The organism is Bifidobacterium sp. UTCIF-1 (genome assembly GCF_006408915.1).
In the GTDB taxonomy this organism is placed as follows: domain Bacteria; phylum Actinomycetota; class Actinomycetes; order Actinomycetales; family Bifidobacteriaceae; genus Bifidobacterium; species Bifidobacterium reuteri.
The window spans coordinates 57672-112435 of record NZ_JFAG01000008.1 but is presented as its reverse complement, the minus strand read 5'-3'; the positions used below and the strand labels follow the sequence as shown (position 1 = coordinate 112435).

Annotated in this window: 71 protein-coding genes and 1 tRNA gene (1 of these 72 only partly in view); 57 read left to right on the top strand and 15 right to left on the bottom strand. The window is 62.9% G+C overall.

The window, feature by feature from the left end:
* The 9 genes from BW09_RS04895 to BW09_RS04855 all read right to left on the bottom strand — a co-directional run.
* A protein-coding gene (locus BW09_RS04895) for an Ig-like domain-containing protein (protein WP_140464782.1) crosses the window boundary here: on the bottom strand, positions 1-2231 show its 5' portion. Its footprint begins 1033 nt before the window's first position; only the first 2231 of its 3264 coding nucleotides appear in the window; it begins with the start codon at positions 2229-2231; its stop codon lies beyond the left edge, outside the window.
* 238 nt (positions 2232-2469) lie between these two features.
* Positions 2470-4749: a glycoside hydrolase family 3 N-terminal domain-containing protein gene (locus tag BW09_RS04890; protein ID WP_258184994.1), complete on the bottom strand. Its 2280-nt coding sequence runs from the start codon at positions 4747-4749 to the stop codon at positions 2470-2472.
* Positions 4750-4900: 151 nt separating this feature from the next.
* Positions 4901-6178, bottom strand: a complete 1278-nt coding sequence (locus tag BW09_RS04885; RefSeq protein ID WP_044088789.1) for a glycosyl hydrolase — start codon at positions 6176-6178, stop codon at positions 4901-4903.
* A gap of 17 nt (positions 6179-6195) precedes the next feature.
* Positions 6196-7035 carry a carbohydrate ABC transporter permease gene (locus tag BW09_RS04880; RefSeq protein WP_044088787.1) on the bottom strand — a complete coding sequence of 280 codons (840 nt, stop codon included), beginning with the start codon at positions 7033-7035 and terminating at the stop codon, positions 6196-6198.
* On the bottom strand, positions 7035-8006 hold the full coding sequence (locus tag BW09_RS04875) for a carbohydrate ABC transporter permease (RefSeq protein ID WP_044088786.1): 972 nt from the start codon (positions 8004-8006) through the stop codon (positions 7035-7037). The genes BW09_RS04880 and BW09_RS04875 overlap by 1 nt, the downstream gene beginning before the upstream one ends.
* Entirely contained in the window at positions 8003-9301 is a 1299-nt protein-coding gene (locus BW09_RS04870) for an ABC transporter substrate-binding protein (RefSeq protein WP_044088785.1), read from the bottom strand. Before BW09_RS04870 ends, BW09_RS04875 begins: the two co-directional genes overlap by 4 nt.
* A 386-nt stretch (positions 9302-9687) precedes the next feature.
* Positions 9688-12834: an alpha-mannosidase gene (locus BW09_RS04865; RefSeq protein WP_140462390.1), complete on the bottom strand. Its 3147-nt coding sequence runs from the start codon at positions 12832-12834 to the stop codon at positions 9688-9690.
* A 149-nt stretch (positions 12835-12983) separates the two neighbouring features.
* The gene (locus tag BW09_RS04860) at positions 12984-16106 is read right to left on the bottom strand and encodes an alpha-mannosidase (RefSeq protein WP_140462452.1); all 3123 of its coding nucleotides are present in this window, start codon (positions 16104-16106) and stop codon (positions 12984-12986) included.
* A gap of 378 nt (positions 16107-16484) precedes the next feature.
* Positions 16485-17618 carry a site-specific integrase gene (locus BW09_RS04855; RefSeq protein WP_044090651.1) on the bottom strand — a complete coding sequence of 378 codons (1134 nt, stop codon included), beginning with the start codon at positions 17616-17618 and terminating at the stop codon, positions 16485-16487.
* Positions 17619-17732: 114 nt separating this feature from the next.
* Between BW09_RS04855 and BW09_RS04850 the strand changes: the two genes are divergently transcribed.
* On the top strand, positions 17733-17912 hold the full coding sequence (locus tag BW09_RS04850; RefSeq protein ID WP_044090653.1) for a hypothetical protein: 180 nt from the start codon (positions 17733-17735) through the stop codon (positions 17910-17912).
* Complete coding sequence (locus BW09_RS04845; RefSeq protein ID WP_223847928.1) at positions 17890-18447, top strand: GNAT family N-acetyltransferase; 558 nt, start codon at positions 17890-17892, stop codon at positions 18445-18447. Before BW09_RS04850 ends, BW09_RS04845 begins: the two co-directional genes overlap by 23 nt.
* A gap of 452 nt (positions 18448-18899) precedes the next feature.
* Here the strand turns inward: BW09_RS04845 and BW09_RS04840 are convergent, their stop codons facing one another.
* Complete coding sequence (locus BW09_RS04840; RefSeq protein ID WP_140462391.1) at positions 18900-19271, bottom strand: ImmA/IrrE family metallo-endopeptidase; 372 nt, start codon at positions 19269-19271, stop codon at positions 18900-18902.
* Positions 19268-19642, bottom strand: a complete 375-nt coding sequence (locus BW09_RS04835) for a hypothetical protein (RefSeq protein WP_223847927.1) — start codon at positions 19640-19642, stop codon at positions 19268-19270. The genes BW09_RS04840 and BW09_RS04835 overlap by 4 nt, the downstream gene beginning before the upstream one ends.
* Before the next feature lie 97 nt (positions 19643-19739).
* Between BW09_RS04835 and BW09_RS04830 the strand changes: the two genes are divergently transcribed.
* The 3 genes from BW09_RS04830 (at position 19740) to BW09_RS04820 (ending at position 20951) form a co-directional block, all read left to right on the top strand.
* On the top strand, positions 19740-19955 hold the full coding sequence (locus BW09_RS04830) for a hypothetical protein (RefSeq protein ID WP_140462392.1): 216 nt from the start codon (positions 19740-19742) through the stop codon (positions 19953-19955).
* Between the two features lie 70 nt (positions 19956-20025).
* On the top strand, positions 20026-20307 hold the full coding sequence (locus BW09_RS04825) for a hypothetical protein (RefSeq protein WP_140462393.1): 282 nt from the start codon (positions 20026-20028) through the stop codon (positions 20305-20307).
* Positions 20307-20951, top strand: coding sequence for a hypothetical protein (locus BW09_RS04820; RefSeq protein ID WP_140462394.1), 645 nt, complete (start codon positions 20307-20309; stop codon positions 20949-20951). Before BW09_RS04825 ends, BW09_RS04820 begins: the two co-directional genes overlap by 1 nt.
* A gap of 84 nt (positions 20952-21035) precedes the next feature.
* Here BW09_RS04820 and BW09_RS04815 read toward each other — a convergent pair whose 3' ends face one another.
* A complete protein-coding gene (locus BW09_RS04815) occupies positions 21036-21704 on the bottom strand; it encodes a hypothetical protein (protein ID WP_140462395.1) in 669 nt (222 codons plus the stop codon).
* 3 nt (positions 21705-21707) lie between these two features.
* Here BW09_RS04815 and BW09_RS04810 point away from each other — a divergent pair, with 3 nt between their 5' ends.
* The 23 genes from BW09_RS04810 to BW09_RS10870 all read left to right on the top strand — a co-directional run bounded on the left by BW09_RS04810 (position 21708) and on the right by BW09_RS10870 (position 31898).
* Positions 21708-21998 carry a hypothetical protein gene (locus tag BW09_RS04810; protein WP_044090662.1) on the top strand — a complete coding sequence of 97 codons (291 nt, stop codon included), beginning with the start codon at positions 21708-21710 and terminating at the stop codon, positions 21996-21998.
* A 439-nt stretch (positions 21999-22437) separates the two neighbouring features.
* On the top strand, positions 22438-22650 hold the full coding sequence (locus tag BW09_RS04805; RefSeq protein ID WP_140462396.1) for a hypothetical protein: 213 nt from the start codon (positions 22438-22440) through the stop codon (positions 22648-22650).
* Positions 22647-22805: a hypothetical protein gene (locus tag BW09_RS10880; RefSeq protein WP_156100221.1), complete on the top strand. Its 159-nt coding sequence runs from the start codon at positions 22647-22649 to the stop codon at positions 22803-22805. The genes BW09_RS04805 and BW09_RS10880 overlap by 4 nt, the downstream gene beginning before the upstream one ends.
* A complete protein-coding gene (locus BW09_RS04800; RefSeq protein WP_044090664.1) occupies positions 22805-23791 on the top strand; it encodes a YqaJ viral recombinase family protein in 987 nt (328 codons plus the stop codon). Before BW09_RS10880 ends, BW09_RS04800 begins: the two co-directional genes overlap by 1 nt.
* Positions 23788-24297 carry an NUMOD4 domain-containing protein gene (locus tag BW09_RS04795; protein WP_161788325.1) on the top strand — a complete coding sequence of 170 codons (510 nt, stop codon included), beginning with the start codon at positions 23788-23790 and terminating at the stop codon, positions 24295-24297. The genes BW09_RS04800 and BW09_RS04795 overlap by 4 nt, the downstream gene beginning before the upstream one ends.
* Positions 24297-25352 (top strand): recombinase RecT, encoded by a 1056-nt coding sequence (locus BW09_RS04790; RefSeq protein ID WP_140462397.1) that lies wholly within the window; start codon positions 24297-24299, stop codon positions 25350-25352. The genes BW09_RS04795 and BW09_RS04790 overlap by 1 nt, the downstream gene beginning before the upstream one ends.
* Before the next feature lie 3 nt (positions 25353-25355).
* Positions 25356-25781: a single-stranded DNA-binding protein gene (locus BW09_RS04785; protein ID WP_140462398.1), complete on the top strand. Its 426-nt coding sequence runs from the start codon at positions 25356-25358 to the stop codon at positions 25779-25781.
* A 132-nt stretch (positions 25782-25913) separates the two neighbouring features.
* On the top strand, positions 25914-26426 hold the full coding sequence (locus tag BW09_RS04775) for a hypothetical protein (RefSeq protein WP_140462400.1): 513 nt from the start codon (positions 25914-25916) through the stop codon (positions 26424-26426).
* A gap of 70 nt (positions 26427-26496) precedes the next feature.
* Positions 26497-27519 carry a hypothetical protein gene (locus tag BW09_RS04770; protein WP_140462401.1) on the top strand — a complete coding sequence of 341 codons (1023 nt, stop codon included), beginning with the start codon at positions 26497-26499 and terminating at the stop codon, positions 27517-27519.
* Positions 27516-27653, top strand: coding sequence for a hypothetical protein (locus BW09_RS10875; protein ID WP_181161783.1), 138 nt, complete (start codon positions 27516-27518; stop codon positions 27651-27653). Before BW09_RS04770 ends, BW09_RS10875 begins: the two co-directional genes overlap by 4 nt.
* A complete protein-coding gene (locus BW09_RS11090; RefSeq protein WP_258184993.1) occupies positions 27638-27979 on the top strand; it encodes a hypothetical protein in 342 nt (113 codons plus the stop codon). Before BW09_RS10875 ends, BW09_RS11090 begins: the two co-directional genes overlap by 16 nt.
* The gene (locus BW09_RS04760; protein WP_140462402.1) at positions 27976-28170 is read left to right on the top strand and encodes a hypothetical protein; all 195 of its coding nucleotides are present in this window, start codon (positions 27976-27978) and stop codon (positions 28168-28170) included. Before BW09_RS11090 ends, BW09_RS04760 begins: the two co-directional genes overlap by 4 nt.
* Positions 28167-28493: a hypothetical protein gene (locus BW09_RS04755; RefSeq protein ID WP_140462403.1), complete on the top strand. Its 327-nt coding sequence runs from the start codon at positions 28167-28169 to the stop codon at positions 28491-28493. Before BW09_RS04760 ends, BW09_RS04755 begins: the two co-directional genes overlap by 4 nt.
* On the top strand, positions 28490-28828 hold the full coding sequence (locus BW09_RS04750; protein ID WP_140462404.1) for a hypothetical protein: 339 nt from the start codon (positions 28490-28492) through the stop codon (positions 28826-28828). The genes BW09_RS04755 and BW09_RS04750 overlap by 4 nt, the downstream gene beginning before the upstream one ends.
* Complete coding sequence (locus BW09_RS04745) at positions 28825-29004, top strand: hypothetical protein (RefSeq protein WP_140462405.1); 180 nt, start codon at positions 28825-28827, stop codon at positions 29002-29004. Before BW09_RS04750 ends, BW09_RS04745 begins: the two co-directional genes overlap by 4 nt.
* Complete coding sequence (locus tag BW09_RS04740; protein ID WP_140462406.1) at positions 29001-29261, top strand: hypothetical protein; 261 nt, start codon at positions 29001-29003, stop codon at positions 29259-29261. The genes BW09_RS04745 and BW09_RS04740 overlap by 4 nt, the downstream gene beginning before the upstream one ends.
* Positions 29258-29530 carry a hypothetical protein gene (locus tag BW09_RS04735; RefSeq protein WP_044090549.1) on the top strand — a complete coding sequence of 91 codons (273 nt, stop codon included), beginning with the start codon at positions 29258-29260 and terminating at the stop codon, positions 29528-29530. The genes BW09_RS04740 and BW09_RS04735 overlap by 4 nt, the downstream gene beginning before the upstream one ends.
* On the top strand, positions 29527-29790 hold the full coding sequence (locus tag BW09_RS04730) for a hypothetical protein (protein WP_140464766.1): 264 nt from the start codon (positions 29527-29529) through the stop codon (positions 29788-29790). Before BW09_RS04735 ends, BW09_RS04730 begins: the two co-directional genes overlap by 4 nt.
* Positions 29777-29971: a hypothetical protein gene (locus BW09_RS04725; RefSeq protein WP_044090547.1), complete on the top strand. Its 195-nt coding sequence runs from the start codon at positions 29777-29779 to the stop codon at positions 29969-29971. The genes BW09_RS04730 and BW09_RS04725 overlap by 14 nt, the downstream gene beginning before the upstream one ends.
* Before the next feature lie 193 nt (positions 29972-30164).
* Positions 30165-30956 carry a hypothetical protein gene (locus tag BW09_RS04720; protein ID WP_140462407.1) on the top strand — a complete coding sequence of 264 codons (792 nt, stop codon included), beginning with the start codon at positions 30165-30167 and terminating at the stop codon, positions 30954-30956.
* A 68-nt stretch (positions 30957-31024) separates the two neighbouring features.
* Positions 31025-31336, top strand: a complete 312-nt coding sequence (locus BW09_RS04715; RefSeq protein ID WP_044090545.1) for a type II toxin-antitoxin system RelE/ParE family toxin — start codon at positions 31025-31027, stop codon at positions 31334-31336.
* Positions 31330-31611: an addiction module antidote protein gene (locus BW09_RS04710; RefSeq protein ID WP_044090544.1), complete on the top strand. Its 282-nt coding sequence runs from the start codon at positions 31330-31332 to the stop codon at positions 31609-31611. Before BW09_RS04715 ends, BW09_RS04710 begins: the two co-directional genes overlap by 7 nt.
* A gap of 187 nt (positions 31612-31798) precedes the next feature.
* A tRNA-His gene (locus tag BW09_RS10870) sits at positions 31799-31898 on the top strand.
* A gap of 48 nt (positions 31899-31946) precedes the next feature.
* Here BW09_RS10870 and BW09_RS04705 read toward each other — a convergent pair.
* The 3 genes from BW09_RS04705 to BW09_RS11085 form a co-directional block, all read right to left on the bottom strand.
* Positions 31947-32159 (bottom strand): hypothetical protein, encoded by a 213-nt coding sequence (locus BW09_RS04705; RefSeq protein ID WP_044090543.1) that lies wholly within the window; start codon positions 32157-32159, stop codon positions 31947-31949.
* The gene (locus BW09_RS04700; RefSeq protein WP_140462408.1) at positions 32149-32307 is read right to left on the bottom strand and encodes a hypothetical protein; all 159 of its coding nucleotides are present in this window, start codon (positions 32305-32307) and stop codon (positions 32149-32151) included. The genes BW09_RS04705 and BW09_RS04700 overlap by 11 nt, the downstream gene beginning before the upstream one ends.
* A gap of 67 nt (positions 32308-32374) precedes the next feature.
* On the bottom strand, positions 32375-32497 hold the full coding sequence (locus tag BW09_RS11085; protein WP_258184992.1) for a hypothetical protein: 123 nt from the start codon (positions 32495-32497) through the stop codon (positions 32375-32377).
* Between the two features lie 107 nt (positions 32498-32604).
* Between BW09_RS11085 and BW09_RS04695 the strand changes: the two genes are divergently transcribed.
* The 29 genes from BW09_RS04695 to BW09_RS04555 all read left to right on the top strand — a co-directional run bounded on the left by BW09_RS04695 (position 32605) and on the right by BW09_RS04555 (position 54728).
* A complete protein-coding gene (locus tag BW09_RS04695; protein ID WP_140462409.1) occupies positions 32605-32784 on the top strand; it encodes a hypothetical protein in 180 nt (59 codons plus the stop codon).
* On the top strand, positions 32781-33110 hold the full coding sequence (locus tag BW09_RS04690; RefSeq protein ID WP_044090539.1) for an HNH endonuclease: 330 nt from the start codon (positions 32781-32783) through the stop codon (positions 33108-33110). Before BW09_RS04695 ends, BW09_RS04690 begins: the two co-directional genes overlap by 4 nt.
* 213 nt (positions 33111-33323) lie before the next feature.
* Positions 33324-33659: a hypothetical protein gene (locus BW09_RS04685; RefSeq protein ID WP_140462410.1), complete on the top strand. Its 336-nt coding sequence runs from the start codon at positions 33324-33326 to the stop codon at positions 33657-33659.
* Positions 33652-35079, top strand: a complete 1428-nt coding sequence (locus BW09_RS04680) for a terminase (protein WP_308810334.1) — start codon at positions 33652-33654, stop codon at positions 35077-35079. Before BW09_RS04685 ends, BW09_RS04680 begins: the two co-directional genes overlap by 8 nt.
* A 1-nt stretch (position 35080) precedes the next feature.
* On the top strand, positions 35081-36613 hold the full coding sequence (locus tag BW09_RS04675; protein ID WP_081886570.1) for a phage portal protein: 1533 nt from the start codon (positions 35081-35083) through the stop codon (positions 36611-36613).
* The gene (locus tag BW09_RS04670) at positions 36501-37907 is read left to right on the top strand and encodes an ADP-ribosyltransferase (protein WP_140462412.1); all 1407 of its coding nucleotides are present in this window, start codon (positions 36501-36503) and stop codon (positions 37905-37907) included. The genes BW09_RS04675 and BW09_RS04670 overlap by 113 nt, the downstream gene beginning before the upstream one ends.
* A gap of 7 nt (positions 37908-37914) precedes the next feature.
* Positions 37915-38136 carry a hypothetical protein gene (locus tag BW09_RS04665; RefSeq protein WP_044090537.1) on the top strand — a complete coding sequence of 74 codons (222 nt, stop codon included), beginning with the start codon at positions 37915-37917 and terminating at the stop codon, positions 38134-38136.
* Positions 38137-38149: 13 nt separating this feature from the next.
* On the top strand, positions 38150-38512 hold the full coding sequence (locus tag BW09_RS04660) for a DUF2513 domain-containing protein (RefSeq protein ID WP_140462413.1): 363 nt from the start codon (positions 38150-38152) through the stop codon (positions 38510-38512).
* A gap of 90 nt (positions 38513-38602) precedes the next feature.
* Positions 38603-39079, top strand: a complete 477-nt coding sequence (locus BW09_RS04655; RefSeq protein ID WP_140462414.1) for a heavy metal transporter — start codon at positions 38603-38605, stop codon at positions 39077-39079.
* 54 nt (positions 39080-39133) lie between these two features.
* Positions 39134-40030, top strand: coding sequence for a phage major capsid protein (locus BW09_RS04650; RefSeq protein WP_044090533.1), 897 nt, complete (start codon positions 39134-39136; stop codon positions 40028-40030).
* The gene (locus BW09_RS04645; RefSeq protein ID WP_140462415.1) at positions 40030-40530 is read left to right on the top strand and encodes a hypothetical protein; all 501 of its coding nucleotides are present in this window, start codon (positions 40030-40032) and stop codon (positions 40528-40530) included. Before BW09_RS04650 ends, BW09_RS04645 begins: the two co-directional genes overlap by 1 nt.
* Before the next feature lie 17 nt (positions 40531-40547).
* A complete protein-coding gene (locus BW09_RS04640; protein WP_140462416.1) occupies positions 40548-40979 on the top strand; it encodes a Gp19/Gp15/Gp42 family protein in 432 nt (143 codons plus the stop codon).
* Positions 40976-41311: a hypothetical protein gene (locus tag BW09_RS04635; RefSeq protein ID WP_140462417.1), complete on the top strand. Its 336-nt coding sequence runs from the start codon at positions 40976-40978 to the stop codon at positions 41309-41311. The genes BW09_RS04640 and BW09_RS04635 overlap by 4 nt, the downstream gene beginning before the upstream one ends.
* Entirely contained in the window at positions 41308-41550 is a 243-nt protein-coding gene (locus BW09_RS04630; protein ID WP_140462418.1) for a hypothetical protein, read from the top strand. Before BW09_RS04635 ends, BW09_RS04630 begins: the two co-directional genes overlap by 4 nt.
* Positions 41547-41936, top strand: coding sequence for a hypothetical protein (locus tag BW09_RS04625; protein ID WP_044090525.1), 390 nt, complete (start codon positions 41547-41549; stop codon positions 41934-41936). The genes BW09_RS04630 and BW09_RS04625 overlap by 4 nt, the downstream gene beginning before the upstream one ends.
* 26 nt (positions 41937-41962) lie before the next feature.
* Entirely contained in the window at positions 41963-42571 is a 609-nt protein-coding gene (locus tag BW09_RS04620; protein WP_044090524.1) for a hypothetical protein, read from the top strand.
* A gap of 11 nt (positions 42572-42582) precedes the next feature.
* The gene (locus BW09_RS04615; RefSeq protein ID WP_044090523.1) at positions 42583-42933 is read left to right on the top strand and encodes a hypothetical protein; all 351 of its coding nucleotides are present in this window, start codon (positions 42583-42585) and stop codon (positions 42931-42933) included.
* The gene (locus BW09_RS04610) at positions 42897-43307 is read left to right on the top strand and encodes a hypothetical protein (protein WP_140462419.1); all 411 of its coding nucleotides are present in this window, start codon (positions 42897-42899) and stop codon (positions 43305-43307) included. The genes BW09_RS04615 and BW09_RS04610 overlap by 37 nt, the downstream gene beginning before the upstream one ends.
* A 3-nt stretch (positions 43308-43310) precedes the next feature.
* Positions 43311-46217, top strand: coding sequence for a tape measure protein (locus BW09_RS04605; protein ID WP_140462420.1), 2907 nt, complete (start codon positions 43311-43313; stop codon positions 46215-46217).
* 66 nt (positions 46218-46283) lie between these two features.
* On the top strand, positions 46284-48524 hold the full coding sequence (locus BW09_RS04600) for a fibronectin type III domain-containing protein (RefSeq protein ID WP_140462421.1): 2241 nt from the start codon (positions 46284-46286) through the stop codon (positions 48522-48524).
* The gene (locus BW09_RS04595) at positions 48524-49618 is read left to right on the top strand and encodes a hypothetical protein (protein WP_140462422.1); all 1095 of its coding nucleotides are present in this window, start codon (positions 48524-48526) and stop codon (positions 49616-49618) included. Before BW09_RS04600 ends, BW09_RS04595 begins: the two co-directional genes overlap by 1 nt.
* Positions 49615-50274 (top strand): hypothetical protein, encoded by a 660-nt coding sequence (locus BW09_RS04590; protein ID WP_140462423.1) that lies wholly within the window; start codon positions 49615-49617, stop codon positions 50272-50274. Before BW09_RS04595 ends, BW09_RS04590 begins: the two co-directional genes overlap by 4 nt.
* Before the next feature lie 18 nt (positions 50275-50292).
* On the top strand, positions 50293-50679 hold the full coding sequence (locus tag BW09_RS04585; RefSeq protein WP_140462424.1) for a hypothetical protein: 387 nt from the start codon (positions 50293-50295) through the stop codon (positions 50677-50679).
* Positions 50676-51488, top strand: coding sequence for a hypothetical protein (locus BW09_RS04580; protein ID WP_140462425.1), 813 nt, complete (start codon positions 50676-50678; stop codon positions 51486-51488). The genes BW09_RS04585 and BW09_RS04580 overlap by 4 nt, the downstream gene beginning before the upstream one ends.
* Before the next feature lie 6 nt (positions 51489-51494).
* Positions 51495-52343 (top strand): Ig-like domain-containing protein, encoded by an 849-nt coding sequence (locus BW09_RS04575; protein WP_140462426.1) that lies wholly within the window; start codon positions 51495-51497, stop codon positions 52341-52343.
* Between the two features lie 100 nt (positions 52344-52443).
* The gene (locus BW09_RS04570) at positions 52444-52818 is read left to right on the top strand and encodes a hypothetical protein (protein WP_258184991.1); all 375 of its coding nucleotides are present in this window, start codon (positions 52444-52446) and stop codon (positions 52816-52818) included.
* 46 nt (positions 52819-52864) lie between these two features.
* The gene (locus BW09_RS04565; protein ID WP_140462427.1) at positions 52865-53389 is read left to right on the top strand and encodes a hypothetical protein; all 525 of its coding nucleotides are present in this window, start codon (positions 52865-52867) and stop codon (positions 53387-53389) included.
* Between the two features lie 99 nt (positions 53390-53488).
* Positions 53489-54400, top strand: a complete 912-nt coding sequence (locus tag BW09_RS04560) for a peptidoglycan recognition family protein (RefSeq protein ID WP_081886568.1) — start codon at positions 53489-53491, stop codon at positions 54398-54400.
* Position 54401: 1 nt separating this feature from the next.
* Entirely contained in the window at positions 54402-54728 is a 327-nt protein-coding gene (locus tag BW09_RS04555) for a phage holin (protein WP_223847955.1), read from the top strand.
* The last annotated feature ends 36 nt before the right edge of the window (positions 54729-54764 follow it).

Genomic DNA, 54764 nt, shown 5'->3' with positions numbered 1-54764 from the left:
GTCTTCTCGCCAGACACCTGCGGGTTCGTCCAAGAGACCTTGACCTTGCCGTCCTTGCCGGGTTCGACTATCACACCGGACACGGATGCCGCCTCGTTCAGCGGCGCTTCGGCGGCGAGCGAGCGGGAGCCGTCCGCTCCCACGGCGTACAACCTGAGGGTGCCGGTCTTGGCGGGCAGGTGCTTGACGTATAGGGTGTCGTCGTAGCGGCCGCCGAGGAACGTGTCGTCGAGGTAGAGCAGGTAGTTCTTTGTGGTCGAGTAGTCGTCGATATCCCACTTGACGGTAAGCTCGTCGGAATCGGCGTAGGCGCGTTCGACGGCGAAGCCAGTCGGAGTCGCCGGGGTATGCGCCGCCCCATCGCTCACAGTGAGTTTGCCGATGTTCACCTGATAGTTGTCGATGGGGTTTGCACCAGCCTTGACGATCAGACCGAGCGTTGCGATCTTCTTGCCCGCATACTGGGACAGGTCTGCGGTCACGGTCTTCCATCCGTCGGTCTTAGCACCGTCGGCGACATCGACCGGCACGACGGCATTGGTGTCGTCGGCGAAGATCAGCGCGAGCTGCAGCTTAGAGTCATCGGATGAGAGCTTGTTGTACGTCAGATCGATCTTGGTGCCGCCGGTGACGTCCAAGTCGGTCTTGTACAGACGCATCGTGTTGTCGCTGGACAGCTTGCCACTCAGGACGAGCGAATCGCCGCCTTCATAGGCTCCGACCTTGGCATACGTGAAGCGCGGGGCCGCCACGTAGTCGGTACCGTAGTCGAAGTCGGCCTCGAGCGGGTCGGACTTGGCATCGATCCACCACTGCCAGGTCGGCAGGATGTCCTGAAGGTTGATATTGCCCCACTGCTGGTCGCTGGTCTGCTTGCCGCCGTCGCGCCATTCGAGGCCGTGGCCAGTGTTGAATGACGTGGAGAAGACGGTTCCGCCGATGACCGAGCGTTCGGCGATCTGCGAGGCGAAGCCCTTCCATCCGTCGTCGCTCGTGCCGTCGTCAATGTATGGGTCGGCGATGTCGGTGGTATCGGCCTCACCGGTGGATGAACCGGTCCACAGACGGCGTTCGCGGTCGAATACCTGGTTCTGGTACTTGGGATAGACCTTCTTGTCATCACCCAGCTCATGGGAGACGAAGTCGGCGCCAAGTGCGGCGATGCTCACGTACGGCTTGCCGTCGGCGTCCAGATTGACGTTCATATAGTTGGCGTTCGAGGAAATGTTGTCGAATTTCTCTTTTCCTGCCTCGATGCCCGCGAACACCGACGTCTTCGGATCGATGCCGAGGCTGCTGGCATGGTCCGCCGAATCCTTGAGCATATTGCCGCTGAACCAGTAGTTCAGGAAGATGGAATCAGAGACCTTGCCCTTGGCTGCATCCTGCACCCACGGCGAGTTGGCATCGTTGAACATATTCTGGTAGCTCACATAGCCGTCCGGATAGACTGCGGAGTCATACCACTGGATATAGATGCCCTGATCGACGATCTGCTTCATGAAGTCCTGGAACGCCGGGACATCCGCGGCATCAACGTTGGATTCCTGATTGACGAAGTAGCCGTCGAATCCGTAGTATTTGGCGATCTCCACCAGCTTGTCGGCCACAGGGTAGGTGCCGTCGTCGCGTTTGCCCTGCAGCAGGTCCCGGTATGTCTGCTCGCCACGGTCGTTGCCGGAGAAGAATATTGTCGCGATGGACTTCGCGCCGTTCTTGTGGGCGGCGTTCGTGTATGCGGCGTTCGGCAGATTCAGCGTGCCGAACTCGAACCACTTCTGGGTCCAATCGGACTGGGCCTTCTCGTCATACAGACTCTTTGGTGTGTTCGCGGTCGGCTGGCCGTGCCACGTGCCGTAGTAGTCGGTGTACTGCCAGTAGTTGAACAGGTACTGCGAGAACACGTTGTTGTCATGGAAGGATTCGAAGAATGCGTTGCCGTAATCGCCGGCAAGGTTGAACATCTCCGTGTCGGCGGGCAGGTTCGGATCCTTCTGCGTCGCGGCATTGGCGGCGATGCGGGTCTGCAACGGCACACGGGAACGCAGATACTCTGAATCCTTGTCCGCTGCCGGGTTCCAGTTCAGAATTTCCAGACCGGTGTAACCATGCTGATACGGCTGGTTGGCTCCTGCCGCCTGCTCGGGATGGCTGGTATCGGCATACTGGCCGCCCCATGGCATCGTGTCGGTGGCACTCGCCGGAGCCGCCAATGCCGCCAGCGTCGCCATCGACAGCACTGCAGCCAAACCGCTCCGCAGCCATTTCCTGTGTTGGTTCCGGGCGGAGATACGCCCGGCTGGATCGCCTGATGACAATCTCATCTATAATCTCCTTCGTTGTTTCCTTCTATCGGGTGACAACCCGCAGCCTTGCAGGTTGCGCGGATGACGGGCCGATGGCTCGTCATCGGGGGTGTGACGCGGTTCCAGCGCATCACACCCCACATTTTCCGTAGTGCCTTTTGGCCTACTCCAGTGTCACGGTGGCTGAATCGCCCATACCCGCTTCCAACGAACAGGTCACGCGTACCTGGCCATCGCCGGCGTCCCGCAGACGTTCGGAGGGGACGTGGAACGTGATGTCGCGGCGTTCGCCCGCCTCCATCGACACGTATGTCGAGTCGACGAGCATCGCCAAACGTGGGATGCGCCGGCCGCCACTGACGTGCGCGAACAGGTTCACTGCACCGGAAGCGGCACAGGCTCCGGCCGTCGCCGTACCCCGCACGACCAACTCACCTAGATGGGATTGCGCATCCATATGCATATCGTCAAACGCCACTCCTGCCATCGTCCCTGTTCCGAACCCGAAGCTGCGCAGCACAGGCTCGGCTGCGTCCTTGTAGACGTGAGCAGCGCTCTGCCGGTCGTTATACCGCACCGGAATGGCCGCGGGATAGGCTGGCAGCGTCACCGGAAGACGCCCGGGAAGGCCGGCTCCATCGACAAGCACGTCAGCCACTGCCTGCGGACCATACTGGCCGGCGTATCCGGCCCAAATCGTCACTGCGGAGCGCTCCATCACATGGGTCAGCACATGGGCTCTGCCGCAGACCGCCACGGACACGACCGGGGCTGCGGTCAATGCCGTCACTTCGTCCAGCACATCATCCTGACGCCAGGGCAGACGGATATCGGACAGGTCCACGCCTTCACCACAGGTGGCGCCATATTCGGCAACCGCCTTAGCGGCACCGTTGTCGTCGAATTCGCTATCGTAGCTGCGTTCGCTGGTGCTGCCGCAGACGAACACCACGGCCGCCGCCCGCGCCCATTCCGAAGCCGGCACGTCGTTCGTTTTGGCGGCCAGAAGGACCCGATTCTCCCCGAGACGCGCAGCCAGCTGCCGGTATACGCTCGATTGTTCATCGACGGGCAGCGGTGCGGTGTAATCACCCAGGAAACATCCGAAATCGTCAGCGAACGGGCCTGCGACAATCACCGGACCTGCCTGGGCATCGGCCATCAGGGCGCGGATATCCTCAAGCGATGCAGTGGATGAGGGATCATCCAGCAATGTCATCGCCTCGCGAGCCATGCGTTTCGCCTGTTCACGCCCCTGCTGCGTGGCCTGAGCTATGGCGTTGGCGTCCGGCACGGCGATCGAGGCGGCATCGGCACCGTCTTCAGGCAGAAGACCGAACATGTCTTTGAGCTCCAGCACGCGGCGCAATGCCGTGTCGACGGCATCCGACACCTGTTCGTCATCCGCGTATTCCTCAAGGTGGGTGAACCCCTCATCCCATAGGGATACGTCGACGCCGGCGAGCAGCGCGGCGCGCCCTGCGGCGGGAATGGAGCCGGCCATGTCTTCGAGACGGTCCACGGCCAGGCCATCGGCCATCACGATGCCGTCGAATCCGAGTTGGGTCCGCAGATAATCCTTGAGCAACCATGGATTGGCGCAGCATGGCATCGAATCGATATCGTTGTAGGCAGCCATGAAGCCCAGGGCACCGGCGCGCACACCCGCGGCGACTGGCGGCAGATGGATTTCGTGAAGGTCATGAGGGCCCAATACTGCGGATTGCCCGTTGCGGCCGCCAACGGCCTCGCCTTGCGCGGCCAGATGCTTGAGCACCACGGCTACTCCCCCATGGCCCACCTTGGAGCGGCGTTCACCCTGCATGCCCAGCACAATGGCCTCGCACATGCGTTCAGCCATCAGCGGATCCTCGCCGAAGCATTCCTCGCAGCGACCCCATCGCGGATCTCGGGCGATGTCAAGTCCGGAGACCAGCGCGATGTGCACGCCGCTGGCGGCCAGTTCAGCCGCGACCGCCGATTCGGCCTGCCGCACGCCCTCGGGATCGAATGTGGCGCCAAGACCGAGATTCGTCGGCAGTACGGTGCCGCCAAGCGCCTGATGGCCATGCGGCGCCTCTTCGCTCAACAGCACGCCTACGCCATGCGCACCGCGTTCGAGCACGGTGTTCTGAATAAGCGCGACCGCTTCGCCGCGCTCCTCAGGGCGAATGCCGTTGCCCCAATGCTGGCCCGACCACGGGTCGGCGCGCATCAGTCCGTACAGCACTCCAAGACCGCCCCAGCGGTCGATTTCACGTTTGAGCTCATCGGTGGCCACAAGCCTGCCGGACGCGTCCCGGCGCACGGTCTTCCAACCGAGCAGACGCTGGTTGAGCTGTCCGACCTTCTCACGGAAACTCATCGATGCGATCAACCGGTCAATGGACGCTCGACCGTGCCGTCCGTCCACAGCGGCCATGCCGACCTTGCTGGCAGTCATATCTTCCCTTTTCTCTCCATAGTGGCAATCGACCATTCGCTACCTGCAGCATGCGACCGCACGAACACATACACGATCCATCACACTCAAGAACGGTCAGAATATACGAAACCGGCTGTGGAACACCACAGATTCCACAGCCGGCAATCTATCAGTCGACCGATTCGAACGCCGGATCGGAGACCGCAGAATAGAACCGCGCCTTGTACGGCGTCTGGTCACGATACAGTTCGTCAATGCCGCGGCTTTCGAGTTCCTTGGCATCGGCCGCGACTGTGGAGGTGACGATGGTCGGGCGTTTGCCTGCCACCTCCAGCTTCATCCACATGTCGCAGATGGAACCTCCAGGCCCCAAGGTACTGCGGTCGATGGGATTGCCCTGCTCGTCCACGTCCACCACCACGGCGACGGACTTGGATTGCGCCGGCTTGGCATCGCGGTACTGCTTGGCGATGTCGCCGAATTCACGGCCGATAGGCTTGAGCTTGCCGTGCTCGTCGAACAGACCGAGCGAGTATTCGAGCTGCGGGAAGTCCGCCATGTCGGACGGTACGTCGTGCGAGCACCACCATGTGACGCCCCACAGGTTCGAGCAGTCGAGCGCCTTTTCAACGGTGCGTCGGCAGAACTCGGGCGTATCTTCGGTGGCAAGCACGTTTTCGGGCGCGCCCACCTCCTGCAGCCAGACCGGACGGTCGGCAGGACCGAACGCCTTGGCCAGTTCGGCAAGATAGAGCGCATAGGAATAGCACTCCTCGCTCCTGGCTCCATAGCCTTGGGCGATGCCGTTGAACACCCACGAGTGGATAGTGGTCAGATCGCCTTTGGTGGCGGACTGCACCGGAGTGAACGGGTGACCGTCGATGAACCAGACACCGTCATTGACACTGTACAAGGCCAGGTCATCGCCACGCTTGGCGGCCGGCAGCAGCTCGTCGAGCCATTCGCCGATCTGATCGGGTGTGGCGGTCATCTTGGTCGGGTGCGGACGATCGGACAGCTGGTTGACCTCGTTGCCGAGGGTCAAGCCCTTGAACGCCGGTTCCTTGGCCAACGCATCCGCCATGATGGAGATCAGTTCACGTTCCGAAGCCACGGCCTCGGGATCGGTGAACATGTTGCCCTTATGCCATGTCACCAGCCATGAGGGGAGGAAGTCGAAGCTGGAGAGATGGCCTTGGAAAACGTCGACGTAGGCGTCCAGACCATGCTCGCCGGCGATGTGCACCATACGGCACACATCCTCGACGCCCTTCATATTGATCCATGTACGGTTGGGCTGGAGGTACGGCCAGACCGGGAAGATGCGGACATGATCCATGCCCAGATCGCTGATCTGCTTCAGGTCATTGTCGATGCTTTCCCAGTCCGGGTTGAGCCACGAATGGAACCAGCCATGCGAGGGCGTGTAATCAACGCCGAATTTCATGAGAGTATCCTTTCGTGTCAGCCCTTGAGACCGCCCTGTTCCAGTCCGCGGAAGAAGTAACGCTGGAAGCACAGGAAGAAGACGATGATCGGGATGAGGGAGACCAGTGCGCCTGCGGCGATGAGTCGCGGATCCTGGATGAACATGCCCTTGAGCCTGTTCATGCCGAGGGTCAGGGTGTATTTGCTCTCATCGGAGATCGCGATCAACGGCCAGAGGAAGTCGTTCCATGCACCGACGAAGGAGAAGATGCCCACGACGGTCATCGTGCCCTTGACCTGCGGCACACAGATGTGGAAGAATCGCTGCCATAGGCTTGCGCCGTCGACCATGGCCGCCTCCTCAAGTTCCATCGGGATGGATTTGAAGGCGTTGGTCATCAGCAGGATGTTGATGGCGCCGCACAAGCCAGGCAAGGCCACGGCCAGCAACGTGTTCTGCAGATTGATGGCGCGGATGATGAGGAACTGGGAGATCATGACACCTTCGATCGGGATGATCATGGTGCCCATGAACAAGGCGAACACGAACCCGCGGCCACGCCACTTGAGACGTCCGAGTGCATATCCTGCCATCGTGGAGAAGATGATGTTTCCCGCGATGGAGATGATGCACACCACCAGGGTGTTCAGCATGTAATGGAACACCGGCACCTGACGGAAGACGTTGACGTAGTTTTCGATTGTCGGGGTCTTGGGAATCAGGTAGGGAGGCACTGCATAGACGTTGTCCCCCTTGCCCTTGAACGACAGGGACAGCTCCCATACGAACGGTCCGACCAGCATCAGGAAGACCAGCAGCAGAATCACATACTGCACGACCTTGCCCACAGTGACCTTGCTATGATGCCCTTGCATCAGTCCTCACCCCTCTTCTGCACGATCTGCTGGATGATGAGCATGGTGCCCACGATCACCAGCACGACGATGGAGATGGCGCTTGCGTAGCCCGTTCGCGCCTGGATGCCGGTGCCTTCGCGCTTGATGAGCATGGACATGGTCATGTCCATACCGCCGGGGCCTGCAGAACCATTGGTCAACACATAGATTTCGTTGAAGACTCGGAAGGCCGCGATGGTGGAGAGCATCATGATGAGCATCATGGTGGAGCGCACACCCGGCATCGTCACGTAGAGGAACTGGCGAACCGGACCTGCGCCGTCAAGGGATGCTGCCTCATAAAGCGATTCGTCGATGTTGGCCAGTGCGGTCAGGTAGATGACCATGTAGTAGCCGAGGCCGAGCCAGATGGTCACGAACATCGAGCTGAAGAGCACGCCCCAGCGGTCGGTAAGGAATGGAATCGGCTTCGAGATGATCTTCATGGCCTTGAGCATGGAGTTGACCAGACCGGCGGAATCCAGCAGGTTGGTCCAGATCATGCCCACCACCACGGCGGACATCACCACAGGCATGTAGAACGAAGTGCGGAAGAATCCCATGATCCTTGAGTTTCCGCGGACCAGATAGGCCAGGATCAGAGGCAGGATGACCATGAACGGCACCACGCAGATCACATAGAGCGTGGAGTTGAGCAGTGCGGTCAGGAAGTACTCGTCATGGAAGAGCTTGATGAAGTTATCGAATCCGACGAACTTACCCGGACGAAGCAGGGTGGAGTTGGTGAAGGCAAGCCTGAAGGTGTTGAGTGCCGCAAGGACGATGAACACGAACACGATCACGAATGCAGGCAAGACGAACAGGTAGGGGGCAATGATGGTGCCGAAGCTGCGATCCTGCTTCTTGTGATGGGTGCGGTTCATCGGTTCAGGCCGGTCGGAGGCCTTGATGGCCTCCGACCTGTCAGCGGCGAATGCCGCATTGCTCATTGTGCCAGCTTCTCGTTGGCGAACTCGACGGACTTGTCAAGGGCTTCCTTCGGGGTCTGCTTGCCCTGCATGGCGAGCGCGATCTGCTGCTGGAAGTTCTTGTAGCCGTTGTTGTCGGTGAACTCGGCAGGACGGGAGCCGTAGCCGTTCTTGACCTGGTCGAGCGTGATCTTCAGAGCCTTGCCCTCGAGGGTGGACTCGTCGATGTTGGAGAAGTACTCGTCCTCGAGGCCACCCTTGGCGGACGGGAAGACGGAGGCCTGCTTGTCGAAGGCGACCTGGTTCTCGGCGTTAGTCACGAAGCGGGCGAAGTCGATGGCGACGTCGGGGTGCTTGGACTGGGCGCTGATGCCGAGCATCTCGTAGGCGAGGGATGCGGAGCGGCCGTCATCGGAGATACGCGGGCCGACGGCAAGGTGGTCGTACAGGTCCGGGGCGTTCTGCTTGAAGCCTGCTGCGGAGTAGGCGGAACCTGCCATGGCGACGAGGTTGCCACGCTGGAACAGGTCTGCGGCCTGGCTCCAGGAGGAATCCAGCGCCTCCGGCGGGATGCCGCCGGCCTTGTACAGGTCGACGAAGCGGGTCAGCTGCTTGACACCGGCCTCATCGTTGAAGGTGTACTTGCTGTGGTCGGAGTTCATGAAGGACTTGACGCCTGCGGTCAGGAGGTCCTCGGCGTTGTAGCCCATCGTGATACCCAGGTAGATGCCCTTGTCCTTGCAGTTCTTCACGATGGCGTCACCGGCGGCGAAGTACTCGTCCCAGGTGGTGGGGATGTTGTTCGGGTCGAGGCCGCATTCGGACATCAGCTCGGTGTTCCAGTAGGTCGGACCATCGTTGACGTACCACGGAAGACCGTAGGCGCCCTTCTCGATGCCGTTGCCCTGCATGGTGACGGCTTCCCAAGCGCCTTCGTAGTAATCATCCTGCGCGTCCGGGGCTTCCTTGGAGACATCGAGCAGGGCGCCGGCCTTGGCCAGACCGTACAGGATGGAGTTGCCGCCGTCGACGATGTCCGGCAGCTGGCCGGAGGCGGCCTGGCTGGAGAGCTTGTCCTCATAGCCATCGGACGGGGCATCGAGCCACTTGATGGTGACGTCCGGGTGATCCTTCTCGTATGCCTTGATCAGCTCTTCGAAGTACGGGGTGTACTTGTCGTTCTTCAGATTCCAGGTCTGGAAGGAGATCTCCTTCTTACCGCCGTTATCGCTGGAATTGGTGTTGCCGCAAGCGGCCACGGAGACGAGCATCGCGCCTGCACCGAGGATGGCGACGGTCTTCTTCATGGAAAACATGGTGTTTCCTTCTTTCTGTTCCTTAAGAACCCCTCATCCGTCCATGGATGAAGATCCTGTGTTGTGCACCGCTGAATGCCTGTCGACATCCCGAGGATTGCAACTGTTTTAGTTCTCATCGCTGAGACTAAACCGATTTAGTTTCCAGCCCTTCAAGAACCTGTTAACTAAATCGCTTTAGTTAATAAAATAACAACACCGCTGTAACATTGCAAACCCGCAACGCATGCGCGTGTCGCGCACAATGATGGGGCCGCACCCTTACACAAACGCACCCAAGCACAGACAAATGGGGCCCGCCATCGCATATCGCGACAGCGGGCCCCATCATCCCCACGCCCATCAGCGGGAGTTCATGCCCCTACATGACTGCATCCGACTTCATGTCATCGGCGGATACGCAGCGTGGCGAGCTGGAACGGCTGCAACGCCAGCTTCGCACCGTCAACCGGGCACGGGTCATCCGATGCGAACGCGCGCGGCAGATCAGATGGAAGATCGGCGTCCTCCATCACGCTCACCTCCATGACTTCAGCACCGGAAAGCTCATCGGCTACTTGCAGGGAAGCCGTGGCATTGCCGCCCGCAGCCTCATAGAGACGTACAATCACGTCACCGGAACCATCATCGGCGGGTTTGATCCAATCCAGCACGATGGCACCCTGCCGGTCGGCCAGACGGACCAGCGGCGCGAACGCCGGCAGTTCATCCAATACCGGAGCGTTGATCCGGTTCGCCTCGGCAAGCACGGTCTCCATGCCGGCATCGGCGACCACACTCCAAGCGAACGAATGCTCGCCCTGATCCGTGCGGGGGTCCGGATACAGCGGCGCGGAGAGCAACGACAGACGCACCATCGTGCCACGGCCGGCACCATGCGCCGCATCCCCATGAATCGGGCTCACATCGGAGCCGTAGGTGGATGCGTTCACCACGGCTGCGGCGTACCCGGCATCGGCGATACGGACGAACCGGTGCGTGCAGCTCTCGAACTTGGCGTCATCCGAGCGCGTGTTCTTGTTGATCGGGCGTTCGACCATGCCGTACTGGCATTCATACTGGGCGTTAACGGCCTGGACCGTGACCGGGATATCAACCTTGAGGAACTGCTCCTGCGTATGCCAATCCACGTCCGCGGCGAAATCAAGCGTCGCAGAACCGGGACGCAGGGTGATGCTGGTGCGGATCTCGACGTTGTCGGCATGCGTGACGACATGCACCACGGCGCTGCCGTCTTTGGCGACCTCCACGCGCTCCATTTCGGCGTCGGTCAGACCATCGGCGGTCAGGAACGCATCACGCTGGATGTCCCAGGCATCCCAATGGAACGGTTCGTCCTTGAGCAGCTCATAGCGGCCAAGGCGGGTCCCGGACGGCACGAGCTCGCGTTCGCGCGCCTTGTCAATCAGCGACGAGACGGTACCATCGGCCTCCACACGCACGCGCAGCCGTCCATTGTCGAGCACCGTAGCACCCTCTTCGGCCATGACAGTCACCTGAGCGCCGTCTGCGGATCCGTTCGACGCCTCTGCCGCCGGACGCACGGCCCAGGCTTCGCATGCCTGACGTGCGTATGGGGTGATCACCGCATGCTCGACGCTGGCATCGTCCGGCTCCACGACGGCGATGGCGCGCCCGGCTTCATTGGCGATCTGGCGCAATCGCGCGATATCGTGCGCATATTCGGCACGTGTCTGGCGATGCACCCAGGCGATGGCGGAACCGGGAAGAATGTCATGGAACTGGTTCAGCAGCAGCGTCTTCCAGATGCGATCCATTTCTTCACGGGGGTAGGCGTAATCCGGGTTCTTGAGAGCCGCGGCAGTGCACAGATATTCCGTCACACGCAGCATGGACTCCTCTTCGCGGCAGCCGCGTTTCATGTCCTGCTGGGCGGTCAGGGTGCCGCGATGCAGTTCCAGATACAGTTCACCCTTGAATACCGGGGTCTCGCCACGGGCATCGTCGACGATGTCCTTGCGCACACGGTCGAACAAGCGGTCGGGGGTGCCGAACTCGATCTTCGGCGCCCCGGCAAGGTCATGGTCGCGGCGAATGCGTGCGGTCATCTCGCGCGTGGGACCGCCGCCGCCATCACCGAAACCGTACAGCAGAATGGCGTTGCGGGAGAGGTCCTTGTCGAGGAAATTGCGCTGGGAATACTGCAGTTCATGCATGCTCATGGAAGAGCAATAGGTGTCGGAAGGCGGGAAATGCGTGAGGATGCGTGTGCCGTCGATACCCTCCCACATGAAGGAGTGATGCGGGAACTTGGTGGTGTCGTTCCACGAGATCTTCTGCGTCAGGAACCAGTCGAAACCGGCACGACGGGCAATCTGCGGCCAGGAGCCGGTGTAGCCGAAGCTGTCAGGCAGCCAGATGCCGCGAGGATTCACGCCAAGGTGCTGCCGGAAATACCGCTTGCCGAATGTGATCTGACGAATCAACGATTCACCGGAAGGAATCATGTTGTCGGATTCGACCCACATGCCGCCCACCGGGATGAAACGTCCCTCTTTGACACGGTCCATCATGCGCCTGAACAGGTCGGGATGCTCGGCCTCCAGCCATTCATACTGCTGCGCGGAGCTCATCGAGTATGTGAAGTCCGGGTCCTCGTCCATCAGGGCGAGCACGTTAGAGACGGTGCGCGCCACCTTGCGGCGGGTCTCACGCACCGGCCACAGCCAGGCGGAATCGATGTGCGCGTGGCCGATGGCGATGTGGTTGATGGAGCTCGATGCCGCAGGTTCGGCGAGCACCCCGGCCAGCTCCTCACGGGCCGTACCGATGGTGCCGGCGATGTCACGCTCCTCGTAGGCGTTCAGCGAGCGCTGCAATGCCTTGGCGAGCTGCCAGTAGCGCGGATCGTCGTCTTTGAGCTCACGCATGAGCGAGGAGACGGTCTCCAGATCCATGTAGTAGGCGAATGCCTCCCTGTTGAAGGCGGCGACGTCCATGCGGCTCAGCGTGTAGGGGAATTCACGCTTGCCGGTGGCCTTCTCCCCCAGCTCGGTGGGCGAGAACGGCGTAGGGCCTTCCACAAACGGATTGGCGGCGGCTTCGATGTACACGGTGAAATTGCCGTCGGCATCAAGGTCGACCGTGCTGGCACCGTCCTCATAGACCAGAGGAATCCAATGATTCCTAGGATTCGCGGACTTGATGGCCGTGCCGTCTGCACGGTAGACCAGACCTTCGGACTGGAAGCCCGGGCCACGGTAATCAAGCCAGCCGAGATCGACCATGAGTTCGATCTTGCGTCCCTTGACGGCTTCACGGTCGATACGGCCGCTCACCTCGAACCAGGTGGTGCCCCAGGTGGTACCCCATACGCCGGGTATGGGGAAGGGCTGGAAATCGACTTCACCGGCACGTACCTGTGCGAGGAACTCGTCCGAGGGAACCGGCTCGCCGGGATTGTCGAACGAACGTACCGAACACGCCGACAGCGTGGTATGGATATGCGGCTTGAGACGCTGCTGCATCACGCGGTCGCAGCGCTCCAGCTGCTGATTGGGCAGAAGAAACATGAGGTATTGAGCTCCTTTGCTTGTGTGTGTTGTAGGGCTCTGTTAAACCCTCCCCTTGACTCCCTTTGTCAGCGAAGCTGACTTAGGGCAGCCCGTAAGCATATGTCAGAGTCGGTTCAACAGAGCCTTTTGATAGGAGGAGGAAACGATCAGCGACTGATGCGCAGCGTGGCCAGCTGGAACGGGCCCAACGCGAGCGTCGCGCCTTCGGCCTTGCCATCACCATTGTCCTTGAGCGCGGTCGGCAGGTCGGCGGCGATGTCATCGCCTTCCAGAACATTCACCTCGCGTACCGTGGCTCCCCGCAGCGCCGTGGAGACGCGCAGGGCAGCTTCGGCATGACCGCCGGCCGCCTCGTAGACGCGTACGACGAGGTCTCCGGAACCGTCATCCGCCAGCTTCACCCAGTCGATGACGGCCATGCCATCGATCACATCAAGACCGACCAGCGGTTCGATGGCGGGCGCATCGTGGATGATCGGGGCATTGAGCTCGAAAGCCGCATCCACGGTGCGTTCGGCGGTGGCGTCGGCCACCACTGACCAGTCATACTCGTGGGCGCCGAGATCGGTACGCGGATCGGGGAAGGTCGGCGCGGAGACCAGCGACAGCCGGAACATGGTGCCGGCCCCTATGCCGCGTCCGGCATCACCGGCGATCGGAGCCGCGTCGGAGCCGTATACCGAGCCGTTGATCACGGCGACGGCATATCCGGCCTCACGCAGGATGGCGAACCTGTTCGTGCTGCTCTCGAACTTGGCTTCGTCTGAGGCGCTGTTCTTGACGATCGGGCGCGTGACCAGACCGTACTGGCAGTCGTACACCGCGCGGTCGGCGCTGACGGCCAGCGGTACGTCGACCTTGAGGAAACGTTCCTTGGCATGCCAGTCGACCGAGGTATGGAAGTCGAGCTGCTTGGCTCCAGGACGCAGCGTGATCGTCGTGTCGATAACGGTATCGCCTTCGGTGACGTGTACGGTGACCACCGCCGCACCATGGTCGTTGGTCACATCGGCGATGGTGCCCTTCAGCCCCTCCGCCATGAGCAGGGATTCGCGTTCGATCTCCCAGGCATCCCAGACGGCAGGCTCGTCTTTCAGCAGTTCGTAACGGCCCAGACGCGTGCCTTCAGGCACCAGTTCTCGATTGCGCGTCTCATCGATCAGCGAGGAGATGGTGCCGTCCGGCTCGATGACTGCCGAGAGCACACCGTTTGCCATGTTGACACAGCCATCGTCGAGCCGTTCCACCAATACCGGCAAGGACTCGTCTTGCGACGCGACCGGACGAACCTGCCAGGATGCGCCATCCGCGCGATATTGGCTGATGCGCGCCTCCGGCAGCAGATCGGTTTCGGGATCGGCGGCCCGTAGCACGGCGCAAATCTGTTCGGCGATCTCACGCAGACGCTGAATGTCGCGGCGATAATCCTCACGGGCTTCGCGATGCACCCAGGCGATGGAGGAGCCGGGAAGCACATCGTGGAACTGGTTCAGCAGCAGCGTCTTCCAGATGCGATCCATCTCTTCGCGTGGATAGACATAGGACGAATCAGCCAAGGTCGCGGCGGCGCCAAGGTATTCGACGGTGCGCAGCAGCGACTCTTCGGTGCGGCAGCCGCGCTTCATGTCCTGTTGGGCGGTCAGCGTGCCGCGATGCAGTTCCAGATACAGTTCGCCCTTGTAGACGGGCATCTCCGGGCCGGCGTTCTCTTCGATCTGCTCGTGGGCCTTGTCGAAGAACTCGTTCGGGGTCTCGATGCTCACACGGGAGACGCCTTCAAGGTCCTCGTAGCGATGCAGATGCTCCATCATGTCGCGCGTGGGACCGCCGCCGCCATCACCGAAACCGAAGAGCAGGATCGAACGGTCGGCAAGGTCCTTGTCCTGGAAGTTCTTTTCGGCATAATCGAGCTCCTGCACCTTGCACCATGCGGCGTAGGTGTCCGCAGGCGGGAAGTGTGTGAAGATGCGCGAGCCGTCGATGCCCTCCCACATGAAGGAATGATGCGGGAACTTGGTGGTGTCGTTCCACGAGATCTTCTGCGTCAGGAACCACTCGTAGCCGGCACGACGGGCGATCTGCGGCCATGCCCCCGTGTAGCCGAAGCTGTCCGGCAGCCAGATGCCCTTGGGCTCCACACCAAGATGCTCCTTGAAGTAACGTCGCCCGTAGCTGATCTGACGGATCAGGGATTCGCCGGCGGGCAGCATGCCGTCGGCCTCCACCCACATGCCGCCCACCGGGATGAAACGACCTTCGGCGATGCGTCGCTTCATGCGCGCGAAGACATCCGGATGGTCCTCCTCGAGCCATGCGTACTGCTGTGCGGAGCTCATCGCGTATTTGAAGTCTGGATCGGCATCCATCAATGCCAGCGCGTTGGAGACGGTACGCGCCACCTTGCGGCGGGTCTCACGAACCGGCCACAGCCAGGCGGAATCGATGTGCGCGTGGCCAATGGCGCTCACGTTCATCGCCGAGGCGTTCGCATGCTTGGCAAGCACTCCGGCGAGCTGCTCGCGAGCCTGCTCGACCGAATCGAGATGCTGCTCGTCGAAGCTGTTGATGGAACGCTGCAGCGCCTTGGCCAGTTGCCAGTAGCGCGGGGATTGCTTGTCCGCGTATTCCATGAGCTGGGACACCACATCCAGATCGACGGAGTAATCCTCGAAACGCCGGTCGAATTCGGTCAGGTCGGCCGATTTGAACACGTATGGCTCATCCGGCTTGCCGGTGGCGTGATCACCCAACTCGGTCTCGATGAATGGCGGCACGCCGAGGAGCAGAGGATTGCATGCGGCCTCAAGATAGACGGTGAAACCACCATCCTCGGCAATGGGCACCTGCGCATTGCCTTGCTCATCCATGAACGGCACCCAGTGGTTGAGCGGGTGCACGGCCTTGATGGCGGTACCGTCCTCCCGGTAGACCAGTCCCTCGATATGACCGCCACAGGAGTGCGGGTACCAGCCGAGGTCAATCATGAGCTCCAGCGGACGGCCCGGCGTATGGCCCATGGGGACCTTTCCGCTCAGACGGAACCATACCGTTCCCCATGTGGTGCCCCATTCGCTGCCGAGTGTGAATGGCTTGAACGGGATCTCGCCACGATGCAGCTTGCCGAAGAACTCCTGAGTCGGTATCGGCTCGCCGGGGATATCGAACGCCTCCACGTCGAGATGGGCGATGACCGGGTGGATATGCGGGTTCACCCGTTGGCGCAACACTCGTTTGCACCGTTCAAGCTGCTGTTCTGGTTTCAGGAACATCTTGCCTCTTCCCTTGTCCTTGCCGCAAGGTGCGGTCACATCATCGTGCTGCCCTCCGGTGGTTGTGGCGGGCATGCGCTTCCGTCGCGCAAACTAAAGCGCTTTAGTAACATAGTTTGCCATGACGAGCCACAATGTCAAGCCATTCCCCCGACGCGTGTTGTGCACTATGGGGAATTCGCATAGCTCGTCCGGACAGCTGGTTGCCCACATCTTTCGGAAAACCAGTGATTTCGGGTGATAGCCAGTGAAAACGGAAAAGCCGCTCTCCCCTACTGCCGTAAGGGAAAGCGGCTTGTTTCCGCCGAAGCGGATTGGTGGAGGCGCGGGGAATTGAACCCCGGTCGACCAGACCCGGAACACCTACTGCCGCTTGGATTACGCGGCCTCCCCCACTGTTTTTGGGCACATTTTGGGCACATTTTCCAGAATCAGGGAATTCATGGCCGCGCCAACCGCATCCAGATCGTCATCGAACAGGTCCGCATACACGTCCAACGTCATCGACGCGGTCGCATGCCCCAACTGCCTTTGCACCGCCTTCACGTTCGCGCCGGACGCGACCATGAGGCTCGCGGCCGTATGCCGCAGATCGTGCACCGTCATGTCCCCGACGATGCCCGCACGCTTGCGCGCCCAGTAGAACCACGACGACGTGGTGTTCGGCCCGTGCGTGCGCCGCACATACCCGCCGTCCGCGCCGGTGAACACCAGGTCCCCGGCGGACTTGCCGGCGCAGGCGTCCCGCAGCGGGCCGTCCAGCATGGCCGGATAGACGACCTGCCGCCATTTCGCCGACTTCGGCGTATCCACCACGATCCGCCCCCTGACTTCGGTGGCGCTCCTGCGGACCCACAGCCGCCGCCGGCCGAAGTCCACGTCCCCGACCTGCAGGCCCGCCAGCTCCCCCCAACGCAGTCCGGTCAGGCCCAGGACGAGCACGATGGTCCTCTTGTCACGTGAAGCGTCCGCCAGACGCATCAGCTCACCGCACGTGAGATACCGGTGCTCCTTGCGTCGTTTCCTCGGCAGCTCGACGTCGTCGCAGGGGTTTGCGGCGACGAGCCGGTCACGCACGGCCTGCCGCACGATCGCGGAAAGGATGCCGTGGGCGCGCAGCACCACGCTTGCGCTGCACCCCTCGGCGGCCAGTCCGGCCACCCACTCCTGGACCTCGGCGCGGGAGATCGTCGCCAGCCCGCGGCCGCCCCACCGCGGTTCAACCCGATGCCGCCACTCACGTTCCAGCGAGTCGATGTAGCTCGCTTTGCAACGGATCCTCTTCGCGGCGATCCACGCCGGCCACAGCGCGGCGACGGTTCGTCTGCCGGCCTGCGGGTCCACATACGAGCCCTCGGCCTTGGCGACGGTCACATGCTCGGCCGACCAGCGTTCCGCATCCAGCTTGCGGCGGAAACCGCGCTTCTTGGTCTGCGCGCCGTCGGGCTTCCTGTAGCGGACCATGTACCGGGTCTCGCCCCTGCTGGTCAGATACTTGGTGATGTTCGCCATGCCGTCACATCCTTTCTGTCCACAGTTCCTGAAGAATCGTAGATACAGGTGATTTGCACAAATGAGGTATTTCGTGTAAGTTTCTTGCTTTACGCTGTTTGAAAGGAGGCGGCCATGACCATGACCGATACCGGCGTGAAGCCCATCCCGGCATATACGCCGCCAGCCGACGGCAAACCCCGCAGCATGGTGGACGCGAAATGGATGAAGCTGACCCGCAGCGCCCGTCATTACATGGAACGTCGGGCGAAGGCCCGGAAGGAACCCTCCGATGGGCCTGAAGCTCGTCGTTGAACGGGAATGCTCCAGAGACCATCAGACGGCGCTCAGACAGTTCCTCTGCTGCGATCCGGGAGGCTCTGAATGGGCGATGGATCCACAGCGGTACATACGTGAACTCAACGTGCGCAAGACCCCGAAGGGTATCATGCGCACGCTTCTTGTCGTATCCGGTGACGTTCCCCTGCATGATGACGTGGTCGGGTTCTGCGAATACGGAGTCGCCGTGGAGACGACCGACGGACATGAGGGCGTCTACCAGATCTCGTACATCGCCACCGCCCTGAAGGTGCGCGGCACCCATCTTGGTGACACGCTGCTCTCCTCGGTGATCGTGCACCTGCGCGACGACGCCTGGCGTTCCCATCGCACGCCGCTCGTGCTGACCCAGGTGGATCCACGCAACAGGCCCAGTATGGACCTGTTCGCACGATTCGGATTCGTGGATGAGGGCCCGGATCCCGATGATCCGGAATACCACCTGCTGTCCCTGGAGTTCACCCCGCAGGCTCGCGGCGACTACTTCGGCAGCACACTCGCGTTCTTCTAGCATTTCGGTCAGGCTCCGCACCGTCTCGTAGAGTCTCCGCGCATCTGCCCGTAGCTCATGCGTGCCGACCCCATCAATGCGAAAGCCACGACCAATCACCTTTCTTTCCGTCCTAATCGGGAGCTGAACCTAGATTTGACTTCTGGAGTGTCATGTGCAAGATTCGAATCAGCTCATCTACAGGTTGTAGAAGGAGTCTCTAAGGTCGTCCTCATAAGGCGGCCTTTGTTTTATTGGAGGATAATGCTAAAACGCGAATTGTATTCGCGGGTGATTTTCTCGATGCTATGGCTCCGTTCAAGGTGATAGGCGGTAATCAGGACCCAGTAGTCGCTTCTTTTCTCCAGAATGACTAGATATTGCTGATTCGGCAGGTAGATCTTCACCTTCTTGCGGGTTTGCCATACCCAAGGTCTCCCACCCCGATTTTTCGTTTCCCCATCGGCGGCCTCCTATACGGTTCCGTCGTGCAGGCACCGCCGGTATGCGGCCACGACCCATGGGAGCACGTCAAGCTCCCTGGCAAGCGTGACCTCGTTGTCATAGATTCGTTCCGCCGTCGCATATTCGACCTGTGACAGGAGCATGCGCGCAGCGTCCATGTCGGCGCGGAGTTCCACGTAGGCGTCGCATCTGCATCCGCGATCGCAGTGCCGGGCGTGGCTGATCTCATGCGCGAGCACGCAACGGCGTTGCACCGGCGACAGCCCCTCATCAAGGAAGATGATGTTCCTGTCGGCGTCGTACGCGCCCTCCAGCCCGCCGGGAAGGCGCCGCTCCTCGACCCTCGCCCACCTCGCGGCCTCCTCGTACACATTGATCACGGGAGCTCCTCGTATGCTTCCTGTTCGGCCTCGATGTCCCCATGCTTGGCCGCCATCGCGAGGAAATCAGGCTCCGCCGACCCCTCGCGCTCGCGGGCGTCCTGTTCGGCTTGGATGCGTTGGGCCTCGGCGATGATCTCGCGCAGCGTGGCGACGGGGTCCGCATGGCAGACATCACAGATCGCCAGAAACTCAGACAAACGAACCGGTGATTTCTCGCCGTTATGGATGTATCCGACTCTGACATGGCTTACCGTTCCGCCCATGCGCTCGGCGATAACGCGGTATGCGAGACCAGAATCATCGATGATTCTGGCTAATCGGTTCTTTGCGGCGTAATCAATCGCCGTCCATTCAATCTTTGCTGCCATGGCTTAACCCTACGTGTAATCACATGGAGACACGCCGAATTTGTAACGCCTGTAAGCGAGAGCTAACATGTAAGCGTCAGCTACCAAGGAGGTCAGGATGGAAGAGAAAACCAAGGAGACAGAGGTCAAGGCCACGACCACCACGGAGGGCGAGGTGAGGACCTTCACCGCCGAGATGCCGGACGGGACCCAGCTGGTCATCACCAAGCACGCGGACGGCACCTCGACCGTGAGGATCGGCCGCGGCGGCAAGGGCCCCAAGGTCAGGATCAGCGCCAAGGCCAGCGCCGAGGCCTCCGGAGTCCTCGCCTGAGCCACGCGCCGGGCGGCACCCCGTCGCCCGGCCTGTCGTTCATCACATCGTTATCGCAGGAAGGCAGATCATGTCGGATTCGTTGGAGATTCGTGAGCCATCGAAGTACGAGCGCATGGCATCGCACATCGTGCGGGCCACGCGCGACCAGGTGCTGACCACCAAAACCAACTTCACCACCATCGCAGAATCCCTCGGACTCGTACGCCAGACCGTCAGCAAACGACTCGACAGCGACGACCTGCCGTTGAGCATGTTCCTCGCCGCGCAACTCGAATCCGGCGGCGACCCCGCCGCAGTCATCGCCCAGGCGACGGGCTCGCAGGCGCTCGCCGGCAAGGAGGCGGAGTGATGGGTTACGGCGTTTCGATGGAGCGGCTAGTGCTCACAGCTGACGATCTCATCGACTACCTGGTCTCGGTGCATCCCGAGCTCGCTGACCCACGATATGTGGACCTCGATCTCGAACCGTATGGCAAGGCCGTGAAGGAAAGCTGGGTTGAGTTTCCGCTGATGTTCGACGATCTGGTCGACCGTGCGCGATGCATCGAGGCGCAGTACGCGAAAACCAGTTACATGGTCGAACGTGGCGTCGACTATTGCTGCGTCTCCAGACCGAACCGCGACGGCGACATCGTCAGCAGCATGTGCGCAGTGATTGCGAAGGACGATGGTCCGGCCATCATCCTCGACCCGAACCGTCCAATCGTATACGGTCTGGTCCGCGCCAACCCGGAGCGCCCGCTCCGCGACCTCATTGGCGTCCAAAGCTATCTGGTTCGCGTGTTCGGCGATGCCGTTGGCGTTCCCGGCTTCACGGTTGGCCGTCTCGGCCAGCTCGTTGGCACGCTGCGCGAGCTTGTTCGCCTTGCGCGTCTGGACGAGGGCGACAAGGCCGGCGACCGTGCCGAACATTCCGCCGACGGTGCCGAGGCCGGTCCAGAACATGTTCCACCAATCCATGAACCGAATACTACCCGCAGGGAGGCGGCGTGATGGACGATTTCATTAGTTGGACCCCCGCCGTCATCAGCGTCACGGCAGCGCTGGTGTCCACGTCGAACGTGCTGCTACTGACAATCACCGGCGAGGGGCTTCTCGATCGTCTGGATGGTCTGTTTGCGGAGCGTCCAGAGTCCGCCAGGCCCATCGACGGGACTTGCCATGTAACCATAATCCCAAACGGGAATGCTCAAAACACCAACGAAGCATCGTCGGATAATGGCCTCGCTTCTCGGGTACGGGATAGCGGGGCTGTTCCGGAATGCTCCCCTCGATCGCATAGGTCAGACTCACGCGCCGACGCAACCGGGTCGGCTGCTTCGTCCAGATCAGGCGGACCGCGATGACGTCGGCATCATTGCTCCTGAAACCGAGCAGCAGCAGTTCGTCAGTGGACTTCACCTGCGCGATTTTGCTGGGGGTGAGGTATTTCGTGTTCGTTCCATCATCGGTTATTTGCAGGAAGTACGCCGTGCAGCCGTTGCCTTCGACCTCCACGTCATACGCGGCGCCGTCCCCGGAATTGTATATCCCGCAGATGAAGTCAGGCTCTTTCTCCCCGCGACGGGCAAGCCAGCCGGCCAGGCCGGGAACGGTCGCCGACAGCGGGATGTCCGGATCCGTCGAGTGCTTCAGCAACGTCCAATCGGCCTGTGGCCGGTTGCGCCATGGCCACCATACGGATACGACCACGCCGGCGAGGGATACGAGCGCGCCGGCCCACGACGCGATAACGGAACCATCCATGACATGGATTCTATCTGGAAGGAGGACGGCGTGATGGACGTGCATGATTACGGGCGTCACTTCAGCGGCTTCGAGCGGCCGACACGACCGCGCAGGCTCCGCGACCGGTACCCGTACCTGACCGGCCTGCTGTGGCTGACGGTGCTCGCCGGCTCGCTCCTGTGGCTGCTCACCCACGACGGCTGCGCGCACCCCCTGGGCAACACCATCGCACTGATCGTTTACGTGGCGGCGGGCTGCAGGCTCCTCCTTCCATGGATGCTGCGCAAGGTCGGACCGTATCTGACCGAATGATTCTTGCCCGCCTGTTGCTGGTTTTCCTCACGGGCGGACGGCGGTAAAGGAGACCGTAAATCCCAAATAACCGAAAAGTTTTCTTGAACACCGGCGGGAGCGTCTGACTGGGTCAGTGGTTCCGTTCCCGCCACCCTGGGGCCGGCAGGCTAGCCCCCGTCGGAGATCACGTTTCATGTGGCGTGGCAAACGACGGGATGCCGTTCGATTCGGCTCGGTCCACGGGGATCCGCGTCAACGCCACCCGCGACGCCCTTCTTTTTCCCTGATTTCTTCGGGAGGTCGGGGGAACGATGGCCGTCGAGGCCCGTCCGACAAATGCGGGCCGGTGACACGGCCAGCGCGGATCCCGCATAACAGAAAAGGCCCCGGCTGCAACCGGGGCCCCAAGGAAAAACAGGATACCAACAAGGGAAAGGATACCACGATGGAGGGTCTCATGACCATCAGAGAGCTAGCGGCGCATTGCCACCGCTCGTATTCGACGGTGGCGAAATGGTCGAGCGGGCATCTGACCAGCCCGTATCCGGAGCCGGTGCGTGGCGTCAACGGGTGTTTCATGGGCTGGCGTCGCGAGGACATCGAACGCACGGACGAGGCCAACAGGTACAGCCGCGCCGACTATCTGCAGGGGAAGGTGAAACGCCAGTGAGTGACATCGAACTCGTACAGAGACTCAGCAAGGCGCTGCAGCCGGAGTTGGCCGGATTACGGGTCACGCCGAGCGAGACCGCGTTGGAGAGCCTGCTCATGCAGGCTTTGCAGGACTCGCGTCTGAATCTTGAGGACATGGGAGGGAAGGACTGATGGTGCGAATGACGGTGGACATGGCCGCGAAATCGTCCGGCATGTTCGATATTCACCGGTTCAAGGGTTCCGGCACCACGAAACGGTCACGCCATGAGGCGTGGCTGCGGTTCCGCCGATTGGGCGTGGGCGGCTCGGACATGAGCACGATCCTCGGCCTCAACCCGTGGATGACGCCCTACGACCTGTGGTTGGAGAAGACCGGACGGCAGGAGCCCGAGGACATCAGCGGCAAGTGGGCCGTCGTCAAGGGCAACGCGCTCGAGGTGGAGCTTCGCCGCCGTTTCCGTAGACTGCACCCGGAATATCAGGTGATAGACGGCACCGACATCAGCCTCACGTCCAGGGCGCATCCCCTGATGCACGCCTCATTGGACGGTTTCATCTACGATCCGGAATCCGATTCGTGGGGCGTGTTGGAGATCAAGACGGCCGGTGCCATGCGCGGCCGCACGGACTGGCATGACGCCGACGGGAACCTTATCGCCCCCGACTATTACATGGCGCAGGTCACGCATTACATGGCGGTCACCGGGTTCACGTGGGGCTTCTTCTACGCGGACCTCGGCGAGGGCGAGCCGGTGGAGGTGCGCTTCGAACGTGACGAGCAGGACGTGCAGGCGGTCATACAGGCGGCCGAGGAGTTCTGGGGGTTCGTGACCGGCGGAAGGATGCCACGGCTCAAGGGCGTGGACGTGGCGAAGGCGTACCCGGAGCCCACGGAGGGCATCCTGGCCGCCGACGACGATCCCGAACTCGCCTCCCTGATGGCCGAATACGAGCAGGCCAGGCAGCGTGCCATGGAGGCGGCGGACGACGTGAAGCTGCTGCAGGACGCGCTGATCGTGCGCATCGGCGACAGCGAGGGAGTCCGATGCCAGGGGTTCGAGGCCACGTACAAGCCGTTCCACCGGAAGGGCTACACGCGGGAGGTCAAGCCCAGCTCGGGCAGGACGTTCAGATTCAAGCAGTTGAAGGAGAAATGATGCGTTGGAAGGCAATAGCGGGTTTCGATTATTACGAAATATCCGACAGTGGCAAAGTCCGCAGCATCCGTCACAAGGTAACTTGCAAAAACGGTTTTGTGAAGACGGTGCCGGAGAAATATCTGCGCCCAGCCCTAGGCCGGAACGGATACCTCGTTGTCAGTCTTTGGCAGGAAGGCAGGCAATCTATGAGATACCTGCACCGGCTTATCGCCGAAGCGTTTATCGAGAATCCCTGGCATCTGCCGGTGATAAACCACAAGAACGGCGATAAGACCGACAATCACGTAACCAATCTTGAATGGACGACCTATAGCGGGAACAACCGGCATGCGTACAGAACAGGCCTTAAGAAAAAGCCCGTGAAGCTCGGTCCTGAAGAAGTCGCCCTCATTCGCTCGTCAAGCGAGACGGAAATCGAACTGAGCAAAAGATTCGGCGTTTGTACGGCAACCATCCGGGCAGTCAAAAACCATCGATTCGCGTACGCCAAGGAGGCACAGTAATGGGACAACTCGCACGATCCATCCAAAATCGCCAGTTGCAAGCAATGCCAAACGACCAGGAACGGAAGCAGCAGTTCATGACGGCCTTGGAGAAGGCTTGGCCCCGCATCGTGGCATCCATGCCGAAGCATATGACCCCCGATCGCATATTCCAGATGTACCAAAGCACGCTGAGCCGTGAACCCAAACTACGGGAATGCACTCTCAACAGCGTGCTCTCATGTTTCATGAAATGCGCCCAGCTCGGCCTTGAACTGTCAAACGCAGACGGACTCGGCAAAGCGTATATCATCCCGTTCTTCAACAACAAGAACAATGAGATGGAGGCCACATTCCTCATCGGCTACCGAGGCATGCTCCAATTGGCGCGAAATAGCGGGGAAATCAAGAGCATGCAGGCAAAGGCCGTTTATGATGGCGACGAATTCCATTACCAGTTTGGCCTGCATGAGGATCTGGTGCATATTCCCGCCGAGAAACGACCCAGGAACGCGAAACTCACTCATGTGTACTTCATCGCGCTGTTCAAGGACGGAGGCCATCAGCTTGATGTGATGACCAGAGATGAGGTGGACGCCGTCCGCTCCCGCAGCAAGTCAAAGAACAACGGCCCATGGGTGACGGACTACGAGGCCATGGCCATCAAATCCGTAATCCGCAGGGCGTTCAAGATGCTCCCGAACAGTGCCGATGTGAAGGAGGAAGTACAGCAACACGTAGATGCATACACTCCGGACTACTCAGGTATTCTCCCATCCTCACCGGAAGGCTTGCCCGACTCGGACGCCGACGCCCCCGAAGAGCCTTCGGACATTGACGGCGTGCTCGCGGACGGCGGGACGGAACAGCCCGCCGAGGAGCCGGATCCTGTCGAGGTGAAGCGTCGCGACGTGATCCGCCGTTTCCAGCAGTTGGGCGTCACGTCGGACGCGGAGGCGTGCGGGACGATCTCGAAGGTCCTCGGACGCGAGGTGAAGGAGACCGGCGGACTGCCGGAAGCCGATCTCGATGTGGTGCTCGCCCAGTTGAAGGCCAGCGTCAGGGAGGGCGAGTGAGCCATGGGCGTGAACGTGAGCTTCACCGGCAACGTGGGCCGGGATCCGGAGACCAGGGAGTTCGACAACGGGCGTAGCCTGACCACGTTCAGCGTTGGCGTCTCCCAGGGCTACTACGACCAGCAGAACCAATGGCATGACCAGGGCACCATGTGGATCACCGTGGAATGCTCGCCCACGGCCGCAAGACAGCTCCCCTACGTGCATAAGGGCGTGAAGCTGCTCGTCACCGGCCGCCTGTCCCAACGCTTCTACCAGAAGAAGGACGGGGGCCAGGGCAGTGAATTGCGCGTGTACGCGGACGCGATCGGCTTCCTCCACAGGAAGGACGAGCAGCCGCAGACGGGCGGGTTCACGGGAGCCCAACCACAGCAACCGGCCTCCGACCCGTGGGCGGCACCGCAATCGGACACGGAGCCGGAGTTCTGATGCTGCACCTGTACCGCGACGAGGAGCCCGAGGATGTGGAACCCCATTGCCCGATACACGGGTGCAGCCTGTACCCGACACGTCCCATACCATGCCCGCAGTGCGCGGAGGAAGCCGAGGAGGAGTAGACACATGGGCAACCCGAGCAAAAGTAAGGGCACCAGCATGGAGACCTGGACGGTGCGTTACCTCGCGTGGGCGTTGCAGGACACGCGCATCGACCGCATGCCGTTGAAGGGCCGACTCGACGAGGGCGACATCAGCGGCGTCAGGTTCCGGGGCGAACCCGTATGCGTGGAATGCAAGGACACGAAGGAGCCCCAATACCGGGAGCACTGGAGGCAGACATTGGTGGAGATGGCGAACATGGACACCCCGTACGGGGTGCTCGTCAAACACCGGAAGGGCGTCGGCGTGAAAAGCCTCAAGGGCATGGGCTCCCAGATGGCAGTCATGGACGAGGACACCTTCGAACGGTTCCTCACCGGTCTGACGGGCCTGCATGTCGCCGACCTCGCCGAGCTCACGGAACAGCTGCGCGGGGAGGCCAGGCGCGTGCCACGCAACCCGCATCTCGTCTGGCTCCCGTTGGAACGGTTCGCGCTGATCCTCAACGACGGACTCCCCCTGGGGCCGGACACATGACCGGGGCCACGGCGGCGGTCCTCCTGATCGCCGCCACCGTAGTGATCGCATACCTGGGAAGGAGACGCTGATGGCCGGATACGCCAAACTCAGCAACCAGTACTGGCAGGACAAGGACGTGCTCAAACTGCGCCGCCGCAATCCGGCAGCCGCGCTCCTGCACGTCCTCGCCATCAGCTGGTGCTCCGACCACACGTCGGACGGACGCATCGACGAGGACACGCTCCTGTTCGTGCTCGGCGCCACGGACCAGGATGTGGCGGACCTCGTCGCCTCCGGCATGCTCCAGCCAGCCGAAGACGAACCTGGCATGTATGTGCTGCGCTCGTATCTCAAATACCAGAACAGCGCGGAGCAGATCGAGAAGGCGAAGGCCGACGCCGCCGAACGGCAGCGCAACAAAAGAGAGCGTGACAAGGCCGCGAAATCTGACGACAACCGGCCCGTCACGGGCATGTCCGACGACGGCAACGCGACCGTCACGGACATGTCACGCCGTGACAACCGGCCCGTCACGGGCATGTCTTTTAACCAAGAACCAAGAACCAAGAACCAAATAGATTTTTCTAACGAAAAATCTCTCCCCCAAACCCCCTCGCGGGGGCCGAGCGAGAGCCAGGACGAGGAATACCCGCTCGCCTTCGAGCAGTTCTGGGTCACGTATCCGCGCAAGGAGGGCAAACGCAAGGCTCTCGCCGCTTGGAAGCGCGCCCGGAGGAAAACCAACAACACGCTGCTCGTCGCCAAAGCCAGCCTCTACCAGGCCGACCCGAACCGGGACCCCGGTTACACGCTCACCCCCGCGAACTGGCTCGACGGCGAGCATTGGCTCGACGACCCGCTGCCCGAGAAGCGACGGCCCGGCCAACCCGACCCGCAGGCGGAGAAAACCGCCCGATTGCGGGACGTGGACTGGCTGTGCACGCACGTCGACGACCCCGAAGCGCAGGACGCGGCGCTCGAACTGCCCGAAAAATCGCAGGCATTGGCCAGGGCCCGCTACCCGGACGAATGGTACCGGCTCTGGCGTCGCGGCATGAAACGCCGCGAACAGGCGAAACAGCGTGAGGCGAAACAGGAGGCCACGCCATGAGCGAACCGGACGCATGGCAACGCCTGTACGCGCTGTTCTGCCGCAGCCTCTCCTACCGCCAGACGCTCTACCGCTACGACCCGAAATTGTTCAGACGATTCTCGAAAGGGGACATCCCATGGACACTCCCATGAACCACACCGATGACGATCCGCTGATCGGCCAGGCGTTGCAGGCGCTCGCCGACGCGGGCCTCGGCAATGAGTCGCCGGCTGAGGCGTATGTGGCCGGCTGGCTGGACGCGTGGCGGAAGGCCATCGACCTGGTCATGCGCATCGAGGCGAGCATCGACCGGATTCCGCCCACCGAACAGGAGGTCATGCTCGCGGCACAGGCGGCGTACAGGGCGTTCTACGGGCCTGACGCGCCGGCGGCGTCACCACAGGAGATAGATGATTGGCGGCGCATCGCCCATGCGACGCTCACCGCCGTCTCGAACCCGCAGGAGGCGGTCGCATGACACGGCCGAACAGCACGCACGCCACGCGAATCACCAGCGGCGGCAAGACGGCTGGGGCGAAACGGGGCGAGCCACGGCTCACGTCCGCCTACCACAAGAACCCACGGCGGGCGCATGAGGAGCTCGTGGAGATCATGCTCCGGCTCGCCCGCGAGGACAGGAACCGACAAACCAAGGAGGAAACCAAATGAACAAGTGGAACAGTCAGCAGCCGGAACCAGGCACGGACATGCCGATCGCACTGCTCGCGGACGGACGCATGATGGACCTGTCCGGCCGCGCATGCAATCTCGTCGTCCAATTCGTGTACCCCGACGCCATCGGTTGCTCCACCATCGCCGTAATGCACCTGAGGCCAGACGACCAGCTCGCCGACGTGTGCCTCAACAGCGACGTCGGTGAAGTGTCCCGCATCAAGTTTGCGAGGCTCCTCGAGTCCATGGCGAGGAGCCTGCGCCACTACAAGCCCGGACAGGTCGGCATCGACGACATCCCCAAGGAGGAGACGGAATGAGCATCATCAGCGAAGAGGCGGCACGCCGGTATCCGCGTCTCGCCTACCCCGGCTACGAGAACCCCGACCGGGGCGACACGGGCCTGAAAAGCGCGTACACGTCCGACGACATGCAGGAGGCCTACATGCAGGGCGCGCAACGGGATTGGACGGACGCGGAGATCGACGCCGGAGCGGAACGGCTCTTCTACAAGGAATGCAGCGCGTCCGGCCTGTTCTTCAACATCGACTGGGACAGGCTGCCGGAAGGCGGTAAAGCCAAGTATCGGAGCCGCGTGAGAGGAATCCTCGCCGCGATCCATGCCAAGGCCACCCAAGAGGAGGAAACGGAATGAGCGACACGGCGAAGATATTCACCCGCGAGGAGCTGCGGAAGGCGATCTGCTATTGGGCGGACCACATCGCGACGATCTCGCTGAATCCGAACACGCCCGAAGCCTGCGCGGACTACGTGTACGACGAGTACGGCATCGAGACCGACATCAGCCCGTTGAGGGAGGACACGGAATGAGCGTCATGGATGTGGCAGGCGTGATGCTCGTCCTGATCGCCTGCCTCGCGCTCGTCGAACTGCTCGCCATGGCCGGCGCATGGTTCCTCAAACAGACGTTCGACTGGAACCCGCTCGGCACACGCCGCCCCCATAGCACACCGCCCCGGCCCGGTAGGGAGAAAACGGGAGACCCAGAAGGGAGAACCTGGGAGAAAACACCCGTAAACCGTTGGGAGTCCACAGAAAGCAAACGAGAAAGCGTAACCACTTTATGAAACTTCACAGACCATTCCAGGACTGGACGCTAGAGAACTTCGTCGGCCTCCTGTACTTCGTTTTCTGCGCGTTCGCCGTCACCGCGATCATCGGCCTGACCTTCGCGGCAGTCATATCCATGGGCGGGCCCGCGCCCGAGCAGACCGTCACCCATTACGTGGATACGCAGGGTGATGTGAAGCGCCTGTGCCTCGCCTACAAGACCGGCGACCACGTGGACGCGCTCTCCTGCGACCTGATCGACCCGATGACGGGAGACACGGAATGAACGTGAGCGAGAGCATCGACTGGGAGCATACGCCGATCGACATGCTGCATCGGCATCGGTTCATCGCCCGCACGCAGGAGGGGCAGACATTGGATGGCTGGCTCTGCTACGAGTCGAGGACGCCGCATGGCGGCAGCAGCCTGTTCGACTGGGATCACATGACAGAGGTCATCATCCCACGCCGGTACGGACTCAACGTGCTCCACCCGTTTTTCCGGTCCGTCAACGTCCTCAAGGAGATCAGAGTTGGCCGCCAGTAAGGTGAAGCGCGAGCTCGCGGTCAAATGGCACGAACGCGGCTATGACACCGGGTACATCGCCAGGACGCTCGGTTTGCCGGTGGAGGAGGTGCTGGCCATCATCAGCCCGCCCGGACCATCGACGCCTCCGTCGAGACGGTACGGGCCCGAGTTCATCCAACCACCCGCGTTCCCGGATTGACGCAAATGGCGGGCAAATGAGCGGAAGCGTTGGAAACAGGCCGATTCCGACGCTTCCATGTCGTCGGCGGAGCCATGGAGGCAAATAAAAAGCACGGGTAAGAGAAAAACCTCCCGCCCGGAGGCAAGAGGCTTGAGAGAAGAGCAGGAAATCTCCTCAGCCCATCATACCCCGAGCGAGGAAGGGAACGATATTGGACGTCGAACGGTTCAAGGGGTTCAAGCGCGACCTGCATGCGTTGAAGGTGTCATGGCCGGTGCTTGACCTGCTCGCCAACCGGCTGGCCACGATCGGCGTGCCTGCGGGCGGCGGGCACTGCACGCGCGGCATCGAGGCGAGCCCGCTGAACATGGGTGCCTTCCAGCTCGCCCATGACATCGACCTGTTCGCCAACACGCTCGCCCGTCTCATGGGATTGCACGCGCACCACGGCATGAGCGTTCCCGGCATCCTGCAGGGCGTCATCATCAATCTGAACCGTCTGGACCTTCTTCCCGAACCCACGACAGACGGATTCGTCGTCGAGGCTCACGGGCTGGCGGAACGCGCCTCCTACCTGCTGGAGCCGCCCGAGGATACGAAGATGATCGGCTGGTGCCCCGCCTGCTCGCACGAATTGAGGGCAGACAGTCAGGAGCTGGCCGGCGGATACGTGGAATGCCCCAAATGCCATACGACCCACCGCATCAAGGACATCCACCAATTGGACATGCTCCGGTTGAGGCTCAGCGGCGTCAAGGGCACGCCAGCCCAACTGTCCAGGCTGCTGGAGCCGTGGGGCATCGTCATCAAGGCGGCGACGATACGCCAATGGGCGAAACGCAGCATCATCCAACCCGTCGGGACGGACGGCACGGCGCCCGTGTTCCTCATCTGGGACGTATGGCAGGCGCACACCAGACTCGCCGGATACGACCGGGCACGACGCAACGGCATGAAACCGTCGCCAAAACGACGAAAAGCGATAGAACGCGATAGGACCTGATGGAAGCAGGTCCGGGGCCGATGCTCGCCGACTTGCCCTCTTGTCTTCCATAAGATACAATAGGCGTCATGGAGATCAAAACCACCGACGAATTCGACGACTGGCTCAAAACCCTCAAAAACAGCAAGGACCGCAACCGGATCGTCGCACGCATCAGACAATGCGCGCTCGCCGGCAGACCCGTCGGCGACATCAACACCGTAGGCGAAGGGGTCTCCGAGCTCCGCTACCACTTCGGCCCCGGATACCGCGTCTACTTCGCGCAGAAGGCGGACGTGCTCATGCTCCTGCTCGCAGGAGGCACCAAACGCGGCCAACAAGCCGACATCGACCACGCGCACCAACTGTTCAGAACACTCAAGGAGGACCACCAATGGTGAACATCAGGGACTGGGACGCCAGTGAATACCTCACCAGCGAACAGGACGCCATCGACTACCTCGACGCCGTCGCCGAGACCGGCGACCCCAAACTCATGCAGGCCGCCATCGGAGACGTCGCCAAGGCCCGCGGCATGGGCCAGATCGCCAAAGAGGCAGGCGTCGGCCGCGAAAGCCTGTACAAGAGCCTCAGCCGTGACGGCAACCCCAGCTTCGCGACCATCCTCAAGGTCGTCCACGCGCTCGGCGGACGCCTCACCGTCCAACCCGCCTGACCGGCCGGGCTTGACAAACCCGCGACTGTCACGCATACTGTTACTAGATTGGTCATTACCATGCAACGGCGATGACCGGTAAACGGCCGTAACCACACGAGTGTGATGCGGCCGTTTCGCATATGGGCGGCTCCCCGATCGGGCGCAACCGGGTCCAAACCGGATGCGAATCATGTCCGCCCGCCAAGGCTTGCGTGCCCGAGAGGACTAAAGGACGACGCTGTGAAGCGTCGTGACCAGCAAACACCGCCACTGGTCCGCGGCTTCGAATACCGCCCAAGCCACCAAACAAGAGAACGGCGCCCGCGATATGTTTCGCGAGCGCCGTATCCGTTTCAGTCGTCGTCGTTCCTGTGCTTGCGTGGGCGTCCTCCGCCGACGCCGCGGCCGGGCCGGTTGGCGTTCCATTCGTCGATGGTCTCGGGGAGCCAGCCGCGCGTGCGGCCGATGGTTGCGTCCGGCGCCGGCAGGCGCAGGCTGAGCAGTGCGCCCTGCGTGATGCCGAGGTGTTCTGCGACCTGCTTGACGCCGAGGTATTCAGTCGTCATCGCTTCGCCTCCATCCGGCGAACAGTCCGGCCAGACCGGCCGCGATGGCGAACCCTGCCGCCCCATAGGGTGCGTCGGTCAGCGCGAGCATGGCGGATATGACAGCGAACAGCATGCTCGCGACTGCCAGTGTCCTGTTCTTGTTCATGGCGTTCCATGGTCCTCGGGTAGGATTGGTGGAGGGTTCCGGCTAATAGGTCTAGCCGGAACCCTGTTTACTTCTTGCGGCGCTTGCCGCGCTTGGGCTTGTCGTCCTTGCGCAGTCCCAGCCAGATCGTCACCGCGATGCCGACCCAGCTGGTGATGAGCGTCAGCCAATCCTTGAGTTCCGTGTTCACCTCCTTTCCTTGATTGACATATCTATCATATCGCAATAATGATAGATATGCAATGCGTGTGCATTGCGACACGCCTATGTTTTCCAACGATTCCGGGAGGCGAAGTCATGCCGCCCACCATCACCCTGCACATCACCGACCAGTCCGGACGCATCCTGCGCAGCATCGACATACCCGCACCCATGCGAGCCGCATACCCAGAAGGACCCAGCATGTTCGACCCCAACGCATTCGACCGGCTGCTCGACCGCATCACCGAACACATCCACAAGGAGACGGAACAGTGAGCAGAAGAAACCCACGCCGCGCCAACGGATGGCGACGCGACCAGCTGCGCAGGCGCGTGCTCGCCGCCTACGACACATGCGCCATCTGCGGCAAACCGGTCGACAAGACCCTCCGAACACCGCACCCAATGAGCCCGGAAGTCGACGAGATCATCCCGGTCTCACGAGGCGGCGACCCATTGAGCTTCACGAACTGCCGGCTCGTCCACCGCCACTGCAACCGCCTGAAAAGCAACAAAAGCGACGCATACGCGCGAGCCCAACTCGAACACAAACCAACGCCATCAACCACGTCGCTCCCATTGACGACCAGCGGCGACTGGTAACCCCAGGGGGGAGCCACCCCCACCCGGCCTTTTGAGCCACCTCGGGTGCAGGGCCGTTCTCTCCCCGGCGTTTACGTTCCGTCACCTTGGTGACGGTAATCATTGGAGGTGACTGTAATCATGGCCGCCAGACACTGCAAATACTGTGGCAAGCCTCTGCCGGCGAGCGTCACCGCGCGTTGTGAGTACTGTCCTGGCGGTACGTGCCGCAAGATGGCGTACAAGAGACGCAAGGCCACGGCGGATCCCGTTCGCCCCGGCAAACAGCCGGATAAAAGGGAGGCGGCATCGAAGCCGCCGCCGTCCATCGACCGGCGCGAGTTCGACCGGATGATGGATGGAAGCATGGAGGACGAGCTGCGGCACGTGCGAGACCGGTTGAAGGCGTATGTGGATGATCCGGACACGCCGGCGAACGCGATGCCGAACATCGTCGCCAAATACCTCGCCGTGTGCGAGAAACTGCATAGTCTGTCCGGTGGTGATCCGCTGGCCGGACTGCTCGACGAACAGGAGGTGGGCGAGGATGCCGGAGCGTCGGTTGTCTGAGATCGCTGTCCACTTGGTCCGGCCGTCCGGTATCGTCGGCTCGGATTTCACCGTGTTGAACAAGGTCGCCGTCAAGGCGGGCATCTCGTATGACCTGTGGCAGCAGGGGCTGCTGTATCTGATGCTCGCGAAACGCGAGGATGGAAAGTACGCGTGCGGGGAGGGCGGCACCGTCGTCTCCAGTTGCCGGCAGATCGGCAAGACGTTCACGATCGGCACGGCGATGTTCCTCCTCGCGATCCTGCGCAAGGGGTTGAAGGTCATCTGGACCGCGCATCACACGCGCACGTCGGATGAGACGTTCGCCGACCTGTGCGACATCGCCAGGAACCGGGTGCTCGGCGGCTACGTGGAACGCATACGCCGCGCCAACGGCCAGCAGGAGATCGCGTTCCGCAACGGCAGCCGCATCATGTTCGGCGCACGTGAGAACGGGTTCGGCCGAGGCCTGCACAGCGTGGACGTGGAGGTGTTCGACGAGGCGCAGATCCTGACCGTGCGAGCGTTGGACAACATGATCCCCATCGTCAACGTGAGCCCGAACCCGCTCGTCGTGTTCTTGGGCAACCCGCCCAAGCCCGGCGACCAGTCGGAGGCGTTCGAAGAGAAACGCCGCAACGCGCTCAACGGGACGGACGGCATGGTGTACGTGGAACTGTCGGCGGACCGGGACACGGACCCCGACGACCGCGAGCAATGGGCGAAGGCCAACCCGAGCTATCCGAAACGCACGTCGGAGACCGCGATCCTCAGGATGCGCAACCTGCTGTCGGAGGATTCGTTCCGCCGTGAGGCGCTGGGCGTGTGGGATGAGACCGTCTCGCATACGGCCATCGACCCGGAGCAGTGGAAGCAGGCCGCCATCGACGGCCCGGTCTCCCCCGCCCGAACCGATCTGGTCGGCTACGCGATCGACATGAGCCCCGACCGGAGCACGCTCGCCATCGGCGGCGCGGTCAGACATGCGGACGGTTCGGCGCACGTCGAGCTGCGCGAGTTCGAATCCACGAAATCCAAGGGCACTGCGTGGGCGGTGGACTACATCGCCGAACACTGGCCCCGCGCCGCATCCGTGGTCATCGACGGCCAATCCCCGGCCATGGCGCTCCTGCCCGACCTCAAGGCGCGGCACGTGAGAGTGATCGTCACGAACGCGGGCGACATGGGCCGCGCCTGCGGGCGCCTGCTCGACATGCTGCGCGACCACAAGCTCACCCACCTGCCCGACAGCGAACAGCCAGCGCTCGCGCAGGCGGTCGCCAACGCCACCACCCGCAATATCGGCCAGTCGGGCGCGTTCGGCTGGAACAAGACCGGCAACGACATCGACATCAGCCCACTGGTTGCCGTCACACTCGCCTTGTACGGCACCTACATCACGAAACGCAACCCCAACCGAAGACAGGAGGTGATGGTCTGACATGACCGACCTTTCCATAGCCTCCGGAACCCCATACCTCAACACCGCCGGCTCGCTGATCAGTCGCATCAGGGGCGTGCCGGACGACGACATGCGCACCATCCGCCGCCTGTTGAAGGTCTGGCGCGACCACTACGCGCGCAACCTTCTGCGCAGCGCGTTCTACGACGGCAGGCAACGGTTCAACAACCTCGGCATCAGCATCCCGAACATCGTGGCCGCCAAGGCCGGCGTCGTGGTCGGATGGCCGCAGAAAAGCGTGCGTGCCCTGGCCGACAAAAGCGTGTTCGAGGGATTCGAGACGCCCGACGGCGACCCGAACGGCATCGGGCGCATCGTCATGGACAACGCCTTGACCGACACGATGGGCGAGGCCATCATCAGCTGCTACAAGCATTCCTGCTCGTTCCTGACCATCGACTACGATCCCGACGACCCATCTGGGGAGCGCATCCTCGTCATCCCGCGTTCGGCGGACTGGTCCGCCGCGATCTGGGACAACACGCGCCACCGGATCGCCGCCGCCCTGACCATCACCGACAACGACCAGTACGGGAACATGACCATGTTCAACGCGTGGCTGCCCGGCCGCAACTACGCATGCCGGCGCGACACGGGCGGCTGGAAGGCGGAACGCCAGGACAACCGGCTCGACCGCGTCAGCGTGGTGCCCATCGTCTACGACCGGGGCGACCGGCCGTTCGGCCACAGCCGCATCAACCGCACGCTCATGAACCTGACCGACATGGCCATGCGCACCATGGTGCGCATGGAGGCGTCCGCCGAGTTCTACTCGGTGCCGAAGATCTGGTTCCTCGGACTCAACCGTGACGCGTTCAGCAAAGACACCTGGTCCAGCCTCGTGTCCAGCATCAACGCGGTGTCCCGTGACGAGAATGGGGACATCCCCACGCTCCAGCAGGTCACGCAGGCATCCATGCAGCCACACGGCGACATGTTGGAGACCATCGCCATGCTCGCCAGTGCGGAGACCGGCATCCCCGCCGAACAGCTCGGCATCCGCCTGACCAACCCCACCAGCGCGGAGGCCCTGGCTGCGGCTGAGGACCAGCTGACCCGCATCGCGGACCGGCAGAACCGCGCGTTCGGCATCCAACTGATGAACGCGATGAGCATGGCCGTCCAACTGCGCGACAACACGGCCAATCCACCCGACCTGGCTGGAATACGACCATTGTGGGCGCCGACCCGCGTCGTGTCCGAGGCGGCACGCGCCGACTACTACACGAAGGTCGCCGGAGCCAACCCTACGTGGGCCGACTCCGACGTAGGCCTGAGCAAGCTCGGCCTGAATGCCGACGAACTCAGGAGCTTCCGTGCCTACCAGCAGCGCATGAGGGCCCAAGAGCACATTGATCAGATACGCCAACAGGCAGCCATAAGCAGGCAGGGAGGTTCCGATGTCCAATCCGAACCTGCCTCCACTGTCGGACAGCAGCCGCAAGGAACTGGAAACGGTTCTGGATCGGCTGACCAAGGCGTACCAGTCGAGTCTGGAGATGCTGGCCGATGAGGCGGCGGACGCCATCGAATACGCTTACGGCCGTGCGGACGCCGACCTGACCGGGATCATGCGCGACTACGCGCGCGACGCCAGCCAGCAGGCGGACGACTACTACAACGCCGTCCGCAAGGCCTACGAGAACGCTTACGGCTACACGTTGGAGGACTATGCCACCAGCGGCGTCTACGACCCCGATTTTACGCTCTACCGCATGGTTGGCGGCTTCAACGGCGGCGACTGGAACGGTCTGAACTACACGCAGCTGAAGAACGGCCAATCCCGCGCAGGCCTGACCGTGGACGACCTGTGGCCCAGCTTGAGGAACATGGACGACGCGATGCAATGGGCCGCCGACATGGTGCGCGCCTCCGCACGCTACACCATGGAACGCGACATCGCCGACGACCCCACCGGCCCCCGCTGGGCGCGCGTCACCGGAGGCGCGAAGCCATGCGCGTTCTGCGTCATGCTCGCCGGCCGCGGCTTCGTCTACCACAGCAAGGAAAAAGCCAAATTCGGCGCCAGTTTCCACGACGGGAAATGCCACTGCACCGCCATCCCCGGATGGAAGGACGACGTGCTCACCCCCAGCCAGCAGGAATGCAAGAGCATGTATCAGGCAGGCAAAGCGGCTGCCGGGGAGAACGCGCCACGCAACGCCGAGCTCGCCGCCATGCGCCGCCTCTACGCCGACAAACTCAGTGACGGCGTCACCCCGACACCGGACATCCGATGGAGCCATAATGCAATCAGGCCGACAGAGTCCGAACTCGCTAGGCTGTCCGACTTCACCGTGCGCATGCCATGGGATAGATACACCCCCGAACAGAAACAGAGAGTATTGCGTGGTTGGACCGATGGCACATTCAAAGAAACCAATAATGCGTTATTCGGTAATATCAAGACGACCGATGTGATTGGCAAACGCATCGAAGTTATCGACGAGATCTTGACCGACCACTATACGCACCGGCAATTCACCGTAGACCGCTATATGCGACTGGATGTCTTCGGCATAGATAGCCTGAACGAACTGGCGACGATTCCACTCGGCAAGATTGTCCAACACCATGGGTACATGGCGACTTCCCTCCTCGAGGGAGGCGTCAAAGTCGAGATGGACGGAGCCAGAGTCTCCACACGAATTCTGCTTCCTCCGGGGGCCAACGCCGTGTATCTCGAACCGATCACCAAGAAGAAGGGGCAGGATGAGATACTCCTTCCACGAGGGGGCTATCTGCAATTCGAAGGCTTTGGACGGCAGAAAAATGGCGAACCTATAATTTATGCGAGATTGGTATGATTAAACCATGAACGAACGCTTCGTGACGACACCGGATCAGGTCACCATCGTGACCGATCCCGAGCTCATCGCGCAGATTCACGCCAGAACGGGATTCATACCCCCATCGGCTGAGGAACAGGAGTGGATTTCTCGCGAGGGAAAGAAACGCTGGTCAGTCGGAGATTATGTATCCTCCGATGAACTTCGTGCCGAATATGCGCGTAAGAAGGATCTCGGCCAGCTTTAGGAAAAGGACTCCCATGCGTCGTGATCTTGATTTGGTGCGTTCGATCCTGAAGACGTGCGCGGATGCTTCCGGTCCGGTGGATGCGCATGCGTTCACGGATGACGCGCACCCATTCGAACTGGTCGCCTATCATGTGCGTATCATGCAGGAGGCCGGACTGGTCGAGGCGTCGCTGCTGCGCGAGGCAGGCGGTTCGGTCGTCCATGCCACGGTCGGCCCGCTCACGTGGGCCGGCAACGATTTCCTTGACGCGGTGCGCTCGGAGTCGATCTGGTCGAAGACCAAGAAGACGATCATGACCACGATCGGCAGCGCATCGTTCGAGATCGTCAAGGCGGTCGCCATCAAAGCCGCCTCCGACGCACTCGGACTCTGACCCTTAAACCTCTTTTTTTCTTGACCACCCGCACGGGTGGTTTTTTTATGCCCGAAACGGGCCCGTATCAACCCATTTAGGAGGAACCATATGGCCGAGGAAGCCAACAACACCACCCCGTCTCAGGAGGCGACGGAGCCGCACGGCGAAGCGCAGACGACGGACTGGGAGGCGAAGTACCGGGAGGCGGTCTCGCATTCTCGCAAGTGGGAGCAGCGCGCGAAGGACAACAGCGCTGCCGCCGCGGAACTGGAGAAGCTCAAGGAATCAAGCCTGAGCGAAGCGGAGAAGACCGCGAAGCGTCTCAAGGAGCTCGAATCCGAGAACGCGGCCATGAAGGCGGAGAGGCAGCATGCCGAGTGGGCAGCGCAGGTGTCGAAGGACACGGGCGTGCCCGCGGACCTGCTGCACGGCGACAGCCTCGAGGCCATGGGCGAGTACGCGAAGAAGCTCGACCAGTGGGCGCATCCCAAGCCCAAAGGCATGCCCAACCAGGGCGGCAAGCCGGATCATCCCGCCAAGGGACAGGAGACCCGCGACTTCGTCAACCGCATCTTCTCCGACTGACCTCCTACCAAGCAACCACATCCCAATCCCATTCCCGAAAGGAAACGAACCATCATGGCAATGACATTGGAGAAACTGCCCCTGCCCAGGGAGCTCGCCACCGCGGTGGTCAACAAGGCCAAGGACACGAGCACCATCGCCGCGCTCAGCCCGTCCAGCCCGATGATCTTCACCGACAAGGACTTCCTCATGTTCAACGGCAAGAGCGAGGCCGAGGTCGTGGCCGAAGGCCAGTCCAAGGGCTCATACGAGCAGGACACCACCACCGTGAGCGCGAAACGCTTCAAGGTGCAGACCACCACGCGCGTCACCAACGAGCTCCAGTGGGCCGACGAGGACAACCGCACGCAGATCATCGAGGCGATCCAGCTCGACCAGGCCGCCGCCATCGGCCGCGCCCTCGACTACGTGATATACCACGCCGTCAACCCCAAGGACGGCGAACCCCTCACCGGCTACGACGCGCTGACCGCAGGGGCCGTGCAGGTGCCCGCCGGCGACGACGAGATCGCGAACGTGGACGCTCTGGCCGACGCGCTCAACCAGACGTATGACGTCAACGGCGTCGCCCTGTCGCGCACGTGGGCGTCCCGCCTGCGCAAGGTGCGCGTCCCGTCCACCGGCATGCGCTTCTATCCGGAGATTCCGCTCAACCTTCAGGCCGGCAGCCTGGATGGCATCACCGCCGCCACGTCCGGCACGGTCAACGGCACCAAGGCCAAGACGCCGACCGGCGTGCTCGCCCTCATGGGCGACTTCAGCCTGATCAAATGGGGCATGGTGCGCGACATGTTCGCCACGGTCATCCCCTACGGCGACCCGGACCATGCGGGCACCGACCTGCAGAACGTGAACATGGTCGCCTACCGCACTGAGGCCGTGTTCGCGTACGCCGTCCTCGATCCCAAGGGATTCGCGGTCCTCAAGACCCCGGCCGGAGAGGGGGCGTGATGGGCTTCCCCGTGCAGAACCTCATCGTCCAGAAACGCACCGCCAAACACAAGGCCGGCCCCCTGGACGCTCCCGTTGCCCTCTACAACCCGGACGGCACCCCGTTCAAGGCCGGCTCCGATGCGCCGACGACGATCCCGCAGGGGGCGCTCGTCCCCGGCGCGGGCATCGACCTCGTGCGAGACCAGGATTCCGGCGTGATCACCGCGAGCGTGAAGGCGAAGGGCATCACGGCGGGCATGCTCGCCGACGGGGTCGCCGTCTCCGGGCCGAAGGGCGACAAGGGCGATCCGGGTACCCCCGGCGCGAAGGGCGCGACCGGGGCTCCCGGCCCTGCGGGCAAGTCCGTGACCAAGCTCGCCCTGACCACGGATGCTGCGGGCAAGGTGACCGGCGGCACCGTCACGTTCAGCGACGACACCACCGCACAGGTCACCGTGACCACGGCCACGGCTCCGGCCGGCGACCAGCCGGCGGACCAGCCGTCCGCCATCGGATAACCGGGAGGAGGCGGCATATGGCCGACGACGAGACCAATCCGGAGCCGGCGCCGTTCGCCACCCACGTGGAACTGGAGGCCCGCTGGCATCGGCTCACCGACGCGGAACGTGTGCAGGCGGACGAGCTGCTCAAGGACGCGAGCGAGATCATCCGCAACCACGTGGCCCGCTATCCGGAGACACAGGACCCCGCATGGTGGACGGCTCACCGGCGGGGCCTGCAGCTCGTGGCCTGCCAGATGACGCGCACCGCAATGGAACAGCAGGTCGCCGGCGGGCCCACCGGCGTCACGCAGACGACCGAGACCACGGGCCCGTTCTCCAACTCCTACAGTTGGGCGAGCCCGGACGGCTACCTGCGGTGGAACGACGGTTTCCTGCGCGCCCTCGGCCTGGGAGGGCAGCGCATGTTCAGCATCGACATGACGGACGGGAGCATGAACGCATGACGGGCGAACCACTGGAGACGGTCGAATTCCGTCGAGCCGCGGTCTCGACGGTCCAAGGCAGGCGCGTCGCCGGCGAACCCGTCCCGCTCGGCATCCTGCGCGTGCTCGCCGCCCCGGACCATGCGCAACGCTCCACCGACGTGGCCCGCGCGGTGACGCCGGCCGCCTTCGACCTGTACGCGCGCGGCCGTCCGCCGTTCGACGTGCACGCGGGCGATCAGGCCGTCCTGCGCGGCATGACGTTCACCGTGACGCGGGAGCCGGAACTGTGGGCGCGCGACGGCACCGTCATCGGCGTGCAATACCGGATCGAACGAGAGGAGGACGCATGAGCCGCAACGTGAAGGTCGTGCTCAACCGCAAGAACGTGTCCAAACAGCTCCTGCACAACAGGCAGCTGCTCGACGACGTGCAGGAGCAGGTCGAGGGCATGGCGCAGGTGCACCCGTCCATCAAGGTGTACCGCAACGAGGACGGCGAACGCGGCAACGTGGTCGCCACCATCCCCATGCAGGTCGAACGCAAGCATCGCGGCCTGATGAAGGACATGCTCGGGAAGGTGCGGATATGACGCCCTCCTTTCCGGGCGCGGACCCCTCGGACATGCTGTTCCGGCTGCTCTCCGCCGCATTGCCCGGCGTCGATGTCGGCTGGGACATGCCCTCCGGCGATGGTCCGAAATGCCTGATCATCCTTTCCCCCGGCACCTGCCCCACACCCATCACCCAGCATATGACCGTCAGCCTGTCCTGCTACGCGACCCAGCCGGACGGCTCGTGCGATTGGGTCGCGGCCGCAGGCATGTTCTCCGATGGGGTGCGTGCGCTGCTGTCCCACAGAAAGACCAGGCCGCTCGTGGACGCGGCCATCCAATCCGGGCCGATCCGCCGGCATGACGGACAGCTCGGCATCGACTATGCGTATGGCGAGGTCCTGCTGACCGTCGCCACACGATGAACGTTTCCCACTGAAAGGACATCATCATGGCAAACAATCTGGAAACCAGCCTGCTCGCCGCCGGAGCCACCGGACTCGAGTTCGTGTACAACGGCAACAACAGCGACCTCGTCCGTCTCATCAAGGAGGCGGCGATCTTCAAATACCCGCTCGCCGAGAACCTGACGTTCGGCCCCAACTGGAGGCCCGCGGAAGGCAAGGAGCCTTTGGGCTACTTCAGCGAGGACGGCATCACCATCCACCCCGAGGCCGGGGACTCGAACGACTTCACCGCGCACAACGGCAACACGGTCGTCTCCTGGAATTCGGGCGGCTACTGGACGGTGCAGTTCGCCGGCCTCGAATCGAAGAAGGAGATCGTGGAGACCTACTTCGACGCCACGCTCGACGCCGAGGGAGGCCTGACCGTCAGCGCCGCGGACTGCAACACGTTCGCCCAGTACGTGGTCGCGGGCCTGAGCCAGAACGACGACCTCATCCTCCTGCACTTCCCCAAGGCGAAGGTCGGCGAACGCGACGACATCACGTGGAACGTGAGCAACCTGCAGAACTTCGGCATGACGCTGCGCACCTACAAGGACTCCGCGGCCCACCCGTACTTCATGAAGGCGTACGGCTTCGCCAAGACCGCGTGAGAGGAGACGACATGACCGCCGAATACACGCAGATCACCCCCGAACTCGTCACCGACCAGTCCGATTCGAAGCCGGTGCACATCCAGTACGGCGACGTGAAGCTGGACCTGCCCCGCCTCGACGACTCACGCCATGTGCCGCTCGCGGTGCTCACCGTAGGCATGACCGCGATCAGCCGCGGATGGGACAACCTCGACGAGGACGAGAAGATCGGGCTCCTGTCCGTGCTCCTCGCCTATCTGACGCGCGAATACCCGCGTCTGGAACGCGAGCTCGACCGCAAGAGCGGCGACAAGATCAAGGATGTCGGACGCATCATCGACGCGTGGGCCAAGGCGTCCTCCACCGACCCAAAATCCTGATCCTCCTTCACCTGTGGTGGACGAGGCGCCCGGCGATCCAATGCGACTGGTGCCTCGTCTGGGGCGGCCCGTGGGACCCGGAACTGCTGCCCGCCTACGCGGCGTGGCCCATGTTCCGGGAGATTCTCATGGACCGTTCCAGCCGCAGCTTCGCCGCGTTGGCCGGATGGTCGTTCATCCCCGACCCGGCCGACAAGTACATCCATGCAGCCAGCCAGACCACGAGGATGCGCAGACGTCCGGCTTGGGAGAAGCCCGATCCGCTCACCATGCCATCCGCGCCGGGCGCCCATACGGCGGCCGTCCACGACGAGGCCCTGCGCGACAGGCTCAACGCACGTCTCGGCATCACGTCCGACCAGAGAGGAGCCTGACCCATGGCGAAGGAGCTCGGCACCGGCTACATCATCATCAGCCCCTCCACCAAGGGCTTGGGCAAGGCCATCGAGGGAAGCATCGGCGACGCCACGACAAGCGGCGTGAAGACCGCCGGCTCCACGATCCTGAGCCGTGTCGGCGGCGCGTTCAAGACGGTCGGCAATATCGGCGTGACAGCGGTAGGCGCCGTCACCGGCGCGATCGTCGGACTGGCCGCGAAGGGCGGCTTCGACCGTGCGCTGAACATCGAACGCGCCCAGACCAAGCTCAAGGCGCTCGGCCATGACACGAAAAGCGTTGACGGCATCATGTCCGACGCGCTCGCAAGCGTCAAGGGCACCGCCTATGGTTTGGGCGACGCGGCCAGCGTCGCCGCAAGCCTGGTCGCCTCCGGCATCAGGCAGGGCGACGAGCTCGCCGGCGTCCTGTCCACCGTGGGCGACGTGGCGCAGGTGTCCGGCCGCAGCTTCACTGACATGGGCCTGATCTTCCAGCAGGTCGCCGCCAAGGGCAAGCTGCAGGGCGACGAGATGCTGCAGCTCATGCAGTCCGGCATCCCCGTCCTCCAATACCTGGCCGACCATTTCGGCATCACAGCCGCCGAAGCGCAGGACATGGTCTCCGACGGCAAGGTCAGCTTCGCGGACTTCGAGGCCGCGATGCGCGAACACCTCGGCGGGGCCGCCCAATCCGCAGGCGAAAGCTTCGACGGAGCGATGGGCAACATCAGGGCGGCCTTGTCCCGTCTGGGCGAGACCATCGCCACACCCGTCATCAACGGGCTGACCAGCATGGCCAACCAGGCCATCCCCATCATCGACGATTTCACCGCCCAGGCGAAACCCGCGTTGGAAGGCGTGGGCAAAGCGCTGGGCGACGGCCTGTCCAACGCGATCCCCACCGCACTGAGCCTCCTCGAACAGCTCAAAAGCGCCCTGCAGTGGTACGTGGACAATTCAGCCGCGGTCAACGCCGCGCTCATCACCGTCGCGGGAGGATTCGCCGCGATCAAGGCGTACACGGCCCTGGCCAGCGGGCTCGGCGCGCTCGCCGGCGCCATGGACCTCGTCAAGGCGTCTGCGGACGGTCTGAGCGCCGCGATCATCATCGGCCCGGAACTCGGCGGCACTGTCGCCCGTCTTGGTGAGTACGCGCGCAACCTGACTTTGGTGGCCAATGCGCAGAATGCCGCGCGGAGCATGTCCGGCATGCTGTCATCGTTGAAGGGCGCGGCAACAGCTCTCGGCGGGGCCTTGTCGGGCACTGTCGGCGTATGGGGTCTGGTCGCGGCCGGCGTGGCCGCCCTTGCCGCGGGCCTCGCGTATTTCTTCACGCAGACCGAGACCGGCAAGGCCGCATGGCAGTCGTTCATGGACTTCCTGCAGCCGTTGTGGGAGTCCGTGCAAGCCGCATGGCAACAGGCGTTGCCCGTCCTTCAAGGCCTTGTGGACTCGCTCGGACAGGCGTTCACCGGCATGTTGGACGCTGCCGCGCCCGTCCTCCAGAGCCTCGGCGAATGGTTCATGAAGGCGTTGGAGCCGATCAAAGCGAACCTGCCCGCGCTCATGGACGCGTTCGGCCAGCTCGGCACGGCGTTGGGTGACGCGTTCACGCAGGTCATGCCCGTCGTGCAGGATTCGATCTCGCAGATCATGGACGCGTTCAACCAGCTCGCCCCGGTGTTCGGCCAGCTCGTCGAATCCATCGGCCCGCTCGTCACCACGCTCGTGGATGCTCTCGCACCGATCATCCCGGTTATCGTGGGCGCGTTGGCCATGCTCATGCCGGTCATCTCGCAGATCGTCACCATGATCGCGTCCATGCTCATGCCGGTCATCTCGCAGGTCGTCACCATGATCGCCGCGTTCCTGCCCGTGATCATCCAGATCGTGACCACGCTGGTCGGCATGCTCGTTCCGGTCATCACCGCGATCGTGCAACTCGTCACCGCGATGATCCCGGTCATCACGCAGGTCATCACCACCATCATCAGCGTCCTAACCCCGGTCATCACCGCGATCATCGGCGCCATCCAAGGCGTCCTGACCGTGTTGACAGGCGTGATCACGTTCCTCACCGGAGTGTTCTCCGGCAACTGGCAGCAGGCATGGGACGGCATCAAACAGGTGTTCTCCGGCGTCTGGCAGGCAGTCAAAAGCGTGTTCACAGGCATCTGGGAGGCCATCAAGGCCGCCATCAGAGGCGGGTTGAACATCATCAAATCCCTCTGGGATGCGGCGTGGAACGGCATCAAGACAGTGTTCTCCACCATCTGGGATGGCATCAAGAACGCCGCCCGGAACGGGGTCGACGGTGTCCTCGGTACCATCAGCGGCATCAAGGACAAGATCACCGGATTCTTCTCCGGCGCCGGCTCATGGCTCGCCAGCGCGGGCCGCAGCATCGTCCAGGGTCTCATCGACGGCATCACCGGCATGATCGGCGCCGCCGGCGACGCCATCAGCGGCGTCATGGACAAGATCAGCTCGTTCCTGCCGCACTCTCCGGCGGAGGAGGGGCCGTTCAGCGGGCGTGGATGGACGCCGTACTCCGGTCGCGCGCTGGTGTCCGGTCTCGCACAGGGCGTCAGCCGTGGCATGCCGGAGGCCATGTCCGCCATCGACAAGGTGATGACGGCCATGAGCGACCGTATCGACGGCGCATCTTTCAAGACCAGCGTCGTCCCGTCCGCGTTCGCTGCGTGGACGGCGGACGCGCTCAGGACCATGACCGCCCTCGACCTCGCCGGCATGCGCTCCGGTGTCTGGCAGCCGGTGCCCGCTTCGAGGACGATCACATACAACATCAGCATCGACGCCCGTCGCGTCCAGTCCGACGCCCGCATTTCCTCTCTCATCGAGGAGCTTGTGGACGCGGCCGGCGTGACGGTGCGGTCGCGCGCATGACATGGGGGCCGGAAACCATTCCGGCCCACTGTCGTCTTCTCTCGTCTTTCGCTTTAGGAGGTTCGCATGGCTGACGGTTACGGCAATGGTATCGGCAACTGGCGGTGTCATGTGGCCGCTTGGGTCACCTCGTACGATGACACGTCAGACGTGATTCATGTGGAGGCCCGCTGGCAGGCATTCAACGGCTGGTATTACTACGGTTGGGTGGCCGCGACCGTGTGGGTCAACGGCCAGCAGGTCAACCATACGGACAACTCCGGTACGAAGAACACGGGCACGAACGGCGAGGTGACGGTGCTGACCGGCGACCTGCGGGTCGCCAAGACCGAAGGCTCCCGCAACATCACCTGCTCCGCGAGCATATACTTCAACGGCACCCATGCCGGCACGTCGAACGCCTCATGCGGGGTGCCGGTGGGCGGCATCCGCTACCGTGCCCCGCGTCCCCCGAGGAACGTGAACTGGAGCCGTGTGGACGATTCGGCCACGAACCTCACGTGGACCGGCGACTACGACGGCGGGTATCCGCAGCCGTGGAAGCAGGTGATCATCGACCGCATCATCTACACGGATGGTGCGACCACGGGCGTGATCTGGGGCAATGTCGCGACGCTCGGCTGGAGTGCGACCAACTATCGGGCCACCGGACAGAAGCCCAACAGCAAGATCGGTTACGCGGTGTACGCGCGCAACCAGGCCGGTGATTCCAGTCATGTGGACCTCACCTACCTGTATACGACGCCCACCGCGCCGGCCACCGTGTCTGCGGTCAAATCCGGGGCCAGCACGGTCACGGTCAGCGTGGACGCGTCGAAGACGTTCGCGTACCGACTGCAGGTGCAGCGCAGTCTCGACTCGCAGACGTGGGAGGATGTGGGCGAGGTCCGGATACCGTCGAACGGGAAGGTCTCATGGGAGGATACCGCCGCCCCGGCCGGCACCGTGTATTATCGGGCTCGCTACACGCGGCCCGTGTACGGGGATGATACGGGCAGGACCATCCTGTACTCCGGGTGGACGGCTTCGAATTCGGTCACGACGATCACGCCGCCGTCCGCGCCCACGATCATCAACCCCACGCAGGGCGCAACGTATGATATCGCGGACGGTTTGACGGTCTCGTGGAAGCCGAACCATCCGGATGGGTCCGCCCAGTCGGCCGCTCAAATCGAGTACACGGTCGGCACGCAGACCTACCCGACACTGACCGTGCAGGGCGCGAGAACGGACATGCCCATCGACGTGGGCTCGTTCACCGGAACCTGGAAGGTGCGCGTCCGCACCAAGGGCCTGCACGCCGACTGGGGCGCATGGTCCGACTACATATCGTTCACGCTCGCCAATCCCCCCAACGTGGTCATCACCAGACCGGGCGTCGTCATCACCGAGCTTCCCTTCCAGGTCGCGTGGAGCGTCTCGGACGCGACGGGCGTCAGCCAGCAGCGTGTCACCATCTCCCGTGCCGGCGTCACGGCCTATGAGGCGACTCCGGCGCCGGGCGTGACCTCTCTGACCGTCAACGGCACGGACTTCCTTCCCGCCAACGGCAGCGAATTCACCGTGAGCGTGACGGTGAGAGGAGGCAGCACCCTCACCGCGACGACGTCGAAGCTCGTCACGGCCGAGTACACGCCGCCCGCGCCTCCGCGGATCGAGACCACGGTGGACCCTGACACGCTGTACGCCACGCACACGGTACGGTACGGGGATACGGCCGGAGACGACCGTCCATCCACCGTCCGCGTGATGGTGCGGCGCGTCATCGACGACGACACGGTCACACTGAGCGACGGGCTGGCGGACGGCCATCAGGTCATCGACCCATTGCCGCCACTCCGATACGCGTACACGCTCGAGGCGGTCGCCATCGCATCCTCGGGCGCGAACAGCGTCACCCGGTCCACCGTCCTGATCGACACCGACATGTGCTGCCTGAATTTCGGTGCGGACGCTAAGGAGGCGTTGCCTGTAGGCGGCGCGTTCACGGTCTCCGAGAAACCCGAGCTGGCCACCGAGGAATACCATTTCGCCAGCGGCGACATGGACGGGCTTCCGGTCAGCTATCAGATGCGAGACCTCGACAACACGGTGGCCGTGTCGTCCAGGTACGACTGGGGCGACGGGAGCCTGTACCGGCTCATACGCCGCCTGTCACGCGCCTACGCATACGGGTGGTTCCGCAACATGGACGGGTCGCGCATGCGCGTGCGCGTCTCCATGTCGCAGAAAATCGCCGCGGACGGCCTCACCGTGGACTTCTCCGCCAGTCTTGACGAGATCGTGTGGAAGGAGCCGGAACGCTGATGGACATGACGCATCATCTCATGGGATTCGTCACATCGGTGCGCATCATGCGCGTGGACCGTGCGAGCGGGGCGGAGACCGGCCGTGTGGACGGCGTGCTCCGGGGCGGCTCCATCACCCGCAACCAGGACACCGACGTGACCGAAAGCGCCACGCTCGACTTCGAAGGAACCGACGATTCACCCACCGACCTGCTGCGCGTGTGGGCCGACCTCGACTATGAGGACGGGACCCGTGAATCGATCGCCTTGGGAACGTTCCTGCCGGACGGGCCTAAACGCGAGGTCACCGGAGGGGATGCGGACTCCCGACCCCTCAACCTGTACGGACGGCTGCGGGAACTGTCCGATGACCAGTTCGCCTATCCGGTGAGCCTTCAACCCGGAGAGAACCCGCTGACGTTCATCGACGAGACGATCCGCGAGGCCGGCTTGGAGACCGCCGCCCACCCTGCAACGGATTATCGGATGGGCACCACGTGGACGTTCGGCATGGACGACAGCGCGCAGAAGAACAAGCTCAACGCCATCAACGAGCTTCTGGACCTGATGGGCTGGAATTCCGCGCGCACCGACCCCATGGGCCGCGTACTGCTCACCCCGTATACGCAGCCCAAGGACCGCGCCCCCTCCTGGACGTTCACGGAGGGGCCGGACGCCCGGTTCGTACGCAGCATGACCGACGAACGGGACTGGTTCGACACCGCCAACCAGGTCATCGTCATCTACTCGGACCAGGAGCGCGACATCCGCGGTATGGCTGTGGACGACGATCCCGCATCCGAATTCAGCACCGTCACGCGCGGCCGCGTCGTGTCGAAGACATACACGTACAGCGACATCCCCGACGGCATGAGCGAGACGGACGCGCAGGCCATGGCCGACGCGAAGGCGGCGGAGCTGCTCGCCACCGCGCAGTCCGTGATACGACGCGTCACGTTCACCCACATCTACGCCCCCGTCACCATCGGGGACGTGGTCACCTTGGATTATCCGGCCGGCGGCATCCGCGGGGACCTCGCCGTCCGCACGCAGAAGATCGATCTCACCGCCGGTCTGCCGGTCGAGACCGAGGCAAGGAGCTTCGCACGATGACCTCTGACGCGCTTGAAGACGCGAGGAGCATGGGCCGGCGTCTCGGTCTCGACCTCATCCGCAACATCGCACCCACAGGCCCCTCCTTTTCGCTGCGACGGGCTACCGTCGTCAGCATCGACCTCACCTCCGGCGGGTATACGGCAGACCTGACCGTGGGCGGCGGCACGCTCCACGCCATCCCCATCACCGTGGACTGTCTCGGATGCGGTCCCGGCGACCGTGTCCTCGTCGAGACGTACGGAACGCAGTCGTTCGTCACCGGCATCATCGCGCGACCGGGCGCGGGGGCTTCCATGGGACACGCGAAGTTCAGGTTCCAGGACACGAACAGTTTCAAGGGCGACGCCTATGGGGGTGCGAACGAGATCATCGTCAACCGGGGCGCGCGACTGCTGCATGTCAATCTGAGCGGCTTCCAGTCCACGGTCAACCTGTCGGCGGGGTTCCCGGTCTGGCTGTATTCGAGCGGACCGAAACCCAGCAGGAAGATAAGTCTGGGGTGTGTCGGTGCCGTCGTCAGCGGCAACTGGGGCAAGCAGGCCGATTGGAACACGGATGGGAGCATCACGCTTCTGGGCGGGCTCGGCAGCAGTGATCGTGTCATCTGCCAACGGTTCAGCATGCCGATACCGGATGGCGTGGAGTTCACATGACCGCTCGTGGAAAATCTCATGGCGAAGGAGCGTATGAAACCAGTGGATGATCTGATATTCGCGGTCGCGGAATGGGCGATCACCGGCCTGTTGGGTGTGATCGCAACCGTGTTGTGGCGGCAGCTGAAGCATATGAGACAGGATGCGGCGGAACGCCAACGGCGTAACGAGCTGGAGACCGCCGCGCTGAAACGGGGCATGCAGATGATCCTGCGCGCCTATCTCGTGAACCTGCACCACAAGTGGGTCGCCGGCCGGGGATACATGCCGGTCGAGCAGAAACGATTGTGGAGCGACATGTTCAGCGCCTACGAGGCGTTGGGCGAGAACGGCATCATCTCAGCCTTATACGAAGACGTCAAGGAGGCCCACGTGGCACCCGATATAGGAAAGGAACAACAATGACAAGAATCCACATCAGCATGAAGAAGACCACGGACGAGGGGCTGACGCCGGTCACAGGGCAGATCAGGTTCATCCCGCGCAGGCATATCGACTCCGTGAAGAACGTCATCACCCGAGAGCCCTTCGAGGTCACCCTCGCGGACGACGGCACCGCCACCGTCGACCTGCAGCCCACGAACGGACGGTTCGTATGGCATGTGATCGAACTGCCCGGAACCGCCACGGCATACGACCGTTACGTGGAGGTGCCGGATTCCACGTCCACGGTCGAGTACGCGGACTTGGTGGATGTGGACCCGTCCACCCTGTTGCCTGCCGTGATGGGCAGCGTGCGGCCGGTGAAGATGCTTCCGCCAGCCTCGTCGCTCGAGGAGGCGGAGGCATTGTCCGCGAAGTACCCGGATTATCTGGTCTGGTATCCCGAGAACACGACCCGGTCGAAGGCCACCGCACTGGTCGCCTCCCTGGAGCAGTTGCAGGCGCAGGCGTTGACGAGCGCCACCATGACGTCCGCGTTGCATTCGCAGGCGATGTCGGACGCGTCGGTCGTGTCGGATGCCGCCAATGCGGCGAGGACCGTGACCGTGGATGCGGCCAATGCGCGCGCGTCCATCACGGCGAAGACCAGTGAGGCGTTCAGGGCCATCGACGCTGCGGTGCAGCAGGTGCAGGACAAGGCGGCGGACGCCACGGAGTCCGGCAAGACCGAGGCCACGGAATCCGACAAGGATGCCGTGGACTCCGACAAGACCGATGCCACGCAGCCGGATAAGACCGGCGACCAGTCCAAGCCCACTGTCGGGGAGTGATGCCGTATGAGCATCCTCCTCAACGGCCGCAAACTGGCCAAACCATTACGCAACGGGGTCCCGTGGAACGCTTTGCTGGACGGGCGGAAACTGTGGGGCACGCCCGCCGACACGGTGACCGGCGTGGAGATCCTCAACGAGGACGGCACGCCCGCGCCCACGAGCCTGCCGGTCAACGGTTCGATTCGGTTGGCGGCGCGCGCCACCTACGCGGACGGGCATACGGGCGAGGTCACGACCACGGGCGTCCGGTTCACGAGCCTTGACACGTCGGTCGCCACCATATCGGGCAACACGGTCACGTGGAGGCATGGCGGCACCGCGCTGGTCACCGCGACGATGGGCGGTTTCACGTCGGCGGCGTTGAGCGTGTCCGCCGCGTACGCGCCCGAATCCGTGACCCTGCTGGACGAGGCCGGCAAACCGGTCACCGCTGTCACGTTGCGTGTCGGCGAGGCGGTGAACGTGCGCGCGAACATCCTGCCTGCCGGAGCCTCACAGGAATATACGGCTACGGTCAAGGATACGGGTGTGGCGCGTGTGGGCGAGCCCGTGCCCACCGGCATCCGCACCGGCGTGGAGTCCCTTACCCTGCGTGTGGGCGAAGCACAGAATATTACGGTCAATGTCCTGCCCGACTACGTGTCGCAGGAGTTCACCGCCAGCATCCGTGACACGAAGATAGCCTCGTCCGGCCAGCCGGTTCCCACCGGTGTGACGGTCACGCCCGACAGTCTCACGCTCAGGGCGGGCGAAACCCGGAGCATACAGGTGGGCGTCCAACCGGATTATGCGCCGCAGGAGTTTACGGCCACGGTCAAAGATTCGAGTATCGCATCAGTCAAACAACAGTAAGGAGCAATATCATGCCAACAACAACAGAAGCGTTTAGGGGGGGGTCAGCGTCACCGGCCTGACCGCAGGTGACACCAGTCTGACCATCCAAGCCGGAACCGTGTCGAAGACCATTCCGGTGCACGTGTGGGCGAACCTGTTCAAGACGCCCACGCTCCCGCAGACCGTGAACGGCGTCACGTTCACCAAGTCGGGCGACGGCATCCACGCGAAGGGCACCAGCACCGGCTGGGCCACCGTCCGCGCGACCGTCACCCTCACGGCGGGCGAATACACGCTCGAACACACCACAGGCGGCACCGGCGACCTGTTCGCGGAAGTCAAGAACGACGCGGGCACCGTCGACCTGTTCTCGAACGCGTCGAGCAAACTCAAGGGCACGCTGCCCGCAGGCGACTACACGTGCATTGTGAGCATCGGCCCGTCGAAAACCGTGGACGAGACCATCACCCCGGTTTTGCGCAAACTCAGCTGAAGCCCCACTCGAGGGGCTTCCACAATCCACAAAGGAGGCCCCTCATATGGGAGCATTATCAGTCACCGGCCTCAAGACCGGCACCACCAGTCTCGACATCACCGCAGGCAGCATCTCGAAGACCATACCGGTGACCGTGAAATCCTCGAACCTGCTCGCCTATGGTCCCGCGTCGGGCAACAATCTGACCGTTTCTGTCGCGGCGGACGGGTCGCTCGACATGACGAGCAGCGGGAACGTCGAACCCGGCAAGGGCGTCATATGGACGTGGCAATGCCCCGACGAGCTCAAGGGCGCGGATCTCGTCCTGTCCTACGACGGCAGCGTCCCGGGAGTTCTCGTGGCCGAGATCATGGGCGACGGCAACAACCTCGCGACCATCTGGCAGGGCTCCAACGATAAGCCGGTCCACGTACCCTCGGGAACGAAAACGCTCAGCCTGCGCGTCACGAAGGGCGGCAACACGGCGGCACCAGTGACCGGGAACCTGAAAATCAAGCTCAACGTCGGCGGCAAGCCGGCCGCGTGGATGAAACCCGACAGCACGAACGTCAATGGCGCGGCGTCTTGAGCCGGTAAGCCTGCATCCAACCACGCCCCGACTCGAACAAAACAATCCGAGCCCCGCAGACACCTGCGGGGCTCACCCATACCTGAAAGGAACCCTGATGTGAAAGACTGGAAGACCCTGACGGCGGACGAGGACCTGATCCTCAACACGCATTACACGCCCGGCCGTGCGGGACGCCGGATAGACAAGATCGTCCTGCACCACAACGCGGCCAACCTGACCATCCGCGGCTGCTACGACGTATGGCAGTCACGCGAGGCGTCCGCCCACTATCAGGTGCAGGCGGACGGGCGGATCGGCCAGCTCGTCTGGGACACGGACACCGCCTGGCATGCCGGCGACTACGAGGCCAACTGCACGAGCATCGGCATCGAGCACGCGGACATCTCCGACAACCCATGGCGCATCAGCGACGCGACACTGGACAACGGCGCGCATCTGGTCGCCGCCCTGTGCCATGCGTACGGTCTGGGCGCGCCCACATGGATGGTCAACGTTTTCCCGCACTCCTATTTCAGCCCGACCGAATGCCCCGCGTCGATCGCGGGCTCGCAGAACTCGGCGTACATGAGCCGCGCCCGCCAATGGTACGTGGCCATGGCCAACAACACCACCCTAGACAGCTCTACCGCAGACACCAATGAAGGAGACAATGACATGGCAGCAGCGATGATACGAAACGACGATACAGGCCTCATCTACTATTGGACGCCCGAGACCGGTCTCACCCCGCTTGGGGAGCCGGCGGAGGCGGACGTCCTCTCGCAGGCTGGGGTCAAGACCATCCACGCGAACAACAAGGCCCCGTGGTGGGTCCGCGCCCAGCAGGTCACGAACCGCGTGCAGGCGCGCACCCTCGCCTACGAGAAGGCTCAGACCGCAGCCTTGGAGACGCTCGCCAGGAACGTGGGAGCTCCGGCCGACCAGATCGTGGCCGCCGTCAAGGCGAGCGTCGACAAGGCGCTGGCCGACGTCAGCATCACACTCGCCAACACCAAGGAGGTGAAGTAGCATGGCAGCAGCACCCGAAACAACGACCATGGACACGGAGGCCGACCTGCAGCCGGTGGACACGCCCGGCGTCGCCGACCACAAGGCCTCCGACCTGAACGGCGACAACGTGCCCGACTGGCTCATCCCATCCCGCGTGTACGACATCCTCAAATGGCTGGCATTGGTCGTCCTGCCCGCATTGAGCGTGCTCGTCGCCGCCCTTGGCCCCATCTGGGGTTGGGGCGACCTCGCCGGGCAGATCGCCACCAGCGTCAACGCCGTCACCCTGTTCCTCGGTGCCATCATCGGTGCCAGCGCCATCAAAGCCGCATCCAGCAGGTCCTAGTGGAATAATCCGCACCCTGTTTTAACACGCCGCCCC

Coding starts and splice junctions, on each gene's coding strand:
- BW09_RS04890 (WP_258184994.1), bottom strand. CDS start 4,749: ATGACTGCCAGCAAGGTCGGCATGGCCGCTGTGGACGGACGGCACGGT.
- BW09_RS04885 (WP_044088789.1), bottom strand. CDS start 6,178: ATGAAATTCGGCGTTGATTACACGCCCTCGCATGGCTGGTTCCATTCG.
- BW09_RS04880 (WP_044088787.1), bottom strand. CDS start 7,035: ATGCAAGGGCATCATAGCAAGGTCACTGTGGGCAAGGTCGTGCAGTAT.
- BW09_RS04875 (WP_044088786.1), bottom strand. CDS start 8,006: ATGAGCAATGCGGCATTCGCCGCTGACAGGTCGGAGGCCATCAAGGCC.
- BW09_RS04870 (WP_044088785.1), bottom strand. CDS start 9,301: ATGTTTTCCATGAAGAAGACCGTCGCCATCCTCGGTGCAGGCGCGATG.
- BW09_RS04865 (WP_140462390.1), bottom strand. CDS start 12,834: ATGTTTCTTCTGCCCAATCAGCAGCTGGAGCGCTGCGACCGCGTGATG.
- BW09_RS04860 (WP_140462452.1), bottom strand. CDS start 16,106: ATGTTCCTGAAACCAGAACAGCAGCTTGAACGGTGCAAACGAGTGTTG.
- BW09_RS04855 (WP_044090651.1), bottom strand. CDS start 17,618: ATGGCGAACATCACCAAGTATCTGACCAGCAGGGGCGAGACCCGGTAC.
- BW09_RS04850 (WP_044090653.1), top strand. CDS start 17,733: ATGACCATGACCGATACCGGCGTGAAGCCCATCCCGGCATATACGCCG.
- BW09_RS04845 (WP_223847928.1), top strand. CDS start 17,890: ATGGGCCTGAAGCTCGTCGTTGAACGGGAATGCTCCAGAGACCATCAG.
- BW09_RS04835 (WP_223847927.1), bottom strand. CDS start 19,642: ATGGCAGCAAAGATTGAATGGACGGCGATTGATTACGCCGCAAAGAAC.
- BW09_RS04830 (WP_140462392.1), top strand. CDS start 19,740: ATGGAAGAGAAAACCAAGGAGACAGAGGTCAAGGCCACGACCACCACG.
- BW09_RS04825 (WP_140462393.1), top strand. CDS start 20,026: ATGTCGGATTCGTTGGAGATTCGTGAGCCATCGAAGTACGAGCGCATG.
- BW09_RS04820 (WP_140462394.1), top strand. CDS start 20,307: ATGGGTTACGGCGTTTCGATGGAGCGGCTAGTGCTCACAGCTGACGAT.
- BW09_RS04815 (WP_140462395.1), bottom strand. CDS start 21,704: ATGGATGGTTCCGTTATCGCGTCGTGGGCCGGCGCGCTCGTATCCCTC.
- BW09_RS04810 (WP_044090662.1), top strand. CDS start 21,708: ATGGATTCTATCTGGAAGGAGGACGGCGTGATGGACGTGCATGATTAC.
- BW09_RS04805 (WP_140462396.1), top strand. CDS start 22,438: ATGACCATCAGAGAGCTAGCGGCGCATTGCCACCGCTCGTATTCGACG.
- BW09_RS04800 (WP_044090664.1), top strand. CDS start 22,805: ATGGTGCGAATGACGGTGGACATGGCCGCGAAATCGTCCGGCATGTTC.
- BW09_RS04795 (WP_161788325.1), top strand. CDS start 23,788: ATGATGCGTTGGAAGGCAATAGCGGGTTTCGATTATTACGAAATATCC.
- BW09_RS04790 (WP_140462397.1), top strand. CDS start 24,297: ATGGGACAACTCGCACGATCCATCCAAAATCGCCAGTTGCAAGCAATG.
- BW09_RS04785 (WP_140462398.1), top strand. CDS start 25,356: ATGGGCGTGAACGTGAGCTTCACCGGCAACGTGGGCCGGGATCCGGAG.
- BW09_RS04775 (WP_140462400.1), top strand. CDS start 25,914: ATGGGCAACCCGAGCAAAAGTAAGGGCACCAGCATGGAGACCTGGACG.
- BW09_RS04770 (WP_140462401.1), top strand. CDS start 26,497: ATGGCCGGATACGCCAAACTCAGCAACCAGTACTGGCAGGACAAGGAC.
- BW09_RS10875 (WP_181161783.1), top strand. CDS start 27,516: ATGAGCGAACCGGACGCATGGCAACGCCTGTACGCGCTGTTCTGCCGC.
- BW09_RS11090 (WP_258184993.1), top strand. CDS start 27,638: ATGGACACTCCCATGAACCACACCGATGACGATCCGCTGATCGGCCAG.
- BW09_RS04760 (WP_140462402.1), top strand. CDS start 27,976: ATGACACGGCCGAACAGCACGCACGCCACGCGAATCACCAGCGGCGGC.
- BW09_RS04755 (WP_140462403.1), top strand. CDS start 28,167: ATGAACAAGTGGAACAGTCAGCAGCCGGAACCAGGCACGGACATGCCG.
- BW09_RS04750 (WP_140462404.1), top strand. CDS start 28,490: ATGAGCATCATCAGCGAAGAGGCGGCACGCCGGTATCCGCGTCTCGCC.
- BW09_RS04745 (WP_140462405.1), top strand. CDS start 28,825: ATGAGCGACACGGCGAAGATATTCACCCGCGAGGAGCTGCGGAAGGCG.
- BW09_RS04740 (WP_140462406.1), top strand. CDS start 29,001: ATGAGCGTCATGGATGTGGCAGGCGTGATGCTCGTCCTGATCGCCTGC.
- BW09_RS04735 (WP_044090549.1), top strand. CDS start 29,258: ATGAAACTTCACAGACCATTCCAGGACTGGACGCTAGAGAACTTCGTC.
- BW09_RS04730 (WP_140464766.1), top strand. CDS start 29,527: ATGAACGTGAGCGAGAGCATCGACTGGGAGCATACGCCGATCGACATG.
- BW09_RS04715 (WP_044090545.1), top strand. CDS start 31,025: ATGGAGATCAAAACCACCGACGAATTCGACGACTGGCTCAAAACCCTC.
- BW09_RS04710 (WP_044090544.1), top strand. CDS start 31,330: ATGGTGAACATCAGGGACTGGGACGCCAGTGAATACCTCACCAGCGAA.
- BW09_RS04705 (WP_044090543.1), bottom strand. CDS start 32,159: ATGACGACTGAATACCTCGGCGTCAAGCAGGTCGCAGAACACCTCGGC.
- BW09_RS04700 (WP_140462408.1), bottom strand. CDS start 32,307: ATGAACAAGAACAGGACACTGGCAGTCGCGAGCATGCTGTTCGCTGTC.
- BW09_RS04695 (WP_140462409.1), top strand. CDS start 32,605: ATGCCGCCCACCATCACCCTGCACATCACCGACCAGTCCGGACGCATC.
- BW09_RS04685 (WP_140462410.1), top strand. CDS start 33,324: ATGGCGTACAAGAGACGCAAGGCCACGGCGGATCCCGTTCGCCCCGGC.
- BW09_RS04675 (WP_081886570.1), top strand. CDS start 35,081: ATGACCGACCTTTCCATAGCCTCCGGAACCCCATACCTCAACACCGCC.
- BW09_RS04670 (WP_140462412.1), top strand. CDS start 36,501: ATGTCCAATCCGAACCTGCCTCCACTGTCGGACAGCAGCCGCAAGGAA.
- BW09_RS04665 (WP_044090537.1), top strand. CDS start 37,915: ATGAACGAACGCTTCGTGACGACACCGGATCAGGTCACCATCGTGACC.
- BW09_RS04660 (WP_140462413.1), top strand. CDS start 38,150: ATGCGTCGTGATCTTGATTTGGTGCGTTCGATCCTGAAGACGTGCGCG.
- BW09_RS04655 (WP_140462414.1), top strand. CDS start 38,603: ATGGCCGAGGAAGCCAACAACACCACCCCGTCTCAGGAGGCGACGGAG.
- BW09_RS04650 (WP_044090533.1), top strand. CDS start 39,134: ATGGCAATGACATTGGAGAAACTGCCCCTGCCCAGGGAGCTCGCCACC.
- BW09_RS04645 (WP_140462415.1), top strand. CDS start 40,030: ATGGGCTTCCCCGTGCAGAACCTCATCGTCCAGAAACGCACCGCCAAA.
- BW09_RS04640 (WP_140462416.1), top strand. CDS start 40,548: ATGGCCGACGACGAGACCAATCCGGAGCCGGCGCCGTTCGCCACCCAC.
- BW09_RS04635 (WP_140462417.1), top strand. CDS start 40,976: ATGACGGGCGAACCACTGGAGACGGTCGAATTCCGTCGAGCCGCGGTC.
- BW09_RS04630 (WP_140462418.1), top strand. CDS start 41,308: ATGAGCCGCAACGTGAAGGTCGTGCTCAACCGCAAGAACGTGTCCAAA.
- BW09_RS04625 (WP_044090525.1), top strand. CDS start 41,547: ATGACGCCCTCCTTTCCGGGCGCGGACCCCTCGGACATGCTGTTCCGG.
- BW09_RS04620 (WP_044090524.1), top strand. CDS start 41,963: ATGGCAAACAATCTGGAAACCAGCCTGCTCGCCGCCGGAGCCACCGGA.
- BW09_RS04615 (WP_044090523.1), top strand. CDS start 42,583: ATGACCGCCGAATACACGCAGATCACCCCCGAACTCGTCACCGACCAG.
- BW09_RS04605 (WP_140462420.1), top strand. CDS start 43,311: ATGGCGAAGGAGCTCGGCACCGGCTACATCATCATCAGCCCCTCCACC.
- BW09_RS04600 (WP_140462421.1), top strand. CDS start 46,284: ATGGCTGACGGTTACGGCAATGGTATCGGCAACTGGCGGTGTCATGTG.
- BW09_RS04595 (WP_140462422.1), top strand. CDS start 48,524: ATGGACATGACGCATCATCTCATGGGATTCGTCACATCGGTGCGCATC.
- BW09_RS04590 (WP_140462423.1), top strand. CDS start 49,615: ATGACCTCTGACGCGCTTGAAGACGCGAGGAGCATGGGCCGGCGTCTC.
- BW09_RS04585 (WP_140462424.1), top strand. CDS start 50,293: ATGGCGAAGGAGCGTATGAAACCAGTGGATGATCTGATATTCGCGGTC.
- BW09_RS04580 (WP_140462425.1), top strand. CDS start 50,676: ATGACAAGAATCCACATCAGCATGAAGAAGACCACGGACGAGGGGCTG.
- BW09_RS04575 (WP_140462426.1), top strand. CDS start 51,495: ATGAGCATCCTCCTCAACGGCCGCAAACTGGCCAAACCATTACGCAAC.
- BW09_RS04565 (WP_140462427.1), top strand. CDS start 52,865: ATGGGAGCATTATCAGTCACCGGCCTCAAGACCGGCACCACCAGTCTC.
- BW09_RS04555 (WP_223847955.1), top strand. CDS start 54,402: ATGGCAGCAGCACCCGAAACAACGACCATGGACACGGAGGCCGACCTG.